Origin of the sequence: Phaeodactylibacter luteus (genome assembly GCF_007993045.1) — a bacterium.
Lineage (GTDB): Bacteria > Bacteroidota > Bacteroidia > Chitinophagales > Saprospiraceae > Phaeodactylibacter > Phaeodactylibacter luteus.
The window spans coordinates 1-57,671 of sequence record NZ_VOOR01000022.1 but is presented as its reverse complement, the minus strand read 5'-3'; the positions used below and the strand labels follow the sequence as shown (position 1 = coordinate 57,671).

Sequence of the window (57,671 nt, the reverse complement as noted above, 5' to 3'; positions counted from 1 at the left end):
GATGAGGAGGCTAGCCGCGATTGGGGCCTGGCCTATCCTATGGGCTCCCGCATGATGTCGGGCGAAACCAGCTACCACGAACAGCTCGAGCGTGATCTTGCCGATTTTGTAAAAAAGGAAGAGGTCATGCTGCTCAATTTCGGGTACCAGGGCATTATGTCTATCGTTGATTCTCTGCTTACCCGAAAGGACATAGTCGTATACGATAAAGACTGCCACGCCTGTATCTATGATGGCATCCGCATGCACCTTGGCAAGCGCTTGCCTTTTGAGCACAACGATATCGATAGCTTCGAGAAGCAGATCAAGAAGGCCGTATTGTTCGCAGAACAGACCGGCGGCGGCGTCCTTGTGATTACTGAAGGGGTCTTTGGTATGCGTGGGGAGCAGGGCATCCTCAAAGAGATTGTTGCATACAAGGAAGAATATGGCTTCCGTTTGCTGGTAGACGATGCCCACGGCTTTGGCACCTTGGGAGAGACCGGTGCCGGTGCTGGCGAAGAGCAGGGCGTACAGGATGAAATCGACTTGTACTTCAGCACTTTCGCGAAGTCGATGGCAAGCATAGGGGCGTTCGTAGGTGGCGACAAGGAGGTTATTGAGTTCCTGCGCTACAACCTGCGGTCACAGATTTTCGCCAAGTCCCTTCCGATGCCGATTACCATTGGCAATATCAAGCGCTTGGAAATGCTTCGCACCCGCCCTGAGTTCAAAGCTAAGCTATGGGAAAATGCGGACCTGCTGCAGGCAGGGCTGCGCGAGCGCGGTTTTGACCTTGGCACGACAAGCAGCTGTGTGACGCCGGTCTACATGCATGGTTCTGTGGAAGAGGCGATGGTGCTGGTGCGCGACCTACGCGACAACTACGACATTTTCTGCTCGGTAGTGGTTTATCCGGTTATCCCGAAAGGGATGATCCTGCTCCGGTTGATACCGACCGCTGCACATACCAAGGAGGACATTGAAATCACCATCGATGCCTTTACTGCCATTTCCGATAAGCTGAAGTCGGGCGAGTACCGTAAGCAGGCAGAAATGATCAAGCCAGAATAATAAGGCTTGGCTTTAGATGATAGCAAGCTGGGGCGCCCGAAAATATTGGGGGCTCCGGCTTTTTTTATCCCTCTTCCCTCCCACTGAGCACCTGCTCCCGGTATGCTTTGGGCGAAAGCCCGTACTTGCGTTTGAACACCCGGTTGAAATACGATAGGCTGTTGTAGCCGGCAGAGAGGTAGACGTCCTGTACTTTGCGCCCAGGGTTTTGCAGTAGCCGCCTGGCCAGTTTCATGCGCTCATTGTTGATGAACTCTACGGGGGTAACCCCAAAGGTATCCCGGAAAGCCCGGTAGAAACTAGATTCGCTCATGTACACCTTTTGGCTGATCTGCTCCACGGTTAGTGGCTCGCTGAGGTGCTTGCGGATGTAGGTGACGGCAAAAGCCAATCGGTCGTTGCCCTCTCCTTTTTCGCTCTCTATATAATTGGCCCGCGATTCGGTCTGTAGGATGCGTACGATAAGCTCCTGAAGCATCAGGTTGGCAAACAGGTCTTTGGAGGGGTGCTCTTCCGTGCTCAGGAACAGGAGCCGCTGTATGATCTGCTGTATGGCAGGGCTGTTCGAGAAATGGAAACTGCCCGGCGTGAAGCGCCATTCTTCCTGATCGGTCTTGGGCATAGTCTCATTGAGGAGGGCTACCGTCTGCTGTATCTTGTCTTCAGAAAGCGTCATGGCCAGGCAGTGCGTGGGGTTGTTCAGCTGCGCTTCTGGAAAGTTGATGCACATGGTCTGATCGGCAGGCAGCAGCAAGGACTCCCCCGGCAAAAACTCGAACAAAGGCTCTGCCTTTAGCTTCATGAGCTTTTTCCCCCGGATCATGCTGGCAAACACGGGCTGTTGGAACTTCAGTAGGACTTCCTCTGCTTGTTGGTGGGTCTCGAAGATGTTGACCTCCGCCTGTTCCATGGTGAAGGCGGTCTTGTTCTCCACAAGCGTGTCCAGTCTTCTGTATAGCGAAAAGTCTTTGGGCAGTTGTAGCATAGGCGATCGTTATTTTGGCGCCAGCCAAAAAGGTGCTGGCCACAGAAAGCTGTCAAGCATTTGAAATAAAAAAAGGGGAGCAGGCGCGTTTTCTTTAAATGATAGCATTAAGATATGGAATAACGGAAGATAATTATGAGGTGGTGGTTTTTTTAGGGTGTATTGACAGGATAGTTCAGCTATGTGGGAGGATAAGTCATACTTACGGTTTTACTTGGCCTTAGTTTTGTGATGGAATGGATGATAGTGGTTAAATTTTGTATAAAGCTATTGTCCGGAATAATATATCAATTCACAAAACCAGATAATATGAGCCAGGTAGCAACGGCAGCTCAAGACAAGCTGAGCGCGCCCCAATTTAAAGAACAATATGACAACTTTATCGGTGGCAAATGGACGCCCCCTGTAAAAGGAGCCTACTTTGAAGACATCTCGCCAGTGGATGGCAAAGCCTTCACACAAGTAGCCCGCTCTACGGCAGAAGATATCGAGCTGGCCCTCGATGCAGCTTGGGCGGCAGCACCGGCCTGGAATACTTCAGCGGCTGCTTACCGCAGCAACCTCCTGCTGAAAATTGCGGACATCATGGAAGAAAACCTGGAAGCGCTCGCACGGGTAGAAACCTGGGACAACGGCAAGCCCATCCGCGAAACTATGGCTGCCGACCTCCCTTTGGCTGTGGACCATTTCCGCTATTTCGCCGGGGTCATCCGTGCAGAAGAAGGCAGCATGAGCGAGCTCGACGCCAATACCGTTACCGTAAACGTGCCGGAGCCCCTTGGCGTAGTTGGGCAGATCATCCCCTGGAATTTCCCGCTATTGATGGCCGCTTGGAAAATCGCACCTGCCCTGGCCGCTGGAAACTGCGTAGTCCTGAAGCCGGCAGAACAAACCCCGGTTGGCATTTTGGCCCTTATGGAGCTGATACAGGATGTGCTCCCTGCGGGGGTGCTCAATGTGGTTAATGGCTTTGGTATAGAAGCGGGCAAACCGCTGGCCTCCAACCCCCGCATCAATAAAGTCGCTTTTACTGGAGAAACGACGACGGGGCAGCTCATTATGCAGTATGCTTCCAAAAACATCATTCCGGTCACCTTGGAGCTTGGCGGCAAGTCGCCCAATATCTTCTTCAAGAGCATCATGGAAGCTGATGATGAGTTTTTCGACAAGTGCCTGGAAGGGGCACTGATGTTTGCGCTCAATCAGGGCGAAGTTTGTACCTGCCCTTCCCGTATCCTCGTAGAAGAAAGTATTTTCGATGCTTTCATGGACCGAGTGGTAGCCCGTGCGAAGCAGATCAAGCTCGGCCACCCGCTCGACCCTCAGACCATGATGGGCGCTCAGGCCTCAAGCGATCAGTACGAGAAGATCCTGAGCTATATCAAAATTGGCAAAGAAGAAGGAGCTGAAGTCCTCTTCGGAGGCGAAGCTGCTTATAATGAAGGCCTGGAAGGCGGCTTTTACATACAGCCTACCATACTCAAGGGCAACAATAAAATGCGGGTTTTCCAAGAGGAGATCTTCGGCCCGGTCGTTTGTGTGACGACCTTCAAGGATGAGGCAGAAGCCATCGAGATTGCCAATGATACCCTCTACGGGCTGGGCGCAGGCGTATGGACACGCGACATGCATCAGGCTTATCAGGTGGCCCGTGCAGTGCAGGCTGGCCGCGTTTGGGTGAACAACTACCACAACTATCCGGCTCATGCTCCTTTCGGAGGGTACAAAAAGTCTGGTATCGGGCGGGAAACTCACAAAATGATGCTGGCTCACTATCGCCAAACTAAAAACATGCTCATCTCTTACGATAAAAAAGCAATGGGCTTTTTCTAAAACAGCACATTGTGATTGGGCGTAAACCAACTATCGCAGCTGCTTAAGCTCTTCGGGCTCTAGTGCCTCAAGCCATAAATCCTTGACACCCCAAGTTTCGTTATTTTCCGTCTACTCTTCGTTAAAGAACCGCTCCTTTAGCTCGGGCTAAAGTCGCGAACCTTCGCCTTGATTAGCCGGAAAATAACTTCAACTTAAGTATCAGAGATTTATGACTTTAAGGCACTAGGCTGGCATTGGCCTAGCGCTGCGCAGGGGTGTAAGCCCGATAGGGCCGAGCGGGCAGCGAGCCCCGTAGCATAGCGGCACCTGCCTGCTGGCAGGGGCAGGCTCCACCAAAAACGGCAACTGGTTTTGCGCCCTTATGATTGGCCACAAACGGGCAGAGCCTGCAGGATGTATGCCTGTGGGCTTTGCTGTTTTAAAACTTTGAAAAATTGCTATGACACCAAGAGTCAAAATTACCCCCGAAGCCACCGCTGTTGTCGAAAAACTCAGGGACGAGCACGGGCCGCTTATGTTCCACCAAAGCGGCGGTTGCTGTGATGGCTCCGCCCCAATGTGCTTTCCCAATGGAGAGCTGATGCTCGATGACAACGATGTTTGGATAGGGGATGTGGCAGGCTGCCCATTCCTCATGTCCAAAGATCAGTTCGAATACTGGCAGCACACACAGCTCACTGTAGATGTCACCAAGGGCCGAGGGGCTAGTTTCTCTTTGGAAATCCCTCTGGGGCTGCGTTTCCTCATACGCTCCCGCTTGTTTTCCGATGAAGAAATCGGGCAGCTGCCCCCCGTAAAGCCTGGCAGTGCTGTTGCTTGAGCCTAAATAAATAAATTGGCTAAAGTTTAAACACTGATAATCCGGGCGTGATGAAAATTCCGTAGCTCATAATGATATCCCATTTTTCAATTAAACAAAGACATCATTATGGTTCGAAATTTTATCAGGCCCATGATGTTGATTGCGCTTGTTTTTACAGCAGCACAAATACAGGCAGTGACATTGCCTGTTGTGAGCGCAGTTGACAACGTAGCGGGGTCGCTTCGGTCGGTCGTAGCAGCGGCTTCACCGGGTGATACCATTACTTTCGACTTGTCTCTGGATGGCGTTCCCGTCCTTTTGGCAGGTACAGAAATTGTCATTGACAAATCACTGACTATTATTGGCAATGGCTCTTCAAACACAATTGTTGATGCAGCCTCTCTTAGCCGGATTTTCAACCTTACTGGCGGCGCGTCTCTGACCCTAAGAGACATTGCGCTTACCAATGGCGCTTCCTCAACTGTAGGAGGGGCTATTTTTTGTGATAACTCCAGTTTAGAAATTTACAACGCTGTGCTTTCCAACAGTACCGCTAGTGGTGCTATGGCTACACAGGGCGGCGGTGCTATCGCAAATGTCGGCGGCAGCGTTTTGGTCGTTGATTCTGAAATTACCGGCAATGCAGCAACAGGTGCATCGGGCAGTGGCGGCGGTATCCTCAACCTCTCAAGTGGTTCCTTGACGGTCACCAATACGGTCATCTCTGGCAATAGTGCTCCGCGTGCAGGTGGCGGTATAGAGGACAACTCTGGCGCTGCATCTGTAGTTGATCTTACTGATGTGACCCTAAGCAACAATACAACAGGCAGCGCTCCGGGCAACGGTGGCGGTGTACACATCACTGGCGCAGGCGATATGAACATCACCGGCGGTATGGTCATGGGCAATATCGCAGCGGCCGAAGGCGGTGGCCTTTGGAACGGCGCCGGTACTATGGTGGTCAATAATGTGGCCATAGAGGGCAATGTAGCCAGTGGTGCTGGCGCAGACCAAGGCGGTGGCGGTATCTACAACCTGAGCGGTACGGTCATGGTCATGGGCGGTGTCATCTCCAATAATATGGCAGACGGCATGTCTGGCAGCGGCGGCGGTATCCTCAATGATGCTGGCGCAACACTGACGGTAGAGGGCACAGTCATATCTGGCAACTCTGCCTCCCGTGCAGGCGGCGGAATAGAGGACAACTCTGGCGCTGCTACAGTAGTAACGCTAACCAACGTAGAGCTGAGCAATAACACCACGGGCAGCGCCCCTGGCAACGGCGGCGGCGTACACATCACTGGCGCAGGCGATATGAACATCACCGGTGGTATGGTCATGGGCAATATCGCAGCGGCCGAAGGCGGTGGCCTTTGGAACGGCGCCGGTACTATGGTGGTCAATAATGTGGCCATAGAGGGCAATGTAGCCAGTGGTGCTGGCGCAGACCAAGGCGGTGGCGGTATCTACAACCTGAGCGGAACGGTCATGGTCATGGGCGGTGTCATCTCGAACAATATGGCAGACGGCATGTCTGGCAGCGGCGGCGGTATCCTCAACGATGCTGGTGCAACACTGACGGTAGAGGGCACAGTCATATCTGGCAACTCTGCCTCCCGTGCAGGCGGCGGAATAGAGGACAACTCTGGCGCTGCTACAGTAGTAACGCTAACCAACGTAGAGCTGAGCAATAACACCACGGGCAGCGCCCCTGGCAACGGCGGCGGCGTGCACATCACTGGCCCTGGCGATATGGACATCACCGGTGGTATGGTCATGGGCAATACCGCAGCAGCCGAAGGCGGTGGCCTTTGGAACGGCGCTGGCGTGATGACTGTGACAGATGTGACCATCAGCAATAATGTAGCCAGTGGTGCTGGCGCAGACCAAGGCGGTGGCGGTATCTACAACCTGAGCGGCACGGTCATGGTCATGGGCGGTACCATCTCGAACAATATGGCAGACGGCATGTCTGGCAGCGGCGGCGGTATCCTCAACGATGCTGGCGCAACACTGACGGTAGAGGGTACAGTCATATCTGGCAACTCTGCCTCCCGTGCAGGCGGCGGAATAGAGGACAACTCTGGCGCTGCTACGGTAGTAACGCTAACCAACGTAGAGCTGAGCAATAACACCACGGGCAGCGCCCCTGGCAACGGCGGCGGCGTGCACATCACTGGCCCTGGCGATATGGACATCATCGGTGGTATGGTCATGGGCAATACTGCAGCAGCTGAAGGCGGCGGCCTTTGGAACGGCGCTGGCACAATGACCGTTAGCGGGGTGACTATAGATGGCAATACAGCAAGCGGGCCTGAATCTAACCAAGGCGGTGGCGGTATCTACAACCTGAGGGGGACTGTTATGGTCATGAACGGTACGGTTATCTCCAATAATGTAGCTGATGGAATGCTCGGCAGCGGCGGTGGCATCCTCAACGATTCCCTTGCCACTTTGGTCGTCATGGAGTCAACTATTGATGCCAACAGCGCAATGCGTGCAGGAGGCGGTATCGAGGATAACTCTCGCGAAAGTACAACCGTTGTGCTGACCAATGTAACCCTTTCCAACAACACTACAGGCAGCATGCCTGGAAGTGGCGGCGGCGTGCACATTACCGGCGCAGGTAATATGGACATCACTGGCGGTGCAGTCACTGGCAATACCGCAGCATCTGAGGGCGGTGGCCTTTGGAATGGCTCCGGTATGATGACAGTTACTAATGTCTCAATTGATGCCAATGTAGCTAGTGGTGCTGGCGCAGACCAAGGCGGTGGCGGTATCTACAACCAAAGTGGCACGGTCATGGTCATGGGCGGTGTCATCTCCAACAATATGGCAGACGGCATGTCTGGCAGCGGCGGCGGTATCCTCAACGATGCTGGCGCAACACTGACGGTAGAGGGCACAGTCATCTCCAATAACTCTGCTTCCCGCGCAGGCGGTGGTATAGAGGACAACTCTGGCGCTGCCACAGTAGTCACCTTGACTAATGTAGAACTGGTGAACAACACCACAGGCAGCGCTCCGGGCAACGGCGGCGGTGTGCACATCACTGGCCCTGGCGATATGGACATCACTGGCGGCGTGGTCAACAACAATACCGCAGCAGCCGAAGGCGGCGGCCTTTGGAATGGTGCGGGCACAATGACTGTAACCAACGTAAATATCAATGGTAATATAGCAAGCGGCAATGGCCCGGATCAGGGCGGTGGCGGCATCTACAACCAAAGTGGCACGGTCATGGTCATGGGCGGCGTAATTGCCGGCAATATGGCAGACGGCATGTCTGGCAGCGGCGGTGGTATCCTCAACGATGCTGGCGCAACGCTGACGGTAGAGGGCACAGTCATCTCCAATAACTCTGCTTCCCGCGCAGGCGGTGGCATAGAGGACAACTCTGGAGCCGCCACAGTAGTCACCTTGACTAATGTAGAACTGGTGAACAATACCACAGGCAGCGCTCCGGGCAACGGTGGCGGCGTGCACATCACTGGCCCTGGCGATATGGACATCACTGGCGGCGTGGTCAACAACAATACCGCAGCAGCCGAAGGCGGCGGCCTTTGGAATGGTGCGGGCACAATGACGGTAACAGACGTGACCATTAATGCTAACGTAGCAAGCGGCAATGACCCGGATCAGGGCGGTGGCGGCATCTACAACCAAAGTGGCACGGTCATGGTCATGGGCGGCGTAATTGCCGGCAATATGGCAGACGGCATGGCCGGTAGCGGCGGCGGTATCCTCAACGATGCTGGCGCAACACTGACGGTAGAGGGCACAGTCATTTCTGGCAACTCTGCTTCTCGCGCAGGCGGTGGCATAGAGGACAACTCTGGTGCTGCCACAGTAGTCACCCTCACCAACGTTGAGCTGGTGAATAATGCTACGGGCAGCGCCCCTGGCAATGGCGGCGGCGTGCACATTACCGGTGCAGGCGATATGGATATCACTGGTGGCGTGGTCAATAACAATACTGCAGCAGCCGAAGGCGGCGGTCTTTGGAATGGTGCGGGCACAATGACCGTTAGCGGGGTAAATATCGCAGGTAATGTTGCAAGTGGCGATGAGTCTGACCAAGGCGGCGGCGGTATTTATAACCTCCGTGGCACCGTAATGGTAATGAACAATACAGTGATCGCTGGCAACATGGCAAATGGCATGGCTGGCAGCGGTGGTGGTATCTTAAATGATTCCTTGGCAACGCTCGTAGTCATGGAATCTGTTATCGATGGCAACTCTGCTTCTCGTGCAGGTGGCGGCATTGAAGACAATTCTCGCGAAAGCACTACCGTCGTCCTCACGAACGTAACTTTAGCCAACAATACCACGGGCAGCGCCCCTGGCAACGGCGGCGGCGTGCACATCACTGGCCCTGGCGATATGGACATCACCGGCGGCATGGTAACGGGCAATATCGCAGCAGCTGAAGGCGGTGGCCTTTGGAACGGAGCTGGCGTGATGACGGTGACCGACGTAACGATCGACGGCAACGTAGCAAGCGGTGCCGGCGCAGACCAAGGCGGTGGGGGTATCTACAACCTGAGCGGCACGGTCATGGTCATGGGCGGTGTCATCTCGAACAATATGGCAGACGGCATGTCTGGCAGCGGCGGTGGTATCCTCAACGATGCTGGCGCAACACTGACGGTAGAGGGCACAGTCATTTCTGGCAACTCTGCTTCCCGCGCAGGCGGTGGCATAGAGGACAACTCTGGCGCTGCTACGGTAGTAACGCTAACCAACGTAGAGCTGAGCAATAACACCACAGGCAGCGCTCCGGGCAACGGCGGCGGCGTGCACATCACTGGCCCTGGCGATATGGACATCACCGGTGGTATGGTCATGGGCAATACCGCAGCAGCCGAAGGCGGTGGCCTTTGGAACGGCGCTGGCGTGATGACGGTGACCGACGCAACGATCGACGGCAACGTAGCAAGCGGTGCCGGCGCAGACCAAGGCGGTGGGGGTATCTACAACCTGAGCGGCACGGTCATGGTCATGGGCGGTACCATCTCGAACAATATGGCAGACGGCATGTCTGGCAGCGGCGGTGGTATCCTCAACGATGCTGGCGCAACACTGACGGTCAATGGCACAGTCATATCTGGCAACTCTGCTTCCCGCGCAGGCGGTGGCATAGAGGACAACTCTGGCGCTGCTACAGTAGTAACGCTAACCAACGTAGAGCTGAGCAATAACACCACAGGCAGCGCTCCGGGCAACGGCGGCGGCGTGCACATCACTGGCCCTGGCGATATGGACATCACCGGCGGCATGGTAACGGGCAATACCGCAGCAGCTGAAGGCGGTGGCCTTTGGAACGGCGCTGGCGTGATGACGGTGACCGACGTAACGATCGACGGCAACGTAGCAAGCGGTGCCGGCGCAGACCAAGGCGGTGGGGGTATCTACAACCTGAGCGGCACGGTCATGGTCATGGGCGGCACCATCTCGAACAATATGGCAGACGGCATGTCTGGCAGCGGCGGTGGTATCCTCAACGATGCTGGCGCAACACTGACGGTAGAGGGCACAGTCATTTCTGGTAACTCTGCTTCCCGCGCAGGCGGTGGCATAGAGGACAACTCTGGCGCTGCTACGGTAGTGGTACTGACGGATGTGGAGCTGAGCAACAATACCACGGGCAGCGCCCCTGGCAACGGCGGCGGCGTGCACATCACTGGCCCTGGCGATATGGACATCACCGGCGGCATGGTAACGGGCAATACCGCAGCAGCTGAAGGCGGTGGCCTTTGGAACGGAGCTGGCACGATGACCGTGACCAATGTGACTGTAGATGGCAACTCTGCTGTAGGTAGTGGAGCCGATCAAGGTGGCGCAGGTGTATTCAACGCAGGCGGTACTATCGAAATCATGTCCTCTACCATTTCTAATAATATGGTAACTGGCATGGGCAATGGTGGCGGTATCCACAATGATGCAGGCGGCATGCTAATGCTGACTGCGAGCACAGTTTCTGGCAATAGCTCAGCCAATAGTGGCGGTGGCATCACCAATGGTGGGGCCATGATGGTCAGCACTTCTACGGTTGCCAATAATATGGCTATGATGATGGGTGGTGGCGTAATGCAAATGGATGGAGATAATATGATCACCCTTCGGAGCAGCATTATCGCAACCAACACAGCTGATGGCATGGGACAGGATGTAGCAGGAGGCGGTACGATGCTGTCTGCTGGCTATAACCTGATTGGACAGGATGATACAGATGCATTCCCTGCAGATATGACCGATGTAGAAGGTACAGCAGATATGCCGGTAGATCCTAACCTTTCTCCATTGGCTAACAATGGAGGTATGACACAGACCCACGCCCTGAACTGCCCAAGCCCGGCAATCAATGCAGGTGACCCTGAAGATAATACGCCCGATCAGCGTGGCGAAATGGTCTTTGGTGTGCAGCGTGATATGGGCGCATTTGAATTCCAAGAGCCTTGTGTACCCGATGCCACCACAGGTGTGGTTGGCGATCTCAGCGGCAGCACCCTTTTCCCCAACCCTGCCAAAGCAGGATTGGTACAATTGGAAATCCCTGAGTCATTTGGCAACAACGTGACCATCCGCATTAGCGAGATGGCTACCGGAAAGCACTTGCAGCAGTTGCAGACGAGCTACGGGACGGCAGACCTTGATGTGAGCACTTACCCAGCCGGAACGTATACCGTACAGGTTTACGCTAATGAAGGCGTAGAATCTCACCGTCTGATCATCGTTCAGTAAGCGCTGACGCAATCAACAGATTATATAATATCCGGCCCCGGTACAGTTCTGCTGTGCCGGGGCTGTTTATTTGCCGCTACAGCCCGGCATTGATCAGGAAGGTCGCTGCAAAAGCGACGATTGCATACAGCTCCGGGAAAACAGCCAAGACCATGGTCTTCCCAAACACATCATAGCCTGCGCCCACTCCGGCAATGCCGTTGGCACAAATCCGTCCCTGCTGCATGGCGGAAATCAAAGCAACAATGCCAAGAGCGAACCCGGCTGCAAGCACCGCCATACCTTGCAGGAGGGTGATGCTTTCCGTTAGTACCCCGGAGGAGTTGATGATGAAAAAGCCTGCAAAGCCATATAGCCCCTGTGTGCTAGGCAGGGCGCTCAGCAGCATATAACTGCCAAAGGCATCTTCGTTTTTTTTCAGCGCACCAACTGTGGCGTTCCCGCCCATTGATACCCCAATGGCACTTCCCACTCCGGAAAGCCCAATCATTAGGCCTATGCCTGTGTAAGCTAATACGATCCCGTTCATATCTCTTTTGTTGAAGGTATTTCAAAATCTTTTCGCAAAGGGCGGTAAGCCTTTCCCCCGCCCTCGAACCCGGCGTTTTTGTAAAATTCCACGAATGTGAGGCGCATGGGGTGCACAAAAGCCCCTAATGCAGCTATGAATAGGTTGGCCGTGTGCCCCACCAATAGAAAAACCACAAATAAAATCATGCCTGCTGCGCCGCCCAGCCCCTGTATCTGCAGGGCAATGCTGTTGATTACCATCCCCAGGATGGCGCTGGCAATGCCAAGGGCAAACAACCGGATGTAGCTCAGCAGGTCGCCAAAGAGGCCCGTGATGCCGTACAGCGCCCACGCCCCGCTGCCTATCCTGCTGAAAAAACTGCCCTCTGGCTCGCTGAAGCCGACAATAAAAGCGGCACCTGCCCAGGCGGCGTAGCTGGAGTAAGGGCCAAGGGCATGGAAAAGCGCTAAGTCCAATAGCCCAATAATCAGTATGATCCAGCCCAAAGGGGCCAAGCCGTACCGCCAGCCAAACTGCCGCCATTTGTTGGCCATCTGTATCCCCAGGCCGAACAGCATTTGCACGATCCCCAGCCCCAAAGCAAGCTGGAAAGTCTGATCGCTGTCTAACATAAACCGCTTGGCTTCGCCCAGCCAGGCAAATTCCTCCTGCAGCAGGTTGAGCCCAAATACAGTCCCAGTCAGTATGCCGAACAGTACGGTGCCTACGCCCAAAAATTGGACAAGAGTGAGTGTAGGCCGCAGGCTTTTAGGGGCACGCAGGTGTTTGTATACTGTAGCACCTAGCAATAAGGCCAGCCCGTAGCCGGCGTCGCCAAGGCAAAAGCCGAAGAAGAGCAGGAAGAAAGGGGCAAAATAGGGCGTGAGGTCAATGCTGTGGTACTTCGGCAGGGCAAACAGCTGCCCAATAGGTACGAAAAGCCGGGTGAAGCCATCGTTGTCCAGCTTTATCGGCGGCTGGTCTTCTGGCCGGGGCCTGCCCTTTAAAAAAACCACTTGGGCTTCTTCACAAAAAGCCTCCACACTGCCCGATTGGGCCACAGGCACAAAGCCTTCAAGTACGCGCAGGTGCTCATCTGCTGCCTGCCGGCTGCCGTGTACCAGGCCAAGTATCTGTAAGCTGTCGAGTGCATCTTCCAAAGCTGCTGCGATGGCAGGCTGTGCTGTTGCAGCAAGCTCGTCCAGCCGCTGCTCTGCCCGTGCGATCTGCTCGTCAGCTTCCTTTAGCTTCTCAAGGAGCTCCACAGTCCCTGCTCGAGGCAGAGGCAGTTGTTTTGCATGGGGCAGGTCTATCTGCTCCCCGGCTCGCGTAAGCCCAAAGCACAGCACATCCGGCCCTTGCTGGCTGATGTGCCATAAAGGCAGTGCTTCAGCTTGAGGTAAGCCGAAATGCTTCTCCGGGAAGGAAAGGAAGTGAGGCTGCCATCCTGCCTGCATCAGCCCCGCCAAGCTGTTTTTTGAAAAATTGCCCCAAGGGGCCCACAGCTCGTATTCCTTTTGCCATTCCTCTCGTTCGCGGGACAGGCGCTCCACTTGTTCTTGTAGTTCCAGTACTGTGGCAGCAGCAGTCTGCCCCGCCTGAATGGAAACGCTAGCGGGGGGCAGCGGCTTTACAGCCCGTTTTTTTAGTGCCCGTAGTGCGGTTTCCAGTTGGCTGCTGAGCTGCTGTTTGTCCTGCAGCCCGGCTGTGCCCTGACGCTCCATCAGCCGTACATGCACCGTGCCAAGGGCTCGTAGCCCTTCCAGGAAAGGGGCATAAGCGGCATGGTGCACAAGGAAGAGGTACCGTTGCATTGGGGCAATCATAGCTTTTGTTGGTTTTGGCATTTTTTTACAATTTTCTGGGCAGCTTTGGCCAGGTTCTCCTCGTCTTCCAGGTAGCGTTCAATTTTTTGTATCGCTTCCTCATAGCCAGGGATTTGCACCTTTTCATAGAGGTTGACCTTCTGCGTGGCTTTTTTGCGGGCGTGCTCCAATTGTTCTGCCCGGAGTAAAGCGGCCCGGTGGGCGATTTCCAGCCGCGACCATTCTTGCAGCAAAAGGACCCCTTCCGGAAACCAGCCGGGGGAATGGAAAGGGCTGTATACGGGCGGCTCAAAATGCACTTCTTCAACCCAAGTGGTTGGCACCCCTGCCACTTTGCGTTTAGCTGCCTTCACTTCTCTGACCTGCACCAGGCTGAAATCAAAGCCAGCCCAGAGCCGGCCCATTTCCTCCTGCCCTTCGAGGTGCTGCTGCAGCTCGGCTTTCAGTGATTGGGCTTCTAGGCGGGCCTCTTTCACTGCTGCCCGCAGGGCTGCCTCCTTGCTCTTCAAAATGGGCAGCGCGCTCTGCCGGGCACGGAGCTTCTGCTGCAGCTCCTGCAGCGCGGTCTTGTTGTATTGGAAAGTGATGGCCATGTCTTTTTGCGTTAAGCTTCTGTCTGAGGCCAGTAGGCATCAGCCAAGGTCTGTTTAATGCCAGCTTCCGTCTGGGTGAAGTGGCGGGCAAAAAGTTTCCAAGCCGTATCGAGCATGGCTTCAGTACTGATGTTGACATCAATGGCAAGGAGCTCTTCTGCGTATTCCCGGGCAAAAGCTAGCGCCCGCTCGTCGTAGTCCGTCAGTTCAAAGCCATTTTCCAATTTGGTGCGGGCATCTGCTGCGTCCGCGTACAAGCGCACTGCGGTATTCATGACCTGCGGGTGGTCTTCGCGGGTCTTTTTGCCAATCACCAATTGTTTGAGGCGGGAAAGGCTGCGGAAAGGGTCAACTATAACTTTGCCAATCTCTGCATCCCGCCTTAGAAAGAGCTGCCCCTCTGTGATATACCCGGTGTTGTCGGGTATGGCGTGGGTGATATCACCCCCAGAGAGGGTGGTCACCGCTACGATGGTGATAGAGCCCCCATGATCGAATTGTACGGCCTTCTCGTATAGTTTGGCCAGATCGCTGTACAGAGAGCCGGGCATACTGTCCTTGGAAGGGATTTGGTCCATACGGTTGGAAACGATGCTCAGGGCGTCCGCATAGAGCGTCATGTCTGTGAGCAGGACGAGCACCTTCTCCTTTTTTTCTACGGCGAAGTACTCTGCTGCAGTCAACGCCATATCCGGTATGAGCAGGCGCTCCACCGTAGGCCCTTCAGTAGTATTGACAAAGCTGACAATGCGGTGGAGCGCGCCAGCCTGTTCGAACACCTGCCGGAAATAGAGGTAGTCGTCATTGGTCAGCCCGATACCGCCCAAGATGATGCGGTCAGCAGCGGTGCGCAGGGCCACGGTAGCCATAACAGGGTTGAACGGCTGATCGGGGTCAGCGAAAAAGGGGATTTTCTGCCCGGTCACCAGGGTGTTGTTCAGGTCTATGCCGGCAATGCCGGTGGTGATGAGCTCCGAGGGCTGTTCCCGCCTGACCGGGTTGACCGATGGCCCGCCTATTTCTCTCCATTGCCCGGGCACTTGCGGGCCGCCGTCTATTGGCTGGCCATAGGCATCAAAGAAACGGCCGGCCAGAGCATCGCTGACCTGCAGGCCCGGAGGTTTTCCCAAAAAGACGACCTCTGCATTTGTAGGTATGCCCTCTGTGCCTGTGAAAACCTGTAAGGTGATCTCATCGCCCACAATTTTCACGACCTGCGCCAGCTGGCCGTGCACTGTAGCCAGCTCTTCGTAGCCGACGCCAGTAGCCTTCACCGTGCAGGTGGCTTTGGTAATGTCCTCTATCCGGGTATATATGCGTTGGAATGCAGTGGGCATAAGGCTATGTGTTTTGAAGCAGCCTTTCGGCTAAAATGTCATCAAGGGCAGACCGGTACTTTTGGAATGCATCCGAATCGAATGGCGAATAATTCATCTGTTTGAGGTGGTTGATGAGCTGTTTGAAGTAGGGGGCGATGTCTTCGTATTGTTCGAAGTGGAGCGAGGTGCGCGCTACCTGCAAGATCAGCTCAACCAAATACTTTTGCCGTTGTAATGGCGTACGGGCGTCCACTTCGTCAAAAGCATTCTGCTGAAGGATGGCTTCGTCCACTACTTCCGCACGCCAGTACGCAAGGTGGGTGTCAAGGGCAACACCGTCATCCCCGAGGATATTGATCTGCTCAGCCGCCTCCTTGCCCCGCATCAAAAGGCTTTTCAGCTCGTTCACCTGTTGAGTCCAGCCCGGGGCAATCTGCTCATTGAGGGTCTGCTGAAGCTCCGGGTATTCCAAGTACTTGGAATAGCTCTCAATGGGGTCGATAGCCGGGTAGCGCTTGCTGTCCGCCCGCCGCTGAGAAAGGGCATAGAAGCAGCGGGCTACCTTTTTTGTGGACTCTGTCACGGGCTCCTTCAGGTTGCCCCCAGCGGGGGACACCGTGCCGATAAAGGTGATGGAGCCAGTGGCCCCGTTGTTCAGGTACACCATGCCCGCGCGGGCATAAAAGTTGGAGATGATGGCGGGCAGGTCCATGGGGAAGGCATCCGGGCCGGGCAATTCTTCCATACGGTTGGACATTTCGCGCAGCGCTTGAGCCCAGCGTGAGGTAGAGTCAGCCAGGAGCAGGACTTTAAGCCCCATAGCCCGGTAATACTCTGCAATGGCCATAGCGGTATAGACCGACGCCTCACGCGCGGCTACAGGCATATTGGAGGTGTTGGCGATGATGGTGGTGCGCTCCATCAGCTTGCGGTCTGACCAGGGGTCGTCCAATTCAGGGAATTCCACAAAGAGGTCGACTACTTCGTTGGCCCGCTCCCCACAGGCTGCCACAATGACGACATCGGCCTCGGCCTGACGGGAAATGGCTTGCTGCAGCACGGTTTTCCCACTGCCGAAAGGGCCAGGGATGAACCCAGTCCCGCCTTCTGCCATAGGGTTGAGGGTATCAATAGTGCGCACTCCGGTTTCGAGCAGCCGGAAAGGGCGGGGCTTTTCGCGGTAAGCGCGCACGGCACGTTTCACAGGGAACTTTTGCAGCATGCTGACAGCCACCTCTTGCCCTGTTTCGTCGGTCAGGGTGGCTACAGTGTCCTGTACTTTGTAAAGCCCCTCTGTAGCCAGGCTGGCGATCGTGTACTGGCCAGTTAGTTTGAAAGGGACCATGATTTTGTGGGCCAGCCCGCGCTCGTCTACATTGCCCAGCCAATCGCCAGCCCGCACTTGCTGCCCTACCTCGGCCAGCGGTTTGAACGCCCATTCCTTGTCCAAGTCCAGGGCAGAGGTGTAGTCGCCCCTCTGAAGGAATAGCCCGGTCATAGCGTGCAGGTCGTGCATCAGCCCATCATAAATCTGCGAAAGGATACCCGGGCCAAGAGTCGCTTCCAGCAAGTGCCCGGTGAAGCGGATGCCTGCGCCAGGGCGGAGCCCTCTCGTGCTTTCGAAAGCTTGCAGGTAAGCCAGGCCACCGGATATTTTGATGACCTCTGCCATGAGCTCGGCCCCTTCGTGCTCCACATAAGCTATTTCGTTTTGGGCGACCGGCCCATCGATATGGGCCAGCACCAGGTTGGAGATGATGCCGTGGACGGTGCCTTTCGTTCCAGATTGTACCGTATTCATGAGCGGAGCAGGTTTTGAGTATGTTGATGGATAAACTGGCTCACGCGGCGGCGGCCGGCTTGGGCAGTATGAGCCAGCGACTCTTCCAGCCAGTTGAGCTTCAGCCAATAGCCGAGCAGAACCGGCAGGGTAAAGTCTTCGAAGGTCAGGAGTTGGTCTAGGTATGCCCAGCGTAGGCGGAGGGCGGCCTTTTCCCGCTCATGGGCAGCAGGCTGCCGGCTGAACTCCTGCAATAGGCGCCCAAGGAAAGGATAATCTCTGCTGAGTTGCGCCTGAGATGGCAGCTCGCGCAGCAGCTCTGGGGCATCAAGGAAATACCATGCGTTTGTGCCCCCACCCCATTGGGCAAGGTTCCAGGCAGAGAGGAAGTTGCGCAGGCGATTATCGAAAGCAAGCCACTCGAGGGTGAAAGGGATGGCCTTTAAGCTTGCGTATTGATAGTACAGCTTGCTGAGCTCGTGCTGCAGCGCTGGCAGGGTAGCGCCCTGCCCTTGGAAACGGCTGTAAAACTGGTGCATGTAAATGGGCAGCCCTTCCCCTAGTTGCAGGCGCTCTTCGAATTCCAAGGGGGGGAAAACCCCATAGCTTTCCCCTTCCGGCTTGGGCTGGCCTTGCACTTTTGCCAGCAGCCCGGCATGGCTTTTGGGGTACTGCAACAATCGAAGCTGCTCGAGGTCTTGGGGCCGCAGCAACTGTGCGAGGGCTTCATCCAACGCTTGAGCGCTCATAGGCGCCTGGCTTTGGCCGGGCAGCAGCTCTGGCAGGCCAGCGACAAAAGCATAGTAGCGGTATGCAGGTAGGAAGGGCATAGGTTGCATTTATTCGCCGAATAGTAGCGCCTTAGTGTGGGGCCGCAGAAAATGGGTGAAAAAGGCATGGAAATCAGCCTCGGAAAAGGTGATGACATACTGTTCTCCGTCGGGGCCTATGCGGAACCCCGGCTTTAGCCCAGGTATAGGAGAGAGGGAAATGCCTTCTTGCAGTTGGGCTTTAGCTTTTTGGCTGAAGAATGACCAGAGCTCGGGTTCTGCTTCGGGAGAAACCTGTAGGGCAGCCCCGCCAGATTCCTGCCACCTCTCTGCTAATCGTTGTATCAGCTCTTGCAAGAAGGCTTTATCGTTGAATACCTGTTGCAGTGGGCTGGAAAAAGCTGCTGTGGCCAGCAGGCTGGCGATGTCTTCCTGTAGCGTGGCTTTTGCCTGACGGGCGGCAAGCTGCAGCTCTGCCGCTGTGTTCTCCCGGAGGCGTTCCGCTTCCAACCGGGCTTCTTGTATCAGGGCTTCTGCTTCTTTGGCCGCTCCCTGCCGGATCTGTGCCGCTTCCTTTTCGGCTTCTTCTAGAATGTTATCGGCCATAGCTTGCGCCCGGCCGACCCCCTCCTGACGGATGGTATCGATGAGCAATTGCAGTTTGTCTTCCATGGGTTGATTGCTTTTGCGAGCTTGAGCGATGCCAGGGCAGCATCCAAAAAGTTGCTTTTCAAAGGTAAGGGGCTTAGGGAAAGGCTGCGGTGATAATCGTCAGCTTATCGGGTGAGAGGTGTCACGCAGGGGCGAAGGTAAACCGGATATATATTAATAAAACTAAACCATTGTGCATTGTCCGGGATATGTTTATCTTTGAACTTGAGAAACCTACACACAAAGCAACAAGGTGTAAACCAAAATGTCTCAGGCGGTTATGCTTTTCGGGGTTCAGCTTGGCAGGCCTAGCGCTGCGCAGGGGTGTAAGCCCGGTAGGGCCGAGCGGATAGCGAGCCCCGTAGCATAGCGGCACCTGCCCGCAGGCAGGGGCAGGCCCCAAAGACGACAACTTGGTTTGCGCCCAAGCAACAGTTTGCTGGTCAAAATTAGCACAGCAGGCTTGGTTGGCAACTACCTACTCTCCTGCGTTGCAGCATTCCAGGCGCAACGCGAAAGTGTCCACATCCATAAAGCCTTTGCCCTGCAAAGGCTTGGCTTCCTATAGATCACGAGCATGTCGAGGCTATAGTAATTGGCTGGCAAACTGCACTTTTTTGTTTATGCTCCTCCCCCCAAAAACCTCATATAGCTTAGGTGAAGCTCTGGTTTTTGGCCTTGTGTCATCAAAAGAATGCCTGCGGCTAAAAGCTCAAGACCCGGACATGGTCTAAAGAACGCTGAAGAGGAACCTTCCGCTCTAGCGCTCTCGTAAATAGTTATTACCCCTTGCCCGCATAGTGCAGGCATGATAAATATTGCACAAAATAAAATCCCAGACACCGCTATGAGATGGACAACTACGCTACTGGCCCTTTTATTCCTAGGCAACGCCCTGTGCGCACAGTCTCTCCTTGTTTCCTACCCCCTCACCTCCAGTGGGGCTCCCAATCCGCCTATACTTGGCGTGGAAGCACAGCCGTTCACCGCAAACCAAACCTTCTTGGGCCTGCTGCCCACTGTCAGTTTTGGCTCAGATGGAGCAGAGAAATCTAACTGGACAACCGGGGGGGCTCCCGACGGCGGCAGCTACTTCCAGGTGGGGGTCAGCCCTAGCCCCGGTTTCAGCATCAACGTCAGCCGGCTCAATTTTAGCCACTTCCGCGATGATGTGGGCATTGGGAATTATACGGTCGCCTTTTCTTATTCCCCAGACTTCAGCGCTCCTTTCAACATCACAACCCGGACCGTTGCAGACAACGAGAATATCCAATCAGGGGATATCATCGGGCTCAATATCAATGTGAGCCCCGGGCAGACTTTGTATGTGCGCTGGTATGGTTATAATGCTGAAACGGTCAGGAATACTTGGACCATGTTTGCCAATTCCTTGGAGCTGCTCGGTACAGTGACCAGCCTGACGAACAGCAGCACGGAATCCGATATCGTCAGAGACCCAGGGTTCGATGAGCCGGACAATTTCGACTATAAGCCCTATACCGTTGCAAGCGGGCTCAGTACAGCGAATGCCTTGCAAATCGGCTCCTTCACTATACGGGACGGAGGTGCTGACGGTACAGATGCCGATTTGGACCCTACCAAGCTAACAGCCCTCACCTTAAGTGTCAACCTGCCCAATGCCATCAAAGCGTTGGCCCTTTTTGATGGCAGCTCCAATATCAGCGAGCAGGCTTTCATCCCTGCCAACGGCGAGGTCACTTTCTCTGGCCTTACCTTAGAAGCCCCAGATGAAGGCACTAAGTCCTTCGGCGTATACGCGACCTTCAATGAGCTGGGGGTGGTCGACAACGAGCAAGTACAGGTCTCGGTCCGCACCGTAAACTCCCTTGGCAATGGCGCTACCTCGGTTTACGCACTGTCCAATGGCGGAGGCGCTTTTACCTCCGTTACCGGCGACAACAATCGTATTGAGGTAATGGCTTCTGCCTTTAGGATCGTACAGCAGCCCACAAATGTGGAAGTGGGCGATGCCATTGCTCCAGCCGTGGTGGTACAAGCTACTGACAGCCATGGGCGCGATGATTTGGATTACACCGGCACTGTGACCGCTACCCCTTTGGGCGTTGCTTTTGATGGGGGCGCACAGCCCACGGCAGCAGCAGCAGGGGGTATCGCTGCTTTCTCTGCGCTCTCTTTTGCCGGCACGGCCACCGGTGCCACCCTCAATCTAACCGATGTAGGCATTGGCGCAGCGGCAGTCAGCGCGCCATTCGATGTGATCGACCTTCCGGTAGCCTATTTCAGTGAATTTACCTACCGGGAGTCCCTACTGGCTCGGCCCAACTTTTTGGAAGTTGCCCTGGAAGCCTCCCGCCTGTCAGAGCGGGGGCGGTTGAATGTTTACCTTTACAAGGGGCGGCCTTCTAATGGGGACGGTACGCTATACGGCAGCTTGAACCTGAGCACTAACTTTACAGTAGAAACAACATCGGGCGGGCTGACTTACCTCGTAGCCGGCGGCATAGACCTCGAAGCTGAAGTAGCTGGCATGGCCTTGTATTACGATAATATCCTGCTGGAGTTCATCAGCTATGGCGGCACCATCAATGCAATAGAAGGGCCTGCAGATGGCGAAAGCAGCACAAATATAGGAGTGACAGAGCCGTTGGTGCCTATTGCTACCTCCATCCAACGGACAGGCACCTGCAGCGGGGTTTGCCCTAGTGGCCTGGTATGGCAGGCAGGCGTGCCCCAGACCGAAGGCGGTCCAGAAGGCGGTGCTGCGCTCCCGGTCGAGCTCCTGTCTTTCACTGCCCGCCCTGAAGGGAAGGAAGTACTGCTGCAGTGGCGCACGGCCACTGAGCTTAATAATGATTACATGGCGGTAGAGCACAGCACAGATGGGCGCAATTTTGCAGAAATCGGCCGCAGGAGCGGTGCGGGCACAACACAAGAGCCGCAGCACTATTTCTTGGTGCATGCTCACCCCGCAGATGGGCTAAACTATTACCGCCTGCGTCAGGCCGACTTCGACGGGCAAGTCAATTATTTCCCGGTGGCCGCTGTAGAGGTTAGCCTCGAGGAGCCCCCTCAGTGGCTGGCGTTCCCTACCGTAGCCCGCGAGCGCATTCAGCTGCGCTTCACAGGCACTGCTGCTCCGGCAGCCCGTGTGAGGGTCATCTCGCCCACCGGGAAGATCCTTGCCGACGAACCGTGGTTGGGGCAAGCCGAGCTGCCCGTTGGCCACCTGCCAAAAGGGGCATACGTCGTTCAGCTGCTGAATGGAGATGCGGCAGCTTACGCTGCCCGGTTTGTCAAACAGTAAAATGGATAAACAAACGGGATGGACAAACAGCCCGGGCGCTATTGAAAGCGCCCGGGCTGTTGCATGTAAGCCGTATAGCTCGATTAAGCGCACCGCTTAGTTGGCGCTGCCCGTATTGGTGTTTTTGGGGGGCTCCCCCGCCTGAAGGCGTGGGGCGCTACGCTTCGGGGCTCGCTATCCGCTCGGCCCTGCGGGCTTGCCACCCCTTCGCATCGCTAGCCCGCCTGCGGTGCCATTGAGCTGCAAAAATCAAAAAAAACAAACAAGGATTTGTTGAGTTATCCCACAATGTTTTTATCATTGTGGACTTATTGCGTTTGTTTTGATTTCATCAACTTTTCAATACACCTAGAATTATGAGAATGACTCTCCTATTCCTATTATTTGCATCCGTCATTATGTCCTGCGATAAGGAGGAGGAAATGCAAAAAGAAGGCAACTGCCTTACCGCTGTTATAAATGGCGAGGAGTTTACAGCCGAAACCACAACAGGTACCTTTTCCATCTCTAGCGTCAATTATGAGGGGCTTGGAGTGCAGGAGACAAGGATACTGACCATATTAGGAACCATTGTAGACTTGTCGGGCGGCACGGAATCGATTACGCTATCGTTTGGCTGTACCGAATTTGACCCTGAATTGAATATCGCCAAACTTGATTCAGGCTGCGGTATGTCCATGACCTATAGCGATTTTAGCTTTAGCAACCCCAATGGCTCTATTGTGGTAGAAGCCGTAGATGGCATTGTTGATATAGAAGAGCTGACGGAAGGGAAAATCCGTGGGACCTTCTTTTTCAGCGGGGAAGACCAAGATGGGCAAACGTACAACGTGACCGATGGCTTCTTCGAAACAACCATCAATGAATAGCACTTTTCACGGCCTCTCCTAAAAGCAGTATATTCTGGATAACCTAGGATTTATACTAAGCTTAGTGAAATCTTGGGGGGTCAGGCCATGAAAGCGGGTAGCCTCTTCGGAGGCTGCCCGCTTTTACGGTCTTGGTAAGTGCCCGTGCCGGCAACACGAGATTGCCCCGGCCCAGCCTACTAGTATTATACCCGGCACAATGCAGCAGCAGCAGCCCTGAGGGTGCCTTCTGTTTTTGCGAAGCACAGCCTTATGACCTGCTCGTCTTTGCCGCTAGAATAGAAAGCGGAAACCGGTATTGCCGCTACGCCATACTCTTTTATCAGGCGGAGGGCAAATGCTGTATCCGGCTCTTTGCTGATGCTTTTATAGCTGAAGTTGCAGAAATAAGTCCCTTCACAAGGCAGGGCATCGAACCGAGAGGGCTCTAGCTGTTCCAGCAAAAGGTCGCGCTTGGCCTGATAAAAAGCAGGGAGCTGCTCATAATGCTTTGGATCCCGAAGGTAGTCGGCCAGCGCGCACTGAGTAGGCGTATGCACAGAAAAAGTGTTGTACTGATGTACCTTCCTGAACTCTGCCATGAGCTGAGGCGGCGCTATGCAGTAGCCGACTTTCCACCCAGTGGCATGAAAGGTCTTCCCAAAAGAAAAAGTCACAAAACTTCGGCTGCGCAGCCCAGGGAAGCGCAGGGCGCTTTGATGCGCTGCCCCGTCATAAATCAGGTGCTCATACACCTCATCGCTCAAAACCAGGACATCCGTCCCATCCGTAAGGGCCTGCAAAGCGAGCATATCTTCCCGCTTCAGTGTACTCCCAGTGGGGTTATGAGGGGTGTTGATGATGATCATCCGGGTAGCAGAGGTGATCAAGGATTCTACCATGCCCCAGTCTACTCGGTAGTCCGGTGCACGGAGCTCATAAATGACTGGTATGCCCCCATTTACCTCCACAGCCGGCCGGTAGCTATCGTAAGCGGGCTCGAACAATATGACTTCATCTCCCGGGCGAACGGTAGCCGCAATGGCACAATAGATGGCCTGCGTAGCGCCGGCAGTTATTGTCACCTCCTCTGCCCAGTCTACCGGCTGCCCATACGCAAGTGCAGCTTTATCTGCAAGGGCCTGCCTCAGGGCTGGCCAGCCAGGCATAGGCGCATATTGGTTGTAACCTTCCCGCATGTAGTAGCTTACACGATCGATAAGCTGGGCGTCAGGGGGGAAATTGGGGAAACCCTGTGAAAGGTTGATGGCATTGTGCTCTTGAGCCAAAGCCGACATTACAGAAAAGATGGTGGTGCCCACATCGGGCAGTTTGGAGGTCAGTAGCATAGTTCTTGGTTTTACCCCTCTGCGGCTTCCGCTGCAATGATGCGGAGCCCATCGAGGGTCAGGTTGGGGGCCACCTCATGAAAATCGCCAGAAAGGGGGTGCAGGATGGCGGAAAGCCCGCCCGTCGCGATGGCAATATACTGTCCGCCCAATTCTGCGCGTATGGCCGCAAGCATATGGCGCACCAGCCCAATATAGCCCAAGAGCACCCCGCTTTGGATGGCGCCCACCGTGTTGGTGCCCACGGCAGAGGGCGGCAGTTCCAACGGCACTTCCGGCAGCTGTGCTGTTTTCTGAAAAAGTGCGCCAATGGCAGTTTTCAGCCCTGGAGCAATGGATACCCCCAGCAACTGCCCCTCCGCATTGATAACGGTGAAGGTCAGGGCTGTGCCAAAATCCACGACGATGCAGTCTTGCCTATAGCGGTAGTAGGCTGCAACTGCATTGGCGTACAGATCAGTGCCGAGCTCATCGGGCCGGTCAATCCGCAGCTTTAGGCGAGGGTAGATTTCCGCATCTACCCAAAGGGGCGGCTTAAAGAACAAGCGGCTGCACAAGGCGGTGAAAACAGTGCGCAGATCGGGCACTACAGTGCTGATCACCACTTGCCCGACTTCAGCAGCGGAAATGCTGCGCTCCAACAGGGCATTGCTCAACTGCATATGGTAAAACACAGCGGACTCACCGTCCGACTTGGTAGGCAGCCGCCAGACCTGTTCAGGGGCTGCAGCCCCTGAAGGGTACAGGCCAAAGGTAACGTTTGAGTTGCCGATATCTATTGCCAGCATCATAGGCTGTTCTTTGCGTTGTGGCCCAAGTTAATCAACTTTAGCGTGCTGCCGGAGCAGGGTTTCCAGGTAATGCTCAGAAATGCCAAAACGGGCCTTTAGCTGGGCTATCTCTGCCATGGCCTTTTCGTTGGCTTTGCCCTTCACGCCCACGATCATCAGGTTTTTGGAGGTATGCTCAGTGGAGATGAACTCAAACACCTTTGTCTCGTAGCCATTCGCTTCCATCACCAAGGCACGGATGCCATCGGTCAGCAGCTCGGCTTGCCGCTCCAAGAGTATACCGTGTCGGAGCACCGGCTGCAGCTCCTCCGGCGGGGCCATAGCTTTGCGCACCTGCTTGTGGCAGCATGGCGCTACCACGATGATCTCCGCCCCAGCCTGCACCCCTTTCGCTATAGCAATATCAGTAGCAATATCGCAAGCGTGGAGCGCAATGAGCACATCAATGCGCTCAGGCCGGAAGTCGAAGATGTCCTGTGCCCGGAAGGAAAGGCTTTCGTATCCGGCTTTTGCCGCCAGTTCATTCCCGAAAACAACCAGGTTTTCCCTCAGCTCTATGCCCGTAATGACCGGCCGTAGCCTGCGGTTGTTCACCAAGTGGTCATACAGGGCAAAAGTCAGGTAGCCCTTCCCCGCGCCCATGTCCACTATATGAGGGTCGTTGGGCAGGCTTTTGGCTTGGCTGAGCAGTGTATCAAAAATCTCGATGTATTTATTGATCTGCCGGAACTTGCGCTGCCCATCAGCCTTGATTTTCCCAGTGGATGAGGCAATCCCCATGGCCTGTAGGTAAGGGCTGCCCTCCGCTGCTATCAGGTATTGCTTGGCTTGGTCGTGGTTTTGGGCAGGAGCCTCGTGCAGGCTGGCTTTCGCCGAAAACAGGCGCGGCTTCCGCTTGCGGTTGTACTGTAAGGTGATATCTGTATCTCGGGTGAAGAGCACCCCGTGCAGGAAATCCTGGCCGAGCCAAAGCCCAAGCATGGCTTCTGCCTCTTGCGGTGGATGGTTCTTGGTAATATCGCGGGTGGCATACCTAAGGGTAAATGAAAGGTGGGGCTCGCCTTTTAAAGTGATCAGACGGGCATAGACATTTTTAAATTCTTTATCTTCCCCTCCGGCTTTGCTCAAGGTCAGCTTAATGAAGTGGCCGTCGGCTATGCTTTGGCGGAACTGCGCCAGAAATTGTGCCTTTGGGTCCATATTGCTCTTTTTTCGGTGACGTAGCGTAAAGATATGCGCTTGGGGCGATGGTTTGCAATAATCAGCTGATGCTTCTTCTATCGGGCGTGAACCAAAATGTCGCAGGTGTTGATGCTTTTGGGGCTCTAGCCTAGCATTGGCCTAGCGCTGCGAAGGGGCGGCAGGCCTGATAAGGCCGAGCGGATAGCGAGCCCCGCAGCATAGCGGCACCTGCCATCGGGCAGGGGCAGGCCCCCTCCTTACAGTAGGGGCAGGCCTAAAAAACGACAATCTGGTTTGCGCTCCTTCTATCTGCCCGGCAAGGGGGAACAAAATAGGCCCTTTACGATTTTATACCTTGTCAAGCCTGTGCTTGGCGCTTTTCGAAAAAAAATTCCCTGCATTCAATAGCGACTCGTATGAAGAAACCAATTGTACTCCTGTTTTTCCTAGCTCTTGCATTCGGTGCTGCAGCTCAGGAAACTTTTCCCTACAACGGTGTAGAGGACCATCGTGAACGGTACTATGCACTGACCGGTGCTACGGTGCACACCGATGCCACAACGGTCATTGAAAACGCTACCCTGCTGATCCGCGATGGGCGGGTGCGCTCTGTTGTGGCTAATGGCAGCATCCCCGATGGTGCGGTAGAGGTGCCGCTCGACGGCAAGCACATCTATCCGGCCTTCGTAGACCCCTACGCAGATTATGGCATGCCTGAGCCTAAAGCCGAGGGCAAGCGCCCGGAACGGCAGCCTCAGATGCTCTCCAATAAGCCTGGAGCGTATGCTTGGAACGAAGCCCTTAAACCTGAGTTTCACGCCCACGCTCACTTTACCCCTGATGCCAAAGCTGCTAAAGCACTGCGGGAGGCTGGATTTGGCGCGGTAGCAGCCCACCGTATGGATGGCATCTCCCGTGGCACCGGCGCTGTTGTAGGCTTGGGCGACGAGCGGGCACACGAAATGATCATCACGGAAAAGGCAGGGCACTTCCTCTCTTTCCGCAAAGGGACATCCACCCAGAATTACCCCAACTCCCTCATGGGCACTATCGCACTGCTCCGGCAGACCTACTACGACAGCGAGTGGTACCAACAACAGGAAGGGCTGGAGGTCAACCTATCCCTAGAGGCCTGGGAAGAAGTACAGGGGCTGCCACAGGTCTTTGCTGTAGATGACCGCCTCGAGGCCTTGCGGGCGGCAAAGCTCGGAGGGGAGTTCGGCAAATCCTACATCCTGAAGGGTAGTGGGGATGAGTATCAGCGTATCGGAGCTATCGCCAAGCTGAACACACCTCTCATCATCCCTGTCGATTATCCGGATGCTTATGATGTAGAAGACCCCTACGATGCAGAGGTAGTTACCCTTGCTCAGCTGAAGCACTGGGAAATGGCCCCTGCCAACGCGGCTATGCTCGCCGATGCAGGCGTTACCTTTGCTTTCACAGCCGATGGGCTGAAGAAAAAGTCGGCCTTCCTGAGCCATATCCGCAAAGCGGTAAATTATGGGCTGGACAAGACGGTAGCGCTACGGGCTATGACAGAAACCCCTGCCCGCCTGATGGGGGCTTCTGACCATATTGGCACGCTGAGCAAAGGCAAACTGGCCAACTTCATCGTTGCCAATGGTGACCTCTTTGACGAGCAGACACAGATCTACCAGACTTGGGTAAAAGGTAAGGCGTATACGCACAAAGCTGTGGCACAGATGAGCCTGACTGGCAGCTACGAGCTGATGCTCGGCAATGCCCGCTATGCTCTGGAGGTGAGCGGCACAGATGAAGCCCCAAAAGCGGCTTTGCAGATCAACGATTCTACCTCCGCCAAGGTGAAGTTCAGCCGGGATGATGCCCTGGTCACGCTTTCTTTCAACCTGCCAGAAGAAGATGGCAAAACCCGCCTTTCTGGTACGGTAAGCGGCGCTCAGTGGTCGGGCAGAGGGCAGCGCGCTTCCGGGGAGTGGGTCAGCTGGAGCGCAGCCCGTACCGGCAGCTCCGAAGAAAAGGGTGCAGCTGGAGAAGAAGACGGGGAGCAGGCAGCTGCTGCCCCTGAGATAGGGGAAGTCATCTACCCGTTTACGGCTTTTGGATGGACGGAAAAGCCTCAGCCGGGCACGTACCTCATCCAAAATGCAACGGTATGGACCAATGAGGCTGACGGTATACTTGAAGCCACAGACGTCCTCATTAAGGATGGCAAAATTGCTGGCGTTGGGAAGGGGCTGAAAGCTAAAGGAGCCACGGTAGTAGACGCTTCGGGCATGCACCTTACGCCAGGCATCATCGATGAGCATTCCCACATTGCCATCAGCCGAGGGGTGAACGAAAGCTCACAGAGCAGCACGGCGGAAGTGCGCATAGGCGATGTGGTCAACTCCGAAGACGTCAATATTTACCGTCAGCTTTCCGGTGGGGTCACTACTTCTCAGTTGCTGCATGGCTCTGCCAACCCGATAGGGGGGCAGTCTGCCCTCATCAAGCTCCGCTGGGGCTACGAGCCGGAAGATATGAAGTTTGAAGGGGCAGCCCCTTTTATCAAATTTGCCTTGGGGGAGAATGTCAAGCAGTCCAATTGGGGCGATGACTACACCATCCGCTTCCCTCAGACGCGCATGGGCGTGGAGCAGGTGTACATGGACAAGTTCACCAAAGCGGTCGCCTATGGCGAACTAAAGGAATCTGGCAAGCCCTACCGCCGAGATCTCGACCTGGAAGCGTTGCTCGAAATTGTGAACAGCGAGCGCTTCATCACTTGCCACTCCTACCGCCAAAGCGAAATCAATATGCTGATGAAGGTGGCCGAGCATTTTGGGTTCCGGGTCAATACCTTTACGCACATCCTTGAAGGTTACAAAGTAGCCGATAAGATGGCAGCGCACGGGGCTGGAGGTTCGAGCTTTGCAGATTGGTGGGCTTACAAATACGAGGTACAGGAGGCCATCCCTTACAACGGAGCGCTCATGCACGAACAGGGGGTGACCGTCGCTTTCAATTCTGATGATGCAGAAATGGCCCGCCGCCTCAATCAGGAGGCAGCTAAGGCTGTACTGTTTGGCGGCGTTTCTGAAGAGGACGCCCTAAAGTTCGTTACCCTCAACCCTGCCAAGCTGCTCCATATTGATGATAAAGTGGGCAGCATCAAAGTCGGCAAGCAGGCTGATGTAGTACTCTGGTCCGGCCACCCCCTGTCCAATTACAGCCGGGCAGAACAGACTTATATTGATGGCATCAAATTCTTCGACCGCCAAGCAGACCAGGAACTGCGCAAGCAGCTTGCAGCTGAGCGCAACCGGCTGATCCAGAAAATGTTGGACGAAAAGAAGGGGGGCGGCAAGACTCAGCCGGTGAGCAGTCAACGGCAGTACCGGCACTACCACTGCGATGATTTTGCGGATGAGGCCAAATAGCGCCTTTGAAGAGCTTGTTAGGGTTTGGCCTCCGAATGGGCGAAATCCTAACAAGCTTTAAGCCGTTGATGAGGGGTTGGCTTGGTTGCCAGGTACTGCGATCCAAAGCGGGCAGGGGGACTTCCAGGCCATGTGGCGCAGGAGCTGGCCATGAAGCCAATGCTGCAATAGGGTACGCTTTGGCAGCTGCATAGCCAGCCATTGTGCAGGCATACCTTGCATATAGGCCTGAATGCCCCCCGGTATGCTACCGGCCGGCACCACATCTGCCCAAACGCCGTTGTAGCTGCGCCGGTGTGGTGCTTGTACCCCATCTACAGACAGGCTCACAGAGAATGGCCGGACACCTGCATTCAGCCTACTGGCCACCTGCTTCAATACAGGCAGGTCTGGCACTTGCGCTGCCTCGGGGTCAACCGCCAGTGCAATTTGTGCAACAGGCGTGTAAAGGGCCCCTTCCGGTATCAGAAGGACTGGGCAAGCCGCCCTATAAATCAGTCCTGTGCTCACGCTGCCAAACAGCTGCTCGCCCAAGGAATGCTTCTGCCGGCTGCCGATGGCAATAAAATCAGCCTGATGCTGCTGTGCAGCTGCAGCAAGGGCACTTTCTGGCGGGCCTGCAAGCACCTCAACAGAAAAGGGGACCTCAGGCAGGCCTTCCCCTTCATGTGGGTAATCTGTCATCAGGCGGTTCAGCTTTTGGCGGTAGGCAGTGGCCTCCCGGGAGATCATAGCCTTATGAGCCCGCTCAGGCAGAGCGGATTCAGCCGTAGTATAGGGGTTGGCAAAAGCCAGGGTAAGCTCTAAGCCAAGAGCAGCAGCAAGCTGACGGCTATAATGTAAAGCGTGCAGGGATGCAGCCGAGAAGTCAATTCCAATCAGGAGCCTTTTCATGAAGCAGTGTTTTTGTGGTTCAGCCCTTTTACAAGGCCTGCTGTTCCCACAAAATATCAAAAAGGGCGGCAAGCGTCAAGCGAGGGCCGGCCACAGCTTTTACCGGAGCAGCATATTCTTATGCAATACCCCGAGGATAAGCGGTGCTCAATTGGTCTGCCTGCCTAAAATTCGTAATTTGCCGGCATGTTTGTCATACTGGCCTATTGCCGGCGCCCGGCCCAACAAACCCAAAAGGAAGCAGCAAGCTAATTTGTGAAAAACCTCATCCCACATTTCATTCAGGAGCAGCACCTTGGCGGCAAATCCAAAGGGCAGCTACAAGCTTATACCCTGTTTGTCGACCTATCCGGCTTTACGCCCCTGACCGAAGCCCTGATGCGGCAAGGTAGCCGTGGGGCAGAGCAGCTTACCAACGTCCTGAATGAAATTTTCGAGCCTCTTGTCAGCTTGGTCTATGCCCGGGGCGGCTTCATCCCTTACTTCGCCGGCGATGCCTTTACCGCCATATTCCCTTCAGGGCAGAGTGCCGAGAACGGGCGGGACATTGTGCAGGTAGCCCTATTGGCGAGGCATTTATTCAGTAAGCGTGCATTCCGCTTTGGCGACTTTACGATCGGTATCAAATTCGGGCTTTCATTTGGCACAGTGGAATGGGGGGTTGTCGGTGCTGGCTCCCGCAAGTCTTTTTATTTCCGGGGGCTGCCTATCGACGGCTGCGCTCAGTGCCAGACCAAGGCCGAAGACCAGGATATTGTCATTGATGAAGCCTTTTGCAAGCTCATCAAAGAAGAAGGGTTTTACCTGCGCAAACTAGAGCCGGGCTATTACAAAGTATGGGGGCTGCTGCCAGAAGGAAGCGCCACTGCACCTCAGCCGGTACAGCTGCCGGAAATCCAAAAAGAAGCCGCCTGCCAGTTTTTGCCGGAGGCGGTTGCCCAATACCAACAAGAAGGGGAGTTCCGGACGGTCGTTTCTATCTTTCTGTCCTTCCGGGGGGTGGCGACTCATGCGCTGCTCGATCAGTTCGCTACTGTTGTGCTGGAGGATATGCACAATTTTTCCGGCTATTTCAAAGAGGTAGATTTTGGGGACAAAGGCGGGGTGATGGTTGGTTTCTTCGGCGCTCCTGTTTCCTTTGAGAACAACAATGACCGCGCTCTGGAGTTTATTTTCAGTGTGCAGGAGAACCTCCGCCGGCTTCAGGCAGAGACGCCGCTGGAGTTCCGGATCGGGGTCACTACGGGCACGGCTTATACGGGTATTGTAGGCGGGAAAGAGCGCTGCCAGTACGCAGCCGTCGGCAACCGGGTCAACCTTGCAGCCCGGCTTATGACCTACGCTGGCTGGGGCGAAGTGCTTGTGGACAGCGAAATACAGAAAAACCAGCATTTCCTCTTTCAGCACCGTGGCGACATCCACTACAAGGGCATCAAAGGCAAAGTGCCGACCTACAAGCTCATGGGGCGCAACTATGAAGCCCGCCCGGCCTATGTCAGCAAAATGGTAGGGCGGCAGCATGAGTTCAACTACCTGCTAGAGTTCATCAAGCCGCTGTTCGAGGAGGAGCCGGCCGGCGTCGCCTACGTTTACGGGGAAGCTGGCGTGGGGAAAAGCCGCCTGCTGCACGAGCTACGGCAAGTGCTGCTTAGTCAGGATCTGCTGCAATGGCATACCTGCCAAGCTGATCAGATACTTCGCAAGCCTTTTAATCCTTTTCTCTATTTCCTCAGGAATTACTTTGGGCAGTCGCCCGAAAGCTCTTCCCTTTCCAATATTGAAAATTTCGAATCGCGTTATGCTCAGCTGCTGGATGACCTCAGCCGGGCCAAGCGGGTGGAAGCGCGCAATGCTCAACGGGAGCTTGTGCGGACTAAAACGGTGCTCGCGGCTCTGATTGGGCTCAACCTCAAGGATTCTATTTGGGATCTGCTTGACGCAAAAGGGCGATACCAGAACACCATCTCGGCCATCATCAATCTGATAGTGGCAGAATCGATCATCCGGCCGGTGGTGCTGGAAATAGAAGACGCTCATTGGATGGACGAGAACAGCCGGGAGCTGCTCGCTGAGTTTGCCCGGCAAATGCCCCGCTTTCCGTTTGCCCTCATCATGACCTCCCGCTATCTCGACGACGGGACCAAGCCTCAGCTCCTGCCAGATGAACAGATCCGGCAGCTCGGCCTGCCCGTAAGAGAGACTGATCTCAATACCCTGCAGCCCGAAGCCGTTAAAGAATTTGCTGAGCTCAGGCTTGGAGGCCCTATCCATCAAGATTTCATGGAGCTCCTCCTACGGGCATCCAATAGCAACCCTTTCTACCTTGAACAGATCCTCGAATACTTTACAGAACGGGAATTGGTGGAAAAAGAAGATGGCCAATGGACGATACACGATAAAGACATTAAGCTTTCCAACTCCATTAACGCCATTCTGACGGCACGTATCGATCGCCTTTCCAGCCTTGTCAAGGAGACGGTCAAGGCTGCTGCGGTCATTGGCAGGGAGTTTGATATCCCTATCCTGTCTGAGGTCATGAAGACACAGGAAGGCTTTTCGCATACCAACAGCAATGCCCCCACCCTTTTGCGGGAGCAAGTCAAACGGGCTGAGCAAGGGCAGATCTGGCATGCCATGAATGAGCTGCGCTATATCTTCCGCCATGCCTTGTTGCGGGAAGCGGTATACGGTATGCAATTGCGCACCCGCTTGGAACAATTGCATGGGCTCATCGCGGAAGCCATAGAGCGCTTGTACCACGATCAGATAGAGGAGCGCTATGCGGATCTGGCCTTTCATTACGAGCAGGCCAATATTTATGACAAAACCTGTGAGTACCTACAGAAAGCCGCGGATTATGCCCGGAGCAACTATCAGAACCAACAGGCGCTGGATTATTACGAGAAGCTGTTGTCCAAACTCGGCAACCGCCGGGAGACTGCAGACCAGATACAGGCCTACCTCAGCAAAGGCAGGGTGCTAGAGCTGATTGGAGATTGGGAAGCTTGTCAAAAGGCGTATGAAGAAGCTCTGGATCAGGCCAAAAAGTCTAGGGATGTCCTGTTGCTCGGGCAGGCCAACAACCACCTCGGGCGCCTTCTGATGCTCAAGGGCGGCTATTCGCAGGCGCTGAGCTACCTGCATACAGCTGCCGGGCTTTTCGAATCGGTAGACGACCGCCTGGGCATCGCCAAAGCCTACGGCAGTTTGGGGGAGGTCTTTTTCCGCCAAGGGAAGTATGACGAAGCTAAGGGGTACTTTGAGCGCAGCCTCTCTATTGATTTGAGCGGGGCTGACCCTACAGGCAGTGCCCAAGTAGCTGCCAACCTTGGCCTTACCCACATGAACCAAGGAAATTATGATGCCGGCATTGCCTGCCAACGAGAACAGCTGAGCATCAGCGAAAGGTACAACGATAAGCAGGGCATGGCCAACCTCTATACCAACCTCGGCATCGTTTATTTTGAAAAAGGAGACTATGATGAAGCCTTGGAGAGCTACCAGAAAGGGCTTGCCCTAAGTGAAGAATTGGGCAATAAGCAGCTGACTTCTATTGCCATAGGCTGTATCGGCAGCGTGTACGAACGGCAGGGCGACTACCTGCGCGCGATGGAAAATTTTCAGGAGGACCTTGAGCTGTGCGAAGAGCTTGGTGACAAACAGGGCACAGCTATTGCACTGGGCCTCATCGGCGAGCTGTACAGCATAGAGGGGCACTTTCCCAAAGCCATAGAATACCTGCAGAAAAACCTTATGCTGTGCGAGGAGCTCGGTTACCAGAAAGGGATTGCCAAAGCGCTCAACACCCTGGGAGATGTTTTCTATTTCACTGAGGATTACAATCGGTCTCTAGATTTTTATGACCGGGCTATTGTGGTCACCCGCATCATCAACAACCGCCTTGTGTTGGGCGCTAGCCTGGCAGAGAAAGGGATGGTCCTGCTGGCTATTGGCGACTTGAAGGCCTTGGAGCCGGTAGTAGAGGAGGCGGCACAGATCGCTGAGGCTCTGGGCAACCCCGATCTTATTTTTGAAGCCCAGATTTTGCGGGCGCGCCAGGCATTGGCTTTGGGGCAGAACGAAAAAGCATTCGGGCTTTTACAGGAGTTGCTGCGCACGGCCGAAGGTACCGACCAAGAAGCCGCAATTTACTATGAGCTGTGGCGGCTCCACCCCAATGATACTGCCTACCGGGAAGCTGCAACGCAGCGGTACCGGGAGCTTTATGCTTCTACTCCTAAGTATTTGTTCAAAACACGGCTGCAGTCCCTGGACGTTTAGGCCCGCCACTTTTCGAATAGGGTGATGACACCAAACATCATCAGGAAGCCATAGACGGCGTCATCCAGGGGCACAGAGGTAATGCGTATGCCCAGGTACTCTTCTGGGTTGTATACCACGACGGGCTGCTCGGTATATCCGCCGGTAAGTACTCCATTGACAATGAGGAAGGGGATTAGCGCTACGAGGTAAGATAAATAAAAACGGCTGCGGTAGGGCACATCCAAAAAGCGCCAGTGGTAGAGGGTAAAACCTCCGGTGAGCAGAAAGGTAGTGCTGGTGTACAGCTGCCCCCAATGCAACAGCCCGACTAGGAAAAAGCCAAAGCCCATCATTGGAGTCAACACCTTCTCGGCCCGCCCCAGTAAGTCTGGCTTGACATAGAAATTGAGGCATTCATAGATGAAAGCGCAGGCAAAAGGTACCGTGAAAAAGAACAGCCATTCTTCAACCGGCAGCCCGAGCAGGTGCCAGCCTGCAAGGTAGCGCTCGTTGAAGCCCCATACCCCCTGTGCGGTGAAAAAGACATCCCAGCCAATAAAAATTGCCGCTACCACAATAATTGCGGGGAAAAGGGCGCCCCATTTTTTGTAGTAGTGTACGTTGCGGTCGAAGCTCAACAGTAATACCGGCAGAAAAGTAAGAATATGAAGATAAAAGTAAGCCCAGCGGCGCTCTAGCCACTCATACTGCTGCACCACAGGCACCTCAAAAAGCAGGTTGCCGGGCAGGACCACATCGGTAAGCCACTGAGCGCCTACCAACAAGACCGGCAAAAGGGCTGCCGCCAAGCGGGAAGCCCGGGAAAAAGAGCGTTTGTAGGTTAGCGCGTTAGCAGGCATAGGCTATACGGTATTGAATAGCAGCTCCTGTTTGCAGGCTGCTATCGGCTGATTATCAGCTGTATTTCGGGGCTTATCGCTTTAGAGCAGGTTCAGGCTGTTGCGCAGAGCAGAACTGAACAGCAGCACCGCTTTCCTACGGTTGGGCACTCGGATACGCTCCTGTGTAACCCGGTCGGCTGGTGCAGACCGTATCTTTTTGAACAGGTTGATATAATAAATGTAAGCCAGGTAAACCCCAAACCGGGCACCCTGCGGCAACTGAATAATGCCTAAGTAAGCGTCGTCGAAATCTTTTTTGATGTCCGCTTCGATCGCTATTTTATCTTCATTTGAAAAGCGGTTGAAATCGACACCGGGGAAGTAAACCCGGCCCCTTTCATCAAAGTCGCTTTTCATATCCCTCAGGAAATTGATTTTCTGGAAAGCAGAGCCCAAGCTACAGGCCGGAGCTTTCAGGCGCTCGTACATTTCATTGTCCCCTTCACAGAAAACGCGCAGGCACATGAGCCCTACGACTTCGGCAGAGCCATAGATGTACTGCTTGTAGAGGCTATCGTGATAGCGGTCGAAGTGGAGGTCCATTTCCATGCTGTCCAGAAAAGCATCGATCAGCTCCCGCTCGATTTGATAGTGGTGTACCGTCTCTTGGAAAGCGTGCAGTACCGGGTTGAGGCTGATGCGTTCGGAAATGGCCCGGTAGGTATCCTCCCGGAACCGTTCCAACAGCTGCTGTTTGGGGTGGTCATGGAAAGTATCGACAATCTCATCCGCGAAACGCACAAAGCCATATACGGCGTAGATAGGGGCGCGGAAGCGCTTATCAAATACGCTGATCCCCATAGAAAAGGAAGTGCTGTAGCGTTTGGTGATGTGCCTGCTGCACTCCTGGCAGACCTCGTTATACAGTTCCATCATAGCATTATCAGTTGCAACAGCTGTTGTGGTGTCGCCCCGCGCTGCCCTGCCCAATTGCCAGCGGGCAGGATAGGCGGCTGCGTGCACCGCTGTTAAGGTTTCATCGCTTTAAATATTTCATTGGCGACCACCCCACCTGAGATTAGGGAAGGGGGCACGCCAGGCCCAGGCGTAGTGAGCTGCCCAGTATAGTAAAGGTTGCTCACCTTTTTGCTTTTTAGCTTGGGCTTCAAGAATGCCGTCTGCAGCAGCGTATTCGCCAGCCCGTAGGCATTGCCCTTGTAAGCGTGGTAGTCCTGCTCGAAATCCCGGTGGGCGAAACCACGTTTGTAGACGATATGGTTACGTATATTTTGGCCAGTCAGATTTTCTAAGCGGCTCATTACGACATTAAAATACTCCTCCCGCTTTGCCTCGGTATCTTCCAGCCCGGGGGCCAGCGGAATGAGGATGAAAAGGTTTTCCATGCCTTCAGGTGCCACGCTCGGGTCGGTTACAGAAGGGGCGCATACGTAAAAAAGAGGATCGGACGGCCACTTGGGGTTGTCGTAGATCTCTACAGCGTGCTTCTTGAAATCTGCGTCAAAATAAAGGTTGTGGTGGTGCAAGCCCTCAATTTTTTTGTCCACCCCTAAATAGAACAACAAAGAAGAAGGCGCCATCGTGCGTTTGTCCCAGTATTGCTCGGAGTACATACGGTGCTCGGGCTGCAGCAGGCGCTGCTCTACGTGGTGGTAGTCTGCCCCGCCAACTACGATATCAGCGGCATATTCCCCATGCTGTGTGATGACTTTGGTAGCATGCCCGTTGGGCACATAAATTTGCTGTACCTCCTCATTGAGCCGGATTTCTACGCCCAGCTCTTTGGCTAGGCTGACCATGCCTTCCACTATTTTGTGCATACCACCCATAGGGTACCAAGTGCCGAGGGCCATGTCGGCATAATTCATCATACTGTAGAGGGCAGGGGTGTTTTCCGGTGTTGCGCCGAGGAAGAGCACAGGGAATTCAAGCAGCTGTATGAGCTGCTCATGCTTGAACAGCTTGCGGATATGGCGAGAAATCGAAGTGAACATCTGCAGGCGGAAGAGGCTCATCAGGATGCGTACATCGGCAAACTCCATGATAGAGTGGGCAGGTTTCTGGACAAACTCGTTCATCCCCACCTCATATTTGTACTGTGCCTCTTTCAGGAATTGACGCAGCTTGGCGCTGCTGCCCGGCTCATAACGCTCGAACATGGCTTCCAGCTTCTGCATATCCGCAGGGACCTCCATGGTATCCCCTTCGCCAAAAACAACAGCATAGGAAGGGTCTAACCGCTTGAGCTCATAATAGTCCGAAGGCTTTTTGCCAAACTGCGCGAAGTACTGCTCGAAAACATCGGGCATCCAATACCAGCTTGGCCCCATATCGAACATAAACCCTTCGTGCTCGAACTTGCGGGCCCGGCCGCCAGGGATGCTGTTCTTTTCGAGTATAGTGACCTCATACCCTTTCTGGGCAAGGTGGCTGGCAGCAGAGAGACCGGCAAAGCCGGAGCCTATAACGATAACTTTCTTAGACAAGGCGCTTCCGTTTTGTTGAAACAAGGAAGAAACAGCGCCTTTTATCTTTTGTTTAAGAATTTTGACATTATGTTGACTGAGTTCAAGCCGGCTGCCTATCAACAAAAAAGGTGCTCCAGGACCTGCCCGAAGCACCTTTTATGCAGCAAAGCTCATTGCCTACTGCTTGGGCCAAGCGTTGTACCCGCCCTTGAGGTCGATGATCTCTTTAAATCCCGCTGCCTTTAGTTTTGCGGTGGCTTTGGCACTGCGGTTGCCCGAACGGCAGTAGAGCATCAGGGGCTTTTCTTTGTCAAAAGCAGCTGCTGTGCGCTCCACAAAATCAGCATCGAAAAAATTGATAAGTGTAGCCCCCTCAATATGGCCAGCGCCGTACTCCTCGGGAGTGCGCACATCGAGCAGCTGCACCTCCCCCAATGCAGCCATCTTGGCTTTGTAAGCCTCTGCCTCTAGTACAGCAGTGCCATCAGACTGGCCCGGGGCCGGCTGGCTTTGGCAGGAAGTAAGCGCGCTGACAGACAGCAAGAGGAAAAACAATAGCTTTTTCATGTGTTTACGGTTTTTGTACAAAGCTAAAGGCTCTGTAGGCTTTGTTCTGTAACACCCATCACGCGGCTCCTATTCCGGTACGTTGTTCGGGTTGAGCAAGTCGTAGAACTGATCCAGCTTAGGCAGGATGATGATGCGGGTGCGGCGGTTCATCGCGCGCCCTTCTGCAGTGGCATTATCGGCCAGGGTGTTGTACTCGCCACGCCCTGCTGCGATCAGGCGGTTGGGGTCGATATTATGATTGACCTGCAAGGCCCGTACCACCGAGGTTGCCCGCTTCACACTGAGGTCCCAGTTGTCTTTGATGCAAGCCGTGTTGATGGGCTGATTATCGGTGTAGCCTTCCACCATGACTTCCAGGCCCGGGCGCGATTTGATGATCTTGGCGATTTTGCCCAACACCTCATCTGCACGGGAAGTGATTTCTGCGCTGCCGCTCTTGTACAGCATCTTGTCAGAAAGATTGACAAAAACGACGGTCTTGTCCACTTTGACCTCCACGTCCTCATCTTCTATCCCATCGCTCAGCACCCCTTTGAGATTGACGGCCAAGGCGAGGTTGATAGAGTCGGCCCGGGTCTTGGCCGCCTGCAGCATTTGGATGTACTTATCCTTGTTCTGAAGTTGAGAAAGGGTCTCCTTGATGTTGTCGCTGGCAGACTGGGAAAGGGTGGTGAGGTCGTCTACCTGATTGAGCTGTGCATCGCGCTGCGTGCGCAGGTCAGCTATGAGGTCTTTCAGGTCGTTGACCTGTTCTTCACGGATTTGTAGGCTGCTCTCTGCAGATTGCACCCGGCTGCGCAGCTGCCGTTTTTCATCTTCGCAGGCAGAAAGGCGGTTCATATAGTCATTGAGGCTTTCCCCCATCCGCCCCAAGTCTTTATTGGCAGCATCGAGCTCGGTTTGCAGAGCTATGAATTCCTTTTTGCTCACGCAGGATGGCAGTAGGAAAATCGCAGCCATTAGGAGCAGGCTTAAACTTAAGCGGTGTGTCATAGTCGGTTTTTTTTCAAAAATAACGGAATATTATGAGAAAGTACAAGCCTTGGAAAGCTAAGCCCGGCGGTAAACTATCGGGCGGGCATGCTGTTTCCCCTTGGGAGGCAGAGCTCCCGCTCGAGCAAGGGCAAACCTTGACTTGCACTGCCTTCATGTTTTGAACAGGCCTCGCTCTGTGTAGGTTCTTGACAGGGGAGCCTGGCCTTTTTTTCTTCGTCCGTTGCCGAATGCGCCACAGGTGTGTTTCGGCTTTCAATCGTTTCAGCACTTTGGAAAACAACCTTGACCGCCTGCAGGACCTTTACCGGGAAGACCCCCGGATCGCTACGCTCAATCAATTCCTTGCCCAGGAAGGGCAGCCGAGCAGGGTGCTCCTCAGCGGGCTCATTGGCGCACAGACTGCTTTTGTGCTTACCGCCAGCTATCAAAACGAGCCCCGAAACCATCTTTTTATTGCCAACGACAAAGAAGAGGCGGCTTACCTGCAGAACAACCTTTCCAACCTGATGCACGGAAAAGCCATTGGCTTTTTCCCAGACTCCTTCAAGCGGCCCATGCACTTTGAGGAGCTCAACAATACCAACGTGCTGCAACGCACAGAGACCATCAACAAGCTGGTCAATGCCAGAGCAGGAGGCGAGATTGTCGTGACTTACCCCGAAGCCCTATTTGAGCAGGTCGTTTCCCCACAAGTGCTCAACGAAAGGCGGATTGCGATCGTCAAAGGGGAAGAGTTGGACGTCGACTTCCTGATTGAAGTACTCGTAGAGTACGGCTTTGCCCGGGAGGACTTCGTTTACGAGCCGGGGCAGTTTTCCATCCGGGGCGGCATCATCGATATTTTCTCTTTCGGCAATGAGTACCCTTACCGGATAGAGCTGTTCGATGAAGAAGTGGAAAGCATACGGACCTTCAACCCCACTACTCAGCTATCGGTCAGCAACATTGGCACAGTCACCATCATCCCCAATATCAATACCCGCTTTTCACAGGAGCAGAAGGTATCTATGTTGCGCATTTTGCAGCCGGGCTCGGTGGTGTGGGCCCGCGATCTCCAAGTGGTCATCGATAAACTTACCCAGTGCTTCGAAAAGGCAGAAGAGTTTGCCAAAGGCATTGCGCTGCTCGAAGAAGAGGAGCTGAAAGAGATCTTCCGCGACCGGGCCTTCATCAGGCCTAACGAGATCATTGAGGATATTGCGGCTTTCCCCATTATTGGCCTTTCTGAGCTGGCACAGCCAATATCCTTTGATGAGCGGGTCGTATTTGCCGCACGGCCACAGCCTAGCTTCAACAAAAACTTTAACCTCCTCATCAGCAACCTCAACGAAAATACAGAGGCGGGGCTGGAGAATTATCTCTTTGCTGAAAACCCCAAGCAGATCGAGCGTTTCTATGCTATCTTCGAAGACCTCGAGGCACACGTCCGCTTCCACCCTATCCCCAAATCTGTGGACCAAGGCTTTATCGACCTTGACCTAAAGGTAGCCTGCTATACCGATCATCAAGTTTTCCAGCGCTTCCACCGCTACAAGCTCAGGCGTGGTTTTACCCGCGATCAGGCGCTCAACCTCCGGATGCTGCGCGAGCTTCAGCCCGGCGACTACGTTACCCACATCGATCACGGCGTAGGCAAATATTCTGGCCTGCAGAAAATTGACATCAACGGGCATGTGCAGGAATCCGTCCGGCTGATTTACAAAAACAATGACATCCTTTACGTCAGCATCAATTCCCTGCACAAGATTTCCAAATTCGTAGGCAAAGATGGCACCGCCCCCAAAGTGGATAAGCTGGGCTCCGACGCCTGGAAGAACCTCAAGCGCCGCACCAAAAAGAAAGTCAAGGACATTGCCGGCGAACTGATCAAGCTGTACGCAAAACGCAAGGCCGCCCCGGGCGTAGCTTTCCCGGCCGATGGCTACCTACAGAACGAGCTGGAAGCCTCTTTCATCTATGAAGATACCCCCGATCAGCTCAAAGCTACCAATGAGATGAAAGAGGATATGATGAAGAGCTACCCTATGGACCGCCTCATTTGTGGGGATGTAGGATTTGGGAAAACAGAAGTGGCCATACGGGGGGCATTCAAAGCTGTAGTAGGGGGCAAACAAGTTGCAGTGCTCGTCCCTACTACTATCCTTGCTCTGCAGCACTACCGGACATTCAAGGAGCGGCTCGCCGATTTTGGCGTCAGCGTAGATTACATCAACCGCTTCCGCAGTACCAAGGAGAAAAATGAAATTTTCCAGCGCCTCAAGTCCGGAGAGCTTGATATGGTCATTGGCACACATGCCATCCTCAACAAAAAGATAGGCTTTAAGGACCTCGGGCTGCTCATCATCGACGAGGAGCAAAAGTTTGGGGTGGCCGCCAAGGAAAAGCTCCGCAACATCAAAGTCAATGTGGATACCCTGACCCTCACGGCCACGCCCATACCCCGCACCTTGCAGTTTTCTCTTATGGCCGCCCGCGACCTGTCTATCATCCGTACGCCGCCGCCCAACCGGCAGCCTATACATACCGAAGTGCGCATTTTCAACGAGGAGGTGGTGAAGGAAGCCATTTACTACGAAGTGAACCGGGGCGGGCAGGTCTTCTTCGTCCACAACCGGGTCAAAACGCTGCCTGATGTCACAGCTATGATCCGGCGGATGTGCCCGGACGTGGAAATCGGCAGCGCTCACGGGCAGATGGACCCCAAAGAGCTCGAAAAAACGCTCATCCACTTCATTGATGGCCGCTTTGATGTACTGGTCTGCACCAATATCATCGAAACGGGCCTCGATATCCCCAATGCCAATACTATGATGATCAATAACGCTAATCAGTTTGGTATGAGCGATCTGCATCAGCTCCGGGGGCGAGTGGGGCGGTCCAATCAAAAAGCCTTTTGCTACCTCTTTAGCCCACCTATGTCTACCCTGACCTCAGAAGCCCGCAAGCGGCTTAAGACGCTGGAGGAGTTCTCCGACCTCGGCAGCGGGTTCGATATTGCTATGCGCGACCTCGATATCCGGGGAGCGGGCAACCTCTTGGGCGGGGAACAAAGCGGCTTTATCTCTGACATTGGCTACGAGACTTACCAGAAAATCTTGGAAGAAGCCATACAGGAGCTCAAAGAGAATGAATTCAAGGACTTGTTCAAAGAAGAGCTCGACCAAAAGCGGGAATACGTGCGTGAAGTGCAGATTGACACCGACGCCGAGATGCTCATCCCCGATGAATACGTCAGCAGTATTCAGGAGCGCCTGAACTTGTACACCGAGCTGGACAGCATAGCTGACGAAGCGGCGTTACAGGCTTTTGAGCAGAGCCTGCGCGACCGGTTTGGGCGCATCCCCGCCCCGGTGTTCGAGCTTTTCAATGGGCTCCGCCTGCGCTGGGTGTGCAAACGCCTGGGCTTCGAGCGGGTCATCCTCAAGAACGGCAAGCTGCGCTGCTATTTTGTAGAAAACCCACAGTCGATGTTTTATGAAAGCGAGCAGTTTCAGCGTACCCTGAAGTTCGTACAGCAGGAAGGCGCTAGGCGCGGGCTCAGCTTTAAGAAATCGACCCGCCACTTTATGCTGATCAAAGATGGGGTGCGGGGCCTGCAGGAAGCCCTGCGCGTCTTGGGCAAAATAGACGAAAAAGTAGCACAGCAGACAGCACCTGCCGGGGCACAGTAGCGCCTGGCCCGGTGTTGTGGCAAAGCTACAGGGCTAGTGGACTGAGCCGTAAATTTTTGACCATTAAAGGCCACATACCAAAGAAGGCTTAAGCGTGGGAATACTACCAAAGCCCAGGCATCTGGCCAAATGGAGGTCAGGCTGTAGGGGCACTTTCCCGCTGCTTCGGCTTTTGGGGCGCTCGGTGCCCAAGCGTTTCCCGCTGCGCTACAGAGTACAGCTCAAAAAACCACGCGGCTGCGCCCAAGAATACGATATGGCCGAAAATCCCAAGGTAGCCAGCAATGGTCAGCAGGAGCCAAATGGCGGCGACAGCACCGCCCATGAAGGTGAAAATCGCTTGGTAAAGTGTGGTGTGGGTACGCATGGCAATTGTTTTTTGATGACAACCATAAGGTACCCTACCTTCAGCCTTAAAACCATGACATCGCGCAACAGCGCCGCTGATGCTTGTCACTGCTGCTACCTGCCCATGTGGACGAGCAGTACGGAAATATCTGCCGGAGAGACCCCGCTTATCCGGCTGGCCTGCCCCACCGTTGCTGGCCGGGCAGCAGTGAGCTTTTCCCGGGCTTCCTTAGACAGGGCGGTCAGCTCGTGGTAGTCAAATTGGTCAGACAGACGGACATTCTCCAAGCGGTTCATTTTATCAGCCCGCTCCCTTTCCCGCTCGATATAGCCCTCGTACTTCATGTCGATTTCAGCCAGCTCGATAAATTCCTGTTCGTAGTTGCCCAAGAATTGATTGAGCTCTGGCAATACCTGCCGGAGGCTTTGGAGGTCTACATGCGGCCGTATAAGGACACTGTGCAGTTTCACCTTTTGCGTTAGCTCTTGAGAGCCAATGCCCGTAAGGTAACGGTTCACCTGCCCGGGCTCTACACTGGCTTTCCGTACAAACCGGCCAATCTCCTCTGCCGCCTCCTGCTTGGCAGCTACGCGCTGCATACGCTCCTGCAGCCCCTGCATCCCTAGCTGATTGGCGAGGGGGGTCAGGCGCAAGTCCGCATTATCCTGCCGCAGCAAGATGCGGTACTCAGCCCGGGAAGTGAACATGCGGTAAGGCTCCTTGGTGCCTTTATTGACGAGGTCATCAATCAGGACACCGATATACGCATCGCTGCGGCGAAGCACAAAAGGCGCTTCCTCCCGTATGGCGAGGTGGGCATTGATGCCCGCCATGAGCCCTTGGCAGCCCGCTTCCTCGTACCCGGTAGTGCCGTTGATCTGCCCGGCAAAAAACAAATTGCTGACAAGCTTGGTCTCCAAGGTCAGCTTCAATTGCGTGGGCGGGAAAAAGTCGTACTCAATGGCATATCCTGGCCGGAACATCTTTGCATTTTCAAAGCCCTCTATCTTGCGCAAGGCCTTGAACTGCACGTCCTCGGGCAGGGAAGAGGAGAAACCGTTGACGTAAATCTCGCAGGTGTTCCAACCCTCCGGCTCAACAAACAGCTGATGCCGGTCGCGGTCGGCAAAGCGCTCGATCTTATCTTCTATGGAAGGGCAGTAACGCGGCCCCAGCCCTTGTATGCGGCCATTGAACATAGGCGAGCGGTCGAAGCCCTCTCTCAGGGTATCGTGCACTTCCTGAGAAGTGTAAGCGATATGGCAGGGGAGCTGCCTGGCCAGGCGCGGGGTATCCGTATAGGAAAACTTGCCCGGCTCCTCGTCCCCCGGCTGTGTCTCGAGGGCATCCCAATTGATGCTGCGCCCATCGATACGGGGCGGGGTGCCAGTCTTCATGCGGCCAGCTTCGAAGCCCAGCTCTTTGAGCTGCTCAGTAATCCCTTTCGCCGCCCGTTCTCCGGCCCGGCCGCCCCCAAATTGTTTCTCACCGATGTGGATGATACCGTTTAGAAAGGTGCCATTGGTCAGTATGACAGCCCGGCTCTGTATTTCCAGCCCGAGGCTAGTGTACACGCCGCAAGCCCTCCCGCCTTTGACGATAACGCCAGTCACCATCTCCTGCCAGAAGTCGATATTGGGGTGGGCTTCGAGCATTTCCCGCCACTTGGCAGCAAACAGCATGCGGTCGCTCTGCGCGCGCGGGCTCCACATAGCCGGCCCTTTGGAGCGGTTGAGCATACGGAACTGTACAGCAGTATGGTCTGTGATGATGCCCGAGTAGCCGCCCAAAGCATCGATCTCTCGCACAATCTGCCCTTTGGCGACACCCCCCATAGCGGGGTTGCAGGACATCTGCGCTATGGTGTTCATGTTCATGGTAGCGAGCAATACTTTGGAGCCCATATTGGCCGCAGCTACTGCTGCTTCACAACCGGAATGGCCGGCACCGACTACTATGACATCGTATGTTGGGAACATGCTGTTATCTGTTGTGTTTTGGACCTGCAAAAGTACAGTATTTGACTGGTAATCAACAGTAGGGCCGTGCTTTTCGTTCGGCCTTGTCCTCAAAATGCCCAGCCGCAAACCAGATGGCCTTTTCTTTGTGCCTGCCCCTGCCGCAAGGATGAGGGGCCTACCCCTGCTTGAGGGCAGGGGTCGCTATGCTACGGGGCTCGCTGCCCGCTCGGCCCTATCGGGCTGCCACCCCTTCGCAGCGCTAGTCCGGTGCCACCTTGAAGCCAAAGCCTGCTATATTTTAGTTTGCGCCTAGCCCCGACCCTCTGATTTGTCCTTCGGCAGACTACCCACGGGGTTGAAAGATAGCCCTGAGCTCCTTAAATTAAGGCTGTATTTGTTACCCTTTGCCGTAAGGCTAAACCCCAATGACCATGATGAGAATACTCCCTATCGCTTGTTGGCCTGCTATAGCCGTGTTTTGCCTTCTCCCTTCTGCCACTGCCTTCTGCCAATCCCCCAGCAATGGAGGCTTCAATAATGTTGAGAGCCGCCCGTGCCCTTACCATGCAGAGACGGAAGTACGCTGGCCTGTTGACTGGGCTATTTACCAGACGACAAATGGGCTGTGGGACGGCCCCATCGACAGCAGCCGGTGCATTTCGGTGGAAGGGGGCGGGTTCAACCCTGTCATCCCCTTATCGCAGGTAGATCCTGGCTTGCCCCTTTTTATCCGCAGCACCAATATTAACAGCAGCGCCCTTCAGCCCAACTTTACCTACCTGGCCACTTCCAGCGTGCAGCCTGCTACAGGCGCTATACTACAAACGGGCAACGATTGTGCAGGGGAGCTCTGCAGTGGCATCAAAACCATTGTCAATATACCGGCGGAGGAACCTGGGGAGCGGGCAGCGCGGGCCTACTCTGGCAGTCTGGACAGCGATCCGGTGTTTGCTTATATAGAGGCCTGTATCACCACGGAGCGCTTCGAATCACAGTTTCTGGAAGAATTCATCATCAAGTTCACCTTTGAGCCTGGGGCAGATCTTGCCGGTGAAGACATCAGCCTGTTTTACAGTGGAGTAGAGCCGCCTTGGGGCGGAGTGGACACTTTTTCCACCATTGTCTTCCCCGAGTGGACGAATACGGGCACCGTTCACGAAGGGCATATCATCGATGTCATCCCCCCGCAGAGCTTTGGGGCGGTTTACCTCGGGCTGTACGCCGATACCACCTACCCCGGGCCACAAGCCATCAGCTATATAGAGGCCTTCCCTGAAGAGGAGGCCCCTTTGCCTCAGGTGCTCAACCTAGTCACAGATGACTTTGCCTCCCTTTATTTTCAGCCCTTTACGCAGCTCCGCGGCGGGCTGGCCGCTGGCAGCGACTCTCTACGGCATGAGGTGAACATCATCAGCAACGGGGCCAGCTACTGCATTGGGAGCATTATAGATTTGGTATTTGACGGTACGGTCAACTTTGTGTACCAAGGCGGGCAGCTGAATTTTAATGGCCCTACCTCCTGCCTGATGTTCCTCAACGGTTCTGAGCTGAGGGTTGGCGATGGGCAGTCCCTGCATTACGGTTCAGATGGGGAGGGGATATTGGGCCTTGGCCTGGGCAGTTGGCTGGTGTTGGGCAAAGGCAGCCGCATGGAGGTCAACAACCGGGTAGTGCTATGGAACCACGAACTGAGCCCCGGCAATCAGGCCTACGTTGCGCTCGGGCCTGGGCAGGAGCTTGTCTTTGGCCCTCGGAGCAGCCTGGAGCGCATAGGGTTTACTGAAGAAGGCATAATGCTAAACGTTTACATGAACGGAGGGCATTTGGACGACACCCACCTGAGCCCCGCCGAGCAGGCCCTTATCAAGCGGATTTACCCGCCTCAGGGGGAGCCGTCGCCCTTACAGCCTGTCATTTCCCCCAACCCTTCGGGCCAGGTGCTGTCTTGGTCGGTCCATTTGCCTTTTCCGCAGGAGGTCCGCTGGGAAGTCTGCAACTTGCTAGGGCAGCCCTTATTGGCTGGGGAAGAGCAGGGCCTGCCCGGCCGGCATACAGTGGCGACGCCTTTGGGGCTGCCTGCCGGCAGTTATGTACTGACGATAGCTTCTGGCGGGGCAATAGAGAGCCTGCCTTTCATTTGTCAGCCTTAGTTGGTTAAAGAAGCCTTGGCCCAAAAAGTCCGGTTATTCATTTTCGGACGATTGGGGCCCGCCCGGCCTATACCTTTGTCCTATCAGTGCGCCATATTGGGCACTATCATCAAAACAGATAGGATGAACGGTTTTATCGCCTCGTTGCTGCTGCTTACTTTTTTATGCCCTCCATGCCAAGGCTATGGGCAAGACATGGGCAGGGCGGAACAGAAAGCCCGCAAGCTATTTGAGCGTGAGCTGGGCCGCAAGCCAGTGCACAACGCTTTCCTGACCGTAGCCTCGCCCAGCAATGGCCTCCACTGGCAGTTTTTTGGCGGAGAAGGGCTGGACGGGCAGCCGGTACAGGGCAACACTCCTTTCTTGATAGCTAGCATCGGCAAAACTTTCACCGCCACCCTGGTCATGCAGTTGGCTGCTGAAGGGCAGCTCCGCCCGTCAGACCCCATAGGAGGTTTCTTGCCCGATTCCCTGCTACGAGGGCTGCATGTCTGGAAGGGGAGAGACTACAGCAAGGAGATCACGATCGGGCAGCTGCTGCAGCATACATCCGGGCTGGCAGATTGGTTTGAGGATCAGCCAAAGCAGGGGCCTAGCTTTCTGGAGCAGATGCTTGCCAGCCCGGGCAAGTTTTGGGAGCCAAGTGAGGTGCTGGCTTATGCCCGTCAGCAGCTTAGCGCACACTTCGCGCCCGGACAGGGGTTCCATTATTCAGATACAGGCTACTTCCTCTTGGGCCTTTTGCTAGAGGCGCATTATGGGCAGCCCTTGCACGAGGTCTTGCAGCGGCAGCTCTTAGAGCCGTTGGGGCTTGAGCAGGTCAGTATGCATTTAAGGTCGGCACCGTTAAGGGCTTTTGCAGCAGCTCCTGCCCCACTGTACCTGGAAGAGCTGGAAGTTAGTACTTACCGTAGCCTGAGCGCAGATTGGGCAGGCGGTGGCTTGTTGGCTACTGCCGACGACCTGGCCCGTTTTATGCAAGCGCTGGCTTACGGTGAGGTGTTGCCCAAAAGCACCTGGCAGAGCATGCAAGCCTGGGTGCCAGAAACCAAGGGGATGAGCTATGGCTTTGGCTTACGCCGCTTCCAACTGCGCGGGTTATCCCCTCTGTTGCCAGACTTGACGCTGATCGGGCATTCTGGCTCCACTGGGTCTTTTCTGTACTATTGCCCTGAGCTGGATGTCTTTATGGCAGGCAGCTTCAATCAGGTCAGTTATGCGCGCAGGCATGTGGTTTTCCTCTCCAAGCTTTGTATGACCCTGAAAAAGGTGCTGTAAGGGACGCCGGCGCACCACTGGCCCGCCGGGCACCGCCCGGGATATTTTATCACATCAACCCAATCCATTATGCGAATGTTATTTGCGCTGGCCCTTTGGTGGGCAGCTTTGGGCTTGCACGCCCAGCAACAAGAACTGCGCTTACAAGCCGGCTACCTTAGCGGCACTTGGTCTGATGGAGCATATGCCCCATTTGATTACCACTTGGGCGGAGCCCTGGCCCGTGGAGCCTACCAATACGAATCAGAGAAAGGCCTGCGGGTGCTCCTGCGGGCACAAACGGAGCTAGGGCAGTTATCCCGAAAAGGGCAGCCCCACCTTGGCAGCAGCTTTGCGGCTTTACAGGCGGGGATAGCCCTGCAGTCTGTGCTCTGGCAGAGCGGGGGAGCGAGCTTTAGTGCAGGCCCCTCTTTTCAAATCAGGGGCCAACAAGTGGCCTGGGAGGAAGATGAGGGCTACAGTAGTGCCTGGACCTATCAGAACACATTTCAGGCTGGCCTGCTGGCTTTTGCCGGTTGGCAAGCGGGCCATTGGTCGGCAGGGGCAGAGGCCTCCTGGCCATTTGCAGGCCGCGTGGGCCGGCCGGGCTATCGCCCAGGAGGCAGCCCGGACAATGGCAAAGGCCTGCTGTTTAATTTTGATGAAGCCCAATGGCTGGGCCCCAATGGTTTCCGGGCACCGGAAGCGGCTTTTCAACTTTCCTACACCTTTTCCAATGGCTTGTCGCCGGGCATCGCCTACCGCTGGGCTTATACCCGTACCAGCAATGGCATATCTGCGAGCAAGCAACAGCTGGGCAGCGTTTTGCTCGGTGTTACCCTAAAACTGTAATTACTATGCGACCGATTACCTTGACTTTGGCCCTGCTGCTGCTGTTGGCCGCCATTTTTTCATCCTGTGAGCCCCGGTCCGCCGATACCGGGCCCGGCTATAGCCCAGAGGCGGTCTTTGAGGGGCTTTGGGAAGACTTTGACCTGCACTATAGCGGGTTTGCCGCTCAGCCTGCCAACTGGGACAGCCTGTATGCCGTTTACCGGCCTCAGGTTGGGCCGGCCACAACTGAGCTGGAGCTTTGGCTGGTTTTGACGGGCCTGCTCAATGCCCTCAACGATGAGCATGTAAAGTTGTACGATGACGAGCATCAGCGGTCCTTTGTATCTGGCTTTGAGGGGGCAGAAGCTACAGCGGCAGCTTTCAGCCTCGAGCTGGTGGCACAGGCTTATCTACAGCCGGGCTCGGTAGGGGCGGTCAATGATTTTATGCTCTACGGCAAAAGTGCTGACGGGAAGGTCGGCTACCTTTACATTGCAGCCTTATTGGACGAAGACCACAGCTGTGTGGCGAGGGCCTTACAAGCGATGGGCCCCGTAGAGGCCCTGGTCGTAGACCTTCGCGGCTGTGTGGGCGGCTACGACCGATTGGGCGGCGCTTATGCTGCTTATTTTTCCGATGGCGTACACCATTTGTATGATGCGCATTTCCGGTCAGGGGAGGCACACCAGGATTTTGCAGAAAAGGAAGCTTACCATACTTATGCGCCGGTAGAGGGTGCCTTCAACAGGCCCGTAGTGCTGCTGACCGACCGCCTGACGATAAGCGAAGGGGAGATTTTTGCGCTGAACATGAAAGCTTTTGACCATGTAACCCATATGGGCGGTACAACAGCGGGGGCACTCTCGCTAGTCGGCCCCGCCCGCTTTTTGCCCAACGGCTGGCGGTATGAGTACAGTGTGCAGCTGATCACAGCACCGGATGGCTCCACCTTGGAAGGCATAGGCATAGCCCCGGAATTCCCGTTGAGCAACCTCCCGGAAGAAGTGGCCGCAGGCCAAGACCGTACGATGGAAGCTGCGCGGCAGTTCCTGAAAGACGCCTATGGGATATGAAAAAAGGCTTGGGGGGCATTGAGCCTTGCGCTGCTCACTGTTTTTTTGCCCAGGCCTCTTCCCTGTCCAACAGTTTTTCGAATTTGGGAGGTGGCAGGATTTTTATGGCAATAGGCTTCTGTGTCGTGGGGTGCTGAAAAGAAAGGTAGCAGGCACAGAGCATCAGCCCTTTGTTCAAGACCGTTTTCTGTGGCCCGGCATATTGTTTGTCCCCTACGATGAGGTGGCCAAGCTGTTGCATGTGCAGGCGGAGCTGATGGGTACGACCGGTGACCGGGCTTAGCTCGAGCAGGGAAAGGTGGCCAAAATCCCGGGAAGGGACAGTCCGGCGGTACTCCCATTTTGTTTCTGCAGGTTTGCCCTGCAAAGGCGCGCGTGTTGTGCCTTGCGGTGCCGGGCGGCCATGTACGACTGCAATGTACTGTTTGTGGACTTTGTTGTGCTCAAAAGCCTGGCTCATGGCCATCAAGGCCTGTTTGGTTTTAGCCAAAAGCACAAGCCCTTGGGTGGGCAGGTCGATACGGTGCACTGCTACTGGCCGGGGCAGGGCGTCAGGCTCCCCTGAGGGCTCAACGCTGCCCGCCAGCGCATTCTCCAAGGTGCGTATCCGGTCACCGTTAACGGCAATCCCGGCAGGCTTATTGACCACGATCAGGTGGCTGTCTTCCCATACAACGGGTATTTCCTGTTCGAACTTACGGGCCTTGGGCAGGCCGGTGCCGGTCAGTGTCAACTGATCGCCAGTTTGTAAAGGATCGTTCAGGCGGGCGGGGCGGCCATTGAGCAACAAGCGTTTACTGTGGACAGCTTTTTTAACGGCAGTGCGGCTCCCGAGAAGGGGGATGGCCTGTTGGCAGTAATCCGTTAGTGTGGTGCCGGGGGCTATCTTTCGGACCCGGTGCTGCAGGGTTGGTTTGGGCATAATCGATTTGATGCGTAGCGTTCAGTAGAGCATGTTGGGGGCTTTGGGAGCGGAGGCAGCCAAAGCCCCCAACTGGGCAAAGCCGTTGTTAGCAGCAGGATATGCTTGTGTGCCTTGCCCTGCACAGGGGCGGGCCAAAGGGGCAGTTCAGCATATATAGCTGGGCGCGCCTGGCTGAAAAGCCAGGTTGCCCGCTGTGGGGCAGCCTGCTAGAGATAGCCCCTTTCGTCCCGCCCCTCCATGAAGTTGATGAAAGCCCGGTTGACGACTTTATTGCCGCCCGGGGTAGGGTACTCGCCAGAGAAGTACCAGTCGCCGTTGTTTTCGGGGCAAGCTTCGCGCAGGCCTTCGATGGTTTGGTAGATGACTTTTACCTTGGGCTGAATGCCCTTAGGGGTTACGATCTCCGCAATTTTATCGGATACAGCTTCGTAGGGGAACTCGTCGTACAAGGATCTCACCTCGTTGGTGATTTCTTCCTTGGGCAGGTGCTCTTGAGCTTTGCAGCGCTCGTAAGCCTCTTGCAGCAGGTGTTCTTTCCCGTTTTCTTTGAGCAGCTCTACGAGGGCTCGGAAAGCGACGAACTCCTTCATTTTGGACATATCGATGCCGTAGCAGTCTGGATATCGGATTTGGGGAGCGGAAGAAACGATGACGATTTTCTTGGGCCGCAGGCGGGAAGCGATTTGGATGATGCTGTCTTTGAGGGTAGTGCCCCTTACGATGGAGTCGTCGAGCAGCACTAAGGTATCCTTGTCATTTTCCACGATGCCGTAGGTCACGTCGTATACATGAGCGACCATAGCTTCCCGGGAACGGGTATCGGCGATAAAGGTGCGCTGTTTGGCATCCTTAACGATCAGTTTTTCCATGCGCGGCTTGAGGGACAGGATTTTTTCCAGTTTGCCCGGTTTGAGCTCTGCGCCTTTCTTGAGGATTTTATCGCGCTTGATTTCATCAAGGCGGTCGGTCAGCCCTTCCATCAGGCCGTAGAAGGCCGTTTCGGCAGTGTTGGGCACAAAAGAGAACACACTGTGGCGAAAGTCGTAGTCTACTTCTTCCAGGACGGCATCAGTGAGCTGCCGGCCAAGCTGCTTGCGCTCCAGGTAGATATTGCGGTCGTTGCCCCGGGAGAAGTAGATGCGCTCGAAAGAGCAGGCACGGCGTTCGAGCTGATCGATGTAAGGCACTTCGCTGATGCGGCCATCTTTTTTGACAATCAGCGCATGCCCGCGCTGCAGCTCTTTGACCTCGCTGACGTGCTTGTTGAAAACCGTCTGAATGGCCGGGCGCTCAGAGGCGACCACTACCACTTCATCATCTTGGTAGTAGAAAGCAGGCCGTATACCGGCAGGGTCGCGCAGGACAAAGGCATCGCCGTGCCCGATGAGGCCAGCCATGACAAAGCCGCCGTCGAATTTTTTGGAGGCACGCCTCAACAGGCGCTGAATATCGAGATTTTCGTAGATCAGCTCATTGATTTCCCGGTTGGAGTAGCCATCAGGCTTGTACCAAGTGTGGAGGCGCTGCACCTCGTCGTCGAGGAAATGGCCAATTTTTTCCAGCACGGTGACGGTATCTGATTTTTCTTTGGGGTACTGCCCGAGGTCTACCAGTTCTTGGAAGAGCTCATCCACGTTGGTGAGGTTGAAATTGCCGGCGAGGATGAGGTTGCGGGTCACCCAGTTGTTTTGGCGCAGGAAAGGGTGGCAGGTCTCTACGCTATTATCGCCGTGGGTGCCATAGCGCAGGTGGCCGAGGAGGAGCTCCCCCATGTAAGGCTTATTGTCTTTGAGCCAGGTGGCATCGCTGAGCTGATCTTGGCTTAGGCCCTGAAAGTGGAGGTGGATTTGCTTGAACAGGTCGTCCAGATAATTGGAGGCGACGCTCCGCTTGCGGCTGATGTACTTTTTGCCCGGCTCCACATCGAGTTTGATGGTGGCCATGCCGGCGCCGTCCTGCCCCCGGTTGCGCTGTTTTTGCATCAGCAGCTGGAGCTGATTGATGCCGTAGAACGCAGTGCCGTACTTTTTCTGATAGTAGTCCAACGGTTTGAGGAGGCGGATCATTGCGATGCCGCATTCGTGTTTGATCTGTTCGCTCATGGCTGCTGCCTTGGAGGTTTGGTTCAAAAAGGTGGAGCGGCCTGGCCCTTTGGCTAAGCCCCTGCTAGGAAAATACGCCGCAAAGGTAGCCCTTTTTACGGGTAGAAAAAACCTCTGCCGGGCTAGGTTTAAGCGCACATTTGCTGCTGGCTGGGGTGGGGCAAAATATTGCTGCCCTGTTGGCTACCTGATGAGGCCGGCCTAGCGCTGCGGAGGGGTGGTAAGCCCGTTAGGGCCGAGCGTACAGCGAGCCCCGGAGCATAGCGGCACCTGCCCTCAGGCAGGGGCAGGCCCCTATCCTTGCGGAGGGGGCAAGCCCAAAAATGGCAACTGTGCCCTGAGCCCTTGCTGGTACAGCCCAAAAGCCAAGGATAGGTCGGGCAGGCGGGAGGGCTGTCTGCCGGGAGCCCCGGTTCGTCCAACTGCTGGCACAGCCCATCGAATACAGATAACTACTGTGCCTTTTGCTTGTTAGATAATTAATATGGATATTTCGATAGCAAAACCACACATGAAAGAGAAGAACGTAGCAGGCATATTAGCCCTTTTTCTGGGCGGACTGGGCATACACCGTTTCTATTTGGGCCAGACCGGGCTGGGCATTTTCTACCTGCTCTTTTTCTGGTTCCCGGTCATGTGGATTGTAGGCCTGATCGACGCCATCGTGTTCTTTTCTATGGATGGCGAGGCCTTTGACCGCAAGTACAACCGGGAGGCTTTATTCCGGCAGGGGCGGGAGGCCCAACGGCAGTACAAAGAAGAGTACCGCGACTACCGGGAGAGCCGCAAACGCAAAGGGAAAGCGTATTACCGCCCGGCCAATCCTGCACCAAATGCGCGCCCGTCAGCCCCCCGGCGCCCGGTGCGCAAACCGGAAAACGTGCATAAGAATACTGGTGTCGCCAAATTTAAGGAGTATGACTACGCGGGGGCCATACAGGATTTCAAGAAAGCGCTGAAGGTAGAGCCCAATGATATTGCGACCCACTTCAATTTGGCTTGTGCATATTCTGTCACTGAACAGACGGAGCTGTCGCTGCGCCACCTCGACCTGGCGGTCAGTTTGGGTTTTGACGACTTCGACCGCATACGCGAGCACGATAAGCTGGCTTTTTTGCGCATTCAGGACGAATACGAGGCTTTTGAAAAAAATGGCTTCCGCTTGGAAGACAGCCCTGCCCGTACGCCTTCCCCTCAGGCAACAGCAGAGCCCGTGGAAGACCACTCGCACATTCTTGAACAGCTTAAGCAGCTGGCGGAGCTCAAAGAGAAGGGGCTGCTGACCGAGGACGAGTTTGCGCTGCAGAAAAAACGGCTGCTGGGGTAATTATCGCCAATTGGGTTACATTTCCCGCTTAATCCTCAACAGGCTGCCGGTGCGTACGTTATATTTACAGTACATGATGCATTAGAATCTCTATCCCCATGACGGCCGAACAACTCATTTCAGACTCTATCATACCGCTGCGCACTTCCGATACTGGAGAGGAAGCCCTCGGCCTGATGAATGATTTCTACATCCGCCACCTTCCTATTGTCAACGATAAACAGTTGTTGGGCTTGATATCTGAAGACGATATCCTAGAGCACGATGTGGAAGAGGCGGTCGGCTCTTACCGGCTGTCCTTGGTGCGGCCCTATGTGCATTCGAACGACCACATCTACGAAATCCTCCGTTTGATTGCAGAGTATCAGCTGACGCTCATACCTGTGGTGGACCATGATGAGAACTACATCGGGCTCGTCACAATGGAGGATACGCTCCAATACTTCGCCCGTACAGCTTCTTTTTCCGAGCCCGGCAGCATCCTCGTTTTGGAAATCAACCGGCGGGATTATCAGCTTTCTGAGATTGCCCGCATCGTAGAGTCGGAGAGCGCGGCCATACTGAGCTCATTCGTAACCTCCAATCTGGACTCTACCCGCATTGATGTCACCTTGAAGATCAACCGTCAGAATGTACAGGCAATCATTGCCACGTTCAACCGGTTCGATTATGAGGTGAAGGCGACTTTCAACGAGACTGAGTACCTTGACTCGCTTCGCGACCGTTATGACTCGCTGATGGCTTATTTGAATGTGTGAGGTCACAACCTCCGTATCACCCCTACCAACAAGACCCTAGTACGATTAGACCGAATTGTTTGATTGTATTTCCACGATTAAGCCTTTTCGGGTGCGTGACCTTTAATTGTCAAAAATTTACGGCTCAATCCACTAGGTGCTGCAGCGACAAGCTACGAGGTATAACTGGAGAAATACCAAATTGAGAATTGCTGGGTTTTTATTCCTGCTTTCAAATACCAAGTAAGGCTACACTGCCCATCATTGTTTGCTATTTGTCCCGATTTGGGCGCAAACCAGATTGTCGTTTTTTTTGAGCTTGCCCAGCCTGCTTCGCGGGATGAGGCTTGCCCCCTCCGCAAGGATAGGGGCCTGCCCCTGCCAGCGGGCAGGTGCCGCTATGCTGCGGGGCTCGCTGTCCGCTCGGCCCTAACGGGCTTACCACCCCTCCGCAGCGCTAGGCCAATGCTAGGCTAGAGCCCCAAAAGCATAAATGCCTGCAATATTTTGATTCACGCCCCCCGATTTAGCGTATAATTGAGCCCAATTATGTATTGCGTGTAGGTGTAACTGAAAGGCTGAATATTATTGAGTATATAATGTGCGGTAAACCCCAGATCCAAGGAAAGCCCGCGCCAGATTGGCAGGTCATAGGCCAGCCCCCACCCAAGGTAACTTAGCCCGGCTACCCGGTAGGGGTCCAGGTCACCACAGGTACAATAATCACCTACATAGTAAGAGGCTTCCGCAATCAGCCGGCTGACATCACGGGGCAGGAAGTCATACTGTATAAAAGCACCGAACAGGTTGTACCGGGCTTTGTCGTTCAGCCCTTGTTCCACACTCGACCCCCAAGTAAAAATATGCTTATGAGACAGCCCAAAGTATAGGGAAGGCGTCAGGCTCACAGCAATGTTTTTCTCCCATGTTGTCTCATTATGTGTGTTACTGACCTCAGGGTTGTCTTCCCATATATGCGTTACAGACGAGCCTATGACCAGGCGTTTCCCAAATGCACCCTCACCCTGAGCACAGCATAACAGCGGGATAGTCAGCGCTATCGCTATGAAATAAAGCGGTTTCATAGGCTTTTTAGTTTTCCAATTTCTAATGACAAGCCCAAAAAAGGCTGGGCGAAAGCAGAGGCTAATGATCGATTGGACGGTCTATAGTTGTAATAGCCTGTTTGCACTTTCACCCTATGCCCTACGCTGTAATAAAAGGCTCCACCAAATAAATAGTAAACGGTAAATCTACCGGATTCTTGCATCCGCTCATCCCAGCTAAATCCTCCTCCGGCCAAGCTAAGCTTACCCCAAAAGCAGCCTGACGCCTTCATTGAGACAGAGCAGGCCATGAAGCAGCAATTGGGGTAAGCCTCAAGTGCATTGATTAAATCAAGACATCATACTAAATCCTGATGCCCACCAAAAAATTATAGGATACATCACTGCCTGTACCTCTGACATGCCTGATTCTAGTGCCTACGGACAAAGTTTTA

Annotated in this window: 38 protein-coding genes (1 of these 38 running past the window's edge); 16 read left to right on the top strand and 22 right to left on the bottom strand. The window is 54.7% G+C overall.

The window, feature by feature from the left end; genetic code table 11:
• A protein-coding gene (locus FRY97_RS11845) for an aminotransferase class I/II-fold pyridoxal phosphate-dependent enzyme (RefSeq protein WP_147167750.1) crosses the window boundary here: on the top strand, positions 1–1,053 show its 3' portion. It extends 195 nt beyond the left edge of the window; the window shows 1,053 of its 1,248 coding nt (coding positions 196–1,248); its start codon lies beyond the left edge, outside the window; the stop codon is at positions 1,051–1,053.
• Positions 1,054–1,117: 64 nt separating this feature from the next.
• Here FRY97_RS11845 and FRY97_RS11840 read toward each other — a convergent pair whose 3' ends face one another.
• Positions 1,118–2,038, bottom strand: a complete 921-nt coding sequence (locus FRY97_RS11840; RefSeq protein ID WP_147167749.1) for an AraC family transcriptional regulator — start codon at positions 2,036–2,038, stop codon at positions 1,118–1,120.
• Positions 2,039–2,347: 309 nt separating this feature from the next.
• On the opposite strand from FRY97_RS11840, the gene FRY97_RS11835 reads away from it, so the two are divergent.
• The 3 genes from FRY97_RS11835 to FRY97_RS11825 all read left to right on the top strand — a co-directional run bounded on the left by FRY97_RS11835 (position 2,348) and on the right by FRY97_RS11825 (position 11,423).
• Positions 2,348–3,871: an aldehyde dehydrogenase family protein gene (locus FRY97_RS11835; protein ID WP_147167748.1), complete on the top strand. Its 1,524-nt coding sequence runs from the start codon at positions 2,348–2,350 to the stop codon at positions 3,869–3,871.
• A 442-nt stretch (positions 3,872–4,313) separates the two neighbouring features.
• On the top strand, positions 4,314–4,694 hold the full coding sequence (locus tag FRY97_RS11830) for a DUF779 domain-containing protein (protein WP_147167747.1): 381 nt from the start codon (positions 4,314–4,316) through the stop codon (positions 4,692–4,694).
• 108 nt (positions 4,695–4,802) lie between these two features.
• Positions 4,803–11,423: a choice-of-anchor Q domain-containing protein gene (locus tag FRY97_RS11825; RefSeq protein ID WP_147167746.1), complete on the top strand. Its 6,621-nt coding sequence runs from the start codon at positions 4,803–4,805 to the stop codon at positions 11,421–11,423.
• 76 nt (positions 11,424–11,499) lie between these two features.
• Here the strand turns inward: FRY97_RS11825 and FRY97_RS11820 are convergent, their stop codons facing one another.
• Genes FRY97_RS11820 through FRY97_RS11790 form a run of 7 tightly spaced genes read right to left on the bottom strand, consistent with a single transcriptional unit; the run spans position 11,500 to position 18,894 of the window.
• Positions 11,500–11,952 carry a V-type ATP synthase subunit K gene (locus FRY97_RS11820; RefSeq protein ID WP_147167745.1) on the bottom strand — a complete coding sequence of 151 codons (453 nt, stop codon included), beginning with the start codon at positions 11,950–11,952 and terminating at the stop codon, positions 11,500–11,502.
• Positions 11,949–13,760, bottom strand: a complete 1,812-nt coding sequence (locus tag FRY97_RS11815; RefSeq protein ID WP_170254614.1) for a V-type ATP synthase subunit I — start codon at positions 13,758–13,760, stop codon at positions 11,949–11,951. The genes FRY97_RS11820 and FRY97_RS11815 overlap by 4 nt, the downstream gene beginning before the upstream one ends.
• Positions 13,757–14,353, bottom strand: coding sequence for a V-type ATP synthase subunit D (locus FRY97_RS11810; protein ID WP_147167743.1), 597 nt, complete (start codon positions 14,351–14,353; stop codon positions 13,757–13,759). Before FRY97_RS11810 ends, FRY97_RS11815 begins: the two co-directional genes overlap by 4 nt.
• An 11-nt stretch (positions 14,354–14,364) precedes the next feature.
• Complete coding sequence (locus tag FRY97_RS11805; protein ID WP_147167742.1) at positions 14,365–15,690, bottom strand: V-type ATP synthase subunit B; 1,326 nt, start codon at positions 15,688–15,690, stop codon at positions 14,365–14,367.
• 4 nt (positions 15,691–15,694) lie between these two features.
• Entirely contained in the window at positions 15,695–17,473 is a 1,779-nt protein-coding gene (locus tag FRY97_RS11800; protein WP_147167741.1) for a V-type ATP synthase subunit A, read from the bottom strand.
• On the bottom strand, positions 17,470–18,282 hold the full coding sequence (locus tag FRY97_RS11795; RefSeq protein ID WP_170254613.1) for a DUF2764 family protein: 813 nt from the start codon (positions 18,280–18,282) through the stop codon (positions 17,470–17,472). Before FRY97_RS11795 ends, FRY97_RS11800 begins: the two co-directional genes overlap by 4 nt.
• Positions 18,283–18,291: 9 nt before the next feature.
• Positions 18,292–18,894, bottom strand: coding sequence for a V-type ATP synthase subunit E (locus tag FRY97_RS11790; protein ID WP_147167739.1), 603 nt, complete (start codon positions 18,892–18,894; stop codon positions 18,292–18,294).
• 826 nt (positions 18,895–19,720) lie between these two features.
• Here FRY97_RS11790 and FRY97_RS11785 point away from each other — a divergent pair.
• Both FRY97_RS11785 and FRY97_RS11780 read left to right on the top strand, forming a co-directional pair.
• A complete protein-coding gene (locus tag FRY97_RS11785) occupies positions 19,721–22,159 on the top strand; it encodes a hypothetical protein (protein WP_147167738.1) in 2,439 nt (812 codons plus the stop codon).
• A 356-nt stretch (positions 22,160–22,515) separates the two neighbouring features.
• Positions 22,516–23,028 (top strand): hypothetical protein, encoded by a 513-nt coding sequence (locus tag FRY97_RS11780; RefSeq protein ID WP_147167737.1) that lies wholly within the window; start codon positions 22,516–22,518, stop codon positions 23,026–23,028.
• 185 nt (positions 23,029–23,213) lie between these two features.
• Here the strand turns inward: FRY97_RS11780 and FRY97_RS11775 are convergent, their stop codons facing one another.
• From FRY97_RS11775 to FRY97_RS11765, 3 genes are read right to left on the bottom strand one after another with little or no spacing between them, the layout of a single operon-like run.
• The gene (locus tag FRY97_RS11775) at positions 23,214–24,356 is read right to left on the bottom strand and encodes a methionine aminotransferase (protein ID WP_147167736.1); all 1,143 of its coding nucleotides are present in this window, start codon (positions 24,354–24,356) and stop codon (positions 23,214–23,216) included.
• Between the two features lie 11 nt (positions 24,357–24,367).
• Positions 24,368–25,147, bottom strand: coding sequence for a type III pantothenate kinase (locus tag FRY97_RS11770; protein ID WP_147167735.1), 780 nt, complete (start codon positions 25,145–25,147; stop codon positions 24,368–24,370).
• 27 nt (positions 25,148–25,174) lie between these two features.
• Positions 25,175–26,347, bottom strand: a complete 1,173-nt coding sequence (locus FRY97_RS11765; protein ID WP_147167734.1) for a class I SAM-dependent methyltransferase — start codon at positions 26,345–26,347, stop codon at positions 25,175–25,177.
• Between the two features lie 398 nt (positions 26,348–26,745).
• Between FRY97_RS11765 and FRY97_RS11760 the strand changes: the two genes are divergently transcribed.
• The gene (locus FRY97_RS11760; RefSeq protein WP_147167733.1) at positions 26,746–29,733 is read left to right on the top strand and encodes an amidohydrolase family protein; all 2,988 of its coding nucleotides are present in this window, start codon (positions 26,746–26,748) and stop codon (positions 29,731–29,733) included.
• A 57-nt stretch (positions 29,734–29,790) separates the two neighbouring features.
• Here FRY97_RS11760 and FRY97_RS11755 read toward each other — a convergent pair whose 3' ends face one another.
• Positions 29,791–30,627 carry a universal stress protein gene (locus tag FRY97_RS11755; RefSeq protein WP_147167732.1) on the bottom strand — a complete coding sequence of 279 codons (837 nt, stop codon included), beginning with the start codon at positions 30,625–30,627 and terminating at the stop codon, positions 29,791–29,793.
• A 255-nt stretch (positions 30,628–30,882) separates the two neighbouring features.
• Between FRY97_RS11755 and FRY97_RS11750 the strand changes: the two genes are divergently transcribed.
• Entirely contained in the window at positions 30,883–34,908 is a 4,026-nt protein-coding gene (locus tag FRY97_RS11750; RefSeq protein ID WP_147167731.1) for an adenylate/guanylate cyclase domain-containing protein, read from the top strand.
• Here FRY97_RS11750 and FRY97_RS11745 read toward each other — a convergent pair.
• The 5 genes from FRY97_RS11745 to FRY97_RS11725 form a co-directional block, all read right to left on the bottom strand.
• A complete protein-coding gene (locus FRY97_RS11745; protein WP_147167730.1) occupies positions 34,905–35,750 on the bottom strand; it encodes a lycopene cyclase domain-containing protein in 846 nt (281 codons plus the stop codon). The genes FRY97_RS11750 and FRY97_RS11745 overlap by 4 nt on opposite strands.
• An 81-nt stretch (positions 35,751–35,831) precedes the next feature.
• Positions 35,832–36,668: a phytoene/squalene synthase family protein gene (locus FRY97_RS11740; RefSeq protein WP_147167729.1), complete on the bottom strand. Its 837-nt coding sequence runs from the start codon at positions 36,666–36,668 to the stop codon at positions 35,832–35,834.
• A 92-nt stretch (positions 36,669–36,760) separates the two neighbouring features.
• Positions 36,761–38,236, bottom strand: a complete 1,476-nt coding sequence (locus FRY97_RS11735) for a phytoene desaturase family protein (RefSeq protein WP_147167728.1) — start codon at positions 38,234–38,236, stop codon at positions 36,761–36,763.
• Positions 38,237–38,395: 159 nt separating this feature from the next.
• Positions 38,396–38,785, bottom strand: coding sequence for a rhodanese-like domain-containing protein (locus FRY97_RS11730; RefSeq protein WP_170254612.1), 390 nt, complete (start codon positions 38,783–38,785; stop codon positions 38,396–38,398).
• 69 nt (positions 38,786–38,854) lie between these two features.
• Entirely contained in the window at positions 38,855–39,781 is a 927-nt protein-coding gene (locus FRY97_RS11725) for an OmpA family protein (RefSeq protein ID WP_147167727.1), read from the bottom strand.
• A gap of 32 nt (positions 39,782–39,813) precedes the next feature.
• On the opposite strand from FRY97_RS11725, the gene FRY97_RS23215 reads away from it, so the two are divergent.
• Together FRY97_RS23215 and mfd are read left to right on the top strand one after the other, a co-directional pair.
• Positions 39,814–39,945 carry a hypothetical protein gene (locus FRY97_RS23215; protein WP_262712239.1) on the top strand — a complete coding sequence of 44 codons (132 nt, stop codon included), beginning with the start codon at positions 39,814–39,816 and terminating at the stop codon, positions 39,943–39,945.
• A 66-nt stretch (positions 39,946–40,011) separates the two neighbouring features.
• Complete coding sequence (mfd, locus tag FRY97_RS11720; RefSeq protein ID WP_147167726.1) at positions 40,012–43,455, top strand: transcription-repair coupling factor; 3,444 nt, start codon at positions 40,012–40,014, stop codon at positions 43,453–43,455.
• Between the two features lie 136 nt (positions 43,456–43,591).
• Here mfd and FRY97_RS11715 read toward each other — a convergent pair whose 3' ends face one another.
• On the bottom strand, positions 43,592–43,822 hold the full coding sequence (locus FRY97_RS11715) for a hypothetical protein (protein WP_147167725.1): 231 nt from the start codon (positions 43,820–43,822) through the stop codon (positions 43,592–43,594).
• 95 nt (positions 43,823–43,917) lie between these two features.
• Complete coding sequence (gene mnmG, locus FRY97_RS11710; protein WP_147167724.1) at positions 43,918–45,783, bottom strand: tRNA uridine-5-carboxymethylaminomethyl(34) synthesis enzyme MnmG; 1,866 nt, start codon at positions 45,781–45,783, stop codon at positions 43,918–43,920.
• Between the two features lie 413 nt (positions 45,784–46,196).
• Between mnmG and FRY97_RS11705 the strand changes: the two genes are divergently transcribed.
• From FRY97_RS11705 to FRY97_RS11695, 4 genes are all read left to right on the top strand, one after another.
• Positions 46,197–47,915, top strand: a complete 1,719-nt coding sequence (locus FRY97_RS11705) for a T9SS type A sorting domain-containing protein (RefSeq protein WP_147167723.1) — start codon at positions 46,197–46,199, stop codon at positions 47,913–47,915.
• Positions 47,916–48,038: 123 nt separating this feature from the next.
• Positions 48,039–49,193, top strand: a complete 1,155-nt coding sequence (locus tag FRY97_RS11700) for a serine hydrolase domain-containing protein (protein ID WP_147167722.1) — start codon at positions 48,039–48,041, stop codon at positions 49,191–49,193.
• Between the two features lie 69 nt (positions 49,194–49,262).
• Positions 49,263–50,024, top strand: a complete 762-nt coding sequence (locus FRY97_RS22370) for a hypothetical protein (protein ID WP_170254611.1) — start codon at positions 49,263–49,265, stop codon at positions 50,022–50,024.
• A gap of 5 nt (positions 50,025–50,029) precedes the next feature.
• Entirely contained in the window at positions 50,030–51,079 is a 1,050-nt protein-coding gene (locus tag FRY97_RS11695; protein ID WP_170254610.1) for a S41 family peptidase, read from the top strand.
• A 34-nt stretch (positions 51,080–51,113) separates the two neighbouring features.
• Here the strand turns inward: FRY97_RS11695 and FRY97_RS11690 are convergent, their stop codons facing one another.
• Positions 51,114–52,001 (bottom strand): RluA family pseudouridine synthase, encoded by an 888-nt coding sequence (locus FRY97_RS11690; protein ID WP_147167720.1) that lies wholly within the window; start codon positions 51,999–52,001, stop codon positions 51,114–51,116.
• Between the two features lie 209 nt (positions 52,002–52,210).
• Entirely contained in the window at positions 52,211–54,106 is a 1,896-nt protein-coding gene (locus FRY97_RS11685; protein ID WP_147167719.1) for an amidophosphoribosyltransferase, read from the bottom strand.
• A 511-nt stretch (positions 54,107–54,617) separates the two neighbouring features.
• Here FRY97_RS11685 and FRY97_RS22970 point away from each other — a divergent pair.
• Positions 54,618–55,433 (top strand): NINE protein, encoded by an 816-nt coding sequence (locus FRY97_RS22970; RefSeq protein WP_147167718.1) that lies wholly within the window; start codon positions 54,618–54,620, stop codon positions 55,431–55,433.
• 98 nt (positions 55,434–55,531) lie between these two features.
• Complete coding sequence (locus FRY97_RS11675) at positions 55,532–56,191, top strand: CBS domain-containing protein (RefSeq protein WP_147167717.1); 660 nt, start codon at positions 55,532–55,534, stop codon at positions 56,189–56,191.
• Positions 56,192–56,682: 491 nt separating this feature from the next.
• Here the strand turns inward: FRY97_RS11675 and FRY97_RS11670 are convergent, their stop codons facing one another.
• Positions 56,683–57,255 carry a hypothetical protein gene (locus FRY97_RS11670; protein ID WP_147167716.1) on the bottom strand — a complete coding sequence of 191 codons (573 nt, stop codon included), beginning with the start codon at positions 57,253–57,255 and terminating at the stop codon, positions 56,683–56,685.
• Positions 57,256–57,671: the final 416 nt, after the last annotated feature.

Coding starts and splice junctions, on each gene's coding strand:
- FRY97_RS11840 (WP_147167749.1), bottom strand. CDS start 2,038: ATGCTACAACTGCCCAAAGACTTTTCGCTATACAGAAGACTGGACACG.
- FRY97_RS11835 (WP_147167748.1), top strand. CDS start 2,348: ATGAGCCAGGTAGCAACGGCAGCTCAAGACAAGCTGAGCGCGCCCCAA.
- FRY97_RS11830 (WP_147167747.1), top strand. CDS start 4,314: ATGACACCAAGAGTCAAAATTACCCCCGAAGCCACCGCTGTTGTCGAA.
- FRY97_RS11825 (WP_147167746.1), top strand. CDS start 4,803: ATGGTTCGAAATTTTATCAGGCCCATGATGTTGATTGCGCTTGTTTTT.
- FRY97_RS11820 (WP_147167745.1), bottom strand. CDS start 11,952: ATGAACGGGATCGTATTAGCTTACACAGGCATAGGCCTAATGATTGGG.
- FRY97_RS11815 (WP_170254614.1), bottom strand. CDS start 13,760: ATGATTGCCCCAATGCAACGGTACCTCTTCCTTGTGCACCATGCCGCT.
- FRY97_RS11810 (WP_147167743.1), bottom strand. CDS start 14,353: ATGGCCATCACTTTCCAATACAACAAGACCGCGCTGCAGGAGCTGCAG.
- FRY97_RS11805 (WP_147167742.1), bottom strand. CDS start 15,690: ATGCCCACTGCATTCCAACGCATATATACCCGGATAGAGGACATTACC.
- FRY97_RS11800 (WP_147167741.1), bottom strand. CDS start 17,473: ATGAATACGGTACAATCTGGAACGAAAGGCACCGTCCACGGCATCATC.
- FRY97_RS11795 (WP_170254613.1), bottom strand. CDS start 18,282: ATGCCCTTCCTACCTGCATACCGCTACTATGCTTTTGTCGCTGGCCTG.
- FRY97_RS11790 (WP_147167739.1), bottom strand. CDS start 18,894: ATGGAAGACAAACTGCAATTGCTCATCGATACCATCCGTCAGGAGGGG.
- FRY97_RS11785 (WP_147167738.1), top strand. CDS start 19,721: ATGAGATGGACAACTACGCTACTGGCCCTTTTATTCCTAGGCAACGCC.
- FRY97_RS11780 (WP_147167737.1), top strand. CDS start 22,516: ATGAGAATGACTCTCCTATTCCTATTATTTGCATCCGTCATTATGTCC.
- FRY97_RS11775 (WP_147167736.1), bottom strand. CDS start 24,356: ATGCTACTGACCTCCAAACTGCCCGATGTGGGCACCACCATCTTTTCT.
- FRY97_RS11770 (WP_147167735.1), bottom strand. CDS start 25,147: ATGATGCTGGCAATAGATATCGGCAACTCAAACGTTACCTTTGGCCTG.
- FRY97_RS11765 (WP_147167734.1), bottom strand. CDS start 26,347: ATGGACCCAAAGGCACAATTTCTGGCGCAGTTCCGCCAAAGCATAGCC.
- FRY97_RS11760 (WP_147167733.1), top strand. CDS start 26,746: ATGAAGAAACCAATTGTACTCCTGTTTTTCCTAGCTCTTGCATTCGGT.
- FRY97_RS11755 (WP_147167732.1), bottom strand. CDS start 30,627: ATGAAAAGGCTCCTGATTGGAATTGACTTCTCGGCTGCATCCCTGCAC.
- FRY97_RS11745 (WP_147167730.1), bottom strand. CDS start 35,750: ATGCCTGCTAACGCGCTAACCTACAAACGCTCTTTTTCCCGGGCTTCC.
- FRY97_RS11740 (WP_147167729.1), bottom strand. CDS start 36,668: ATGATGGAACTGTATAACGAGGTCTGCCAGGAGTGCAGCAGGCACATC.
- FRY97_RS11730 (WP_170254612.1), bottom strand. CDS start 38,785: ATGAAAAAGCTATTGTTTTTCCTCTTGCTGTCTGTCAGCGCGCTTACT.
- FRY97_RS11725 (WP_147167727.1), bottom strand. CDS start 39,781: ATGACACACCGCTTAAGTTTAAGCCTGCTCCTAATGGCTGCGATTTTC.
- FRY97_RS23215 (WP_262712239.1), top strand. CDS start 39,814: ATGAGAAAGTACAAGCCTTGGAAAGCTAAGCCCGGCGGTAAACTATCG.
- mfd (WP_147167726.1), top strand. CDS start 40,012: ATGCGCCACAGGTGTGTTTCGGCTTTCAATCGTTTCAGCACTTTGGAA.
- FRY97_RS11715 (WP_147167725.1), bottom strand. CDS start 43,822: ATGCGTACCCACACCACACTTTACCAAGCGATTTTCACCTTCATGGGC.
- mnmG (WP_147167724.1), bottom strand. CDS start 45,783: ATGTTCCCAACATACGATGTCATAGTAGTCGGTGCCGGCCATTCCGGT.
- FRY97_RS11705 (WP_147167723.1), top strand. CDS start 46,197: ATGATGAGAATACTCCCTATCGCTTGTTGGCCTGCTATAGCCGTGTTT.
- FRY97_RS11700 (WP_147167722.1), top strand. CDS start 48,039: ATGAACGGTTTTATCGCCTCGTTGCTGCTGCTTACTTTTTTATGCCCT.
- FRY97_RS22370 (WP_170254611.1), top strand. CDS start 49,263: ATGCGAATGTTATTTGCGCTGGCCCTTTGGTGGGCAGCTTTGGGCTTG.
- FRY97_RS11695 (WP_170254610.1), top strand. CDS start 50,030: ATGCGACCGATTACCTTGACTTTGGCCCTGCTGCTGCTGTTGGCCGCC.
- FRY97_RS11690 (WP_147167720.1), bottom strand. CDS start 52,001: ATGCCCAAACCAACCCTGCAGCACCGGGTCCGAAAGATAGCCCCCGGC.
- FRY97_RS11685 (WP_147167719.1), bottom strand. CDS start 54,106: ATGAGCGAACAGATCAAACACGAATGCGGCATCGCAATGATCCGCCTC.
- FRY97_RS22970 (WP_147167718.1), top strand. CDS start 54,618: ATGAAAGAGAAGAACGTAGCAGGCATATTAGCCCTTTTTCTGGGCGGA.
- FRY97_RS11675 (WP_147167717.1), top strand. CDS start 55,532: ATGACGGCCGAACAACTCATTTCAGACTCTATCATACCGCTGCGCACT.
- FRY97_RS11670 (WP_147167716.1), bottom strand. CDS start 57,255: ATGAAACCGCTTTATTTCATAGCGATAGCGCTGACTATCCCGCTGTTA.